We start from the raw sequence: 55,853 nt of genomic DNA, 5'->3' as shown, positions 1-55,853 counted from the left end.
GCCAGCTTCCAGCTGGCAGCCGTTGCGTCGGTCAGTGCCCTGCGTGCCAGCTGGAAGCTGGCGCTCCTACGGCCACGGCGCCCACGATGCACTCGAAGAGGGGGTACGCGCGATGGATCCGCGGGGCTGGCACTCGCGCGGCTATCTGCCACACTTGAACGGCGGCGAGATCGTGCAAATGGTCACCTTCCGCCTGTACGGGTCCCTGCCACGCGACGTGATCGAGCGGCTGCGGTGGGAGCTGCGAAAGCTCCCCCCAGCCACCGCCGAGACGGAGCTACATCGCCGCCTGGAGGAACACCTGGACGGCGCCCACGGGCCGACGAGGCTGCGTGAGCCTCGGGTAGCCGAGCTGGTGCAGGCCACACTGCTGCAGTTCGACGGGACGCGCTACAACATCGTCGCGTGGGCTATCATGTCCAACCATGTCCATGCGCTGGTGAGGCCGCTGGACCCGCACGACCTCAGCGACATCGTGTTCAGCTGGCGGTCGTACAGCGCCAACCAGGCCAACCGCTTGCTGGGGCGGCGCGGCAAGTTCTGGGATCGCGACTACTTCGACCGGTTCATCCGCGACGAGGCGCACCTGGCGCGAGCCATCGAGTACACTGAGATGAATCCCGTGAAGGCTGGCCTGTGCGTGGAGCCCGAGGCCTGGCCGTTCAGCAGCGCCGCCTGGCGTCGCGGATCGCCGTAGCCGTAGGAGCGCCAGCTTCCAGCTGGCAGCCGTTGCGTCGGTCAGTGCCCTGCGTGCCAGCTGGAAGCTGGCGCTCCTACGGCCACGGCACTGCAGCGGTGCGCCGTGCCCACAACCTCGCAAGGAGACTCTGTGCGTGTTCCGCTTCAACGCCGTCCTGGCGATGTTCCTGTTGCTTGCCGACATGGGGACCGGGCTGGCCCAGACGGCCACCTATACCTATGGCAACCGCCCGATTGATCTGCTGCCCAAGTCCGAGACCGCCCGTCCTGAGGGCTCCCGCGACTGGGACGATCCCGAGCCGGCCATGGCCTACGAGTTGGCCCTGCACGCCAAGAACCTCTTCCGCGTGGGCGAGGCCGGGTTGGAGCGCTTGTGTGTCATCGAGGCGCGGCGGCCGGAGGCGCGCCGGGCCGCGCTCACTCTCGCCCTGACCACGCCGCTGCAGACGCTGTGGCGGGAGCGCGGCGACTGGATCGGGCCGAACCAGCGGATGCGGCCGGTCTGGCTGCCGGTGCGGCGCGACCTGCGGACGGCGCTCGTGCTCAACGAGGGCGCCGAGCCCCGTGCTACGGTGAGTGTGTCGTTGGGGCGTGGGGCTCCTGCGGCGCTGGTTGGGGCAACGGCCAGCCCCCAGGTGCCGGCGGTGGACGCAGGCTTCGCGCTGCTCCCGGCTTCGGAGCTGTCGGTCACGCGCGAGGCGGCGCTCGCGTTGGAGGTTGCGGTGGCGCGGCCGAACGCCGACCCCATGTGCATCGAGCTGCGTGACGCGGGCGACGGCAGTCTGTGTGAGTCGTGGTCTCTGCCCGCGGGGCGTCTGGCCGACAGGTTCATCTTCCGCCTGAGCGATCTCCCACTCGCGGCCGCATCGCCCGGCTCCACACTACGCCTCACGTGCGAGGCGTTGTCCAATACGCGTAGCCTGGCGCGGCAGGAACTCACGCTACGCTTCGTGGACGCGCCGGCGCCGGTCCCCTTTGGCGCGCGACCGACCGACCTGCGCTACACGCTGCCCATTGCCGACGGTGACCGCGAGCGGACCTGGGACGAGCTATGGGGCCGGCGCGACCTGCGCGATGTCGTCGTCAGCTTCCCCGGTTCGCCCGCCCGCTTTGTGCTCTGGCGCGGGGCGAGCTATGTGCCCTGCTGGGCGTTGCCCGAGGCGTGGCTGACGTACGAGTGGCTCGAGGCTGAGCCGTACTTCTTCGGCGCCGATGACTGCGTCGAGCCGCTGCAGGACCGCGACTGCCGCTATTCCCGCGCCGAGATCATCTGTAGCACGCCCGCGCGCGCCGTCGTCGTCTGGCGCTACGCCCTCACGGACTTCCAGGGCCGCATCATCCGTGACGAGCACGCCGAGGAGACGTTCACGCTCTATCCCGACGGTGTCGGCACGCGCTTCCTGCGCGGCTTCTATCAGGACGGCTGGCACGAAAACCAGGAGTTCATTGTCATCAACCGGCCAGGGCGGCGCGCCTCCCAGGCGCTAGCGCCGCAGGCGCTGACGTTCTACAGCGTGCGGGGCGACTGCCAGAAGCCGATCTGGCCGAAGCCGGGCTTCTCGCTGGAGGGCTGGCCCGAGGTCATCACGCTGGTGAACGTGGGCGCCGGGCCGCGCCCGTTCATGGTCACGCCCGACGCGCCGGAGCAGATCAAGGTCTGGGGCAAGCCCTATGTGGACAAGCTCGACCTGTTCAACAGCTACCCGCACTGGCCCGTCACGCGCGGGTTGCGGACCTCATGGCTCGACGACCCGCGCCAGTTCGGGCGTCCCACGCACAGCAACCTGGCCAATCTCGTCAATCGCCCGGTGCGCGAGACCGAGACGGAGAAGGACTGGGTGTGGCTGATCGGCGTGGCCGCGCGGGATGACGACGCTCTCGCGGCGGCCGCCTCCTGGCTCCGGCCCGGCGCCATCGCGGCCGGACAGGGCGCGGTGAGCGCCGCCTACGACCCGATGCAGCGTGCGTATGTGCTGCAGGCCGCCGACAGCGCGGCGATGTGCGAGTTCACGCTCACACCGCCGCCGGGCGGGACGCTCACGAATCCGGCCTTCGTCATCAAGGGCTGGACAGGCCCGGCGCAGGTGAGCATCCCCGGCGCGCGCGAGGTCCAGACCGGTCAGGAACCGGGGCAGCTCGTCATCTGGGCACGGGGGCGGTTCGCACAGGCGGCGCAGGTCAAGATCAGTCGCGATCAGTGACCGCCCTGCCGACGCCGTCGTGGGAGCGGTCACTGACCACCCTTCCAGCGTCGTTGTGGGGGCGGTCAGTGCCCACCCTTCGGGCGCCGTTGTGGGAGCGGTCACCGACCGCGACCCGCCCTTCAGGAGCGACCCATGCGCAACGAGGACATCAGCACCACCAACGGCACCGCCGTCATCTCTCCCGCCGACGATGTCATCGCCGGCCGCCGCGGGCAGTGGACCGTGACCTACACCGCCGGCCCCGAGGGCCTCGCCGTCGGCGGCAGCGTCCGGTTCGAGATCCCGTACGGCTTCACCCCGCCACAGTGCCAGTGGCCGGGCGATGATGGCTATGTGGCCGCGACGTGCAGCCGCCGGGACGTGCGCCTGCGGCTGTCGCTGCAGCCGCCGGTCACGCGCGACCCCGAGCCGTTCTACTACGTCACCCGCTGGGGGCGGATGGTCTATGTGCAGGTGCTCGACCAGCCGCTGACCGACGGCGACCAGATCGTGTTCGTGTATGGCCGGCTGCTTCACTCGCCCTTGGCCGGCGGCGCCGTGGTCCAGCACTTTGCGCAGACGGTGGAGTTCACGGTGGCCACCGATGCCGACGGCACGCGCGCGGCGAAGTTCTCGGGCTATGCGCTCGTGGCCGACCAGCCCCGCTTGACCGTCATCGGCGGGGCGCTGCACCGGCGGCGATTCGTCAGCCCCTCCCTGGTGACAGCCCACGAGCCGTTCACGACCCGCTACCTGGGGCTGGACGAGCATGGCAACGCCTGCCCCCATCCGGCCCAGGCCATGCGGGACAGCCTCGGCGTGCCCGGCGAGTACCTGTTCAAGGACGCCGACGAGCGCCACCCGATGGTGGCGAACCCGATGATCTGCCTGTCGCACCCGCCGGAGCGGCGGCTCTTCTGGGGCGACATCCACGGGCACACGATTCTGTCAGATGGGCTGGGGGCGCCCGAGGACTACTACGCCTTCGGGCGCGAGGAAGCCCTGCTGGACTTCTGCGCCATCGCCGACCATGCCCAGTACATGTCTGACGAGGACTGGGAGCTGACCCAGCAGGTGACGCAACAGTTCAACACGCCCGGCGAGTACGTCACGCTGCTGGGCTACGAGTACTCGTGCAACGCCAACTTGCCGCGCTATGGCGACAAGTGCGTGTACTACCCGGGCGACGCGGGGCCGCTCCTGCGCGAGACGGACATCCACCGTGGGCCCTATCACGACATGGCCGACTATGCGCCCACCTGGAAGCAGCACGGGGCGATGATGGTGCTGCACCAGCACGCTCGCGGGACCTGCAGCTACTACGACCCCGACCTCGTGCGCCTGTGTGAGGTGTACTCGATCTGGGGCAACTCGGAGAGCGAGTCCGAGCACCGGCCGCTGCTGCCGGCGCAGCACCACAGTTACGCGGGCCACTACGCCGCCGACGCCCTGGCCAGGGGCTGGCTGCTGGGGCTGATCGCCTCGTCGGACGACCACGCCGGGCGACCGGGGAGCACGGACTGGCTGCGCGTCAGCCGCGCCGATCCCGGCGGTCTGGTGGCTGTCTATGCCCCGAAGCTGACGCGTGAGGCCGTCTGGGAGGCCCTGTGGAACCGGCGCTGCTACGGCACGACCGGGGCGCGGATCATCCTGCAGTTCGAGGTGGATGGCGAGCCCATGGGCAGCGTGATCCAGGGCAGTGCCTTCCGGGGCGGCCATCACCTGCAGGTGCGCGTGCTGGGCACAGCCCCGCTGCGCAGCGTGGAGATCGGGCGCGGGCGCGAGATCATCCACACGGAGCGGAGCTTCAACTGCTCGCTACACCTGGACCTGCGCGATGAGCCCCCGCCCGGGGCCGCCAACTACTACCTCGTCCGGGTCCTGCAAGAGGACGGGGAGATGGCCTGGTCCAGCCCCGTGTGGATCATGTAAGCACAGGAGCGACCCATGCCGCTGGAACTTGTCGCCACCGGCCTGCGCCAGTGCGCAGTGCGCGAGTACGAGGACCGCGAGCCCGGCCCGGGCGAGGTGCTCGTGCGCACGACACTGGCCAGCGAAAAGCACGGCACTGACCTGCAGTTCTACCGCGGGGAGACACCCTTCTCCGGCAAGCGCTTCGACGGCGAGGGTGGTCTGTTCATGCCCGTCGAGGCGCCGGCCGGCGGGGGCGGCGGGGTGCGCCCGCTGGGCAACATGGCGGTAGGAACCGTCGCGGGAGTGGGGCCCGAGGTGGACAGCCTACAGGTCGGCGACCGCGTCTTTGGCTACCTGCCCATCCGTGAGAGCCACACTGTTCCGGCGGGCCGCGTGCAGCGTGCCCCCGAGGGCCTGTCGGACGAGATGCTCGTCTGCCTCGACCCGGCCATGGTGGCCTTCACCGGCATCCGCGAGGCCAAGGTCACCTTGGGCGAAACGGTGGCCGTCTTCGGCCTGGGCGCGATCGGCCTGATGACCGTGCAACTCGCGAAGCTCTCGGGGGCCACGTTCGTCGTTGCCGTCGAGCCGCTGCCGCGCCGGGCGGCGCTTGGCCGCCAGTACGGCGCGGATGTGGTGCTCGACCTGGCCGAGGATCGCGACGCCGGGCTGCAGATCCGCCAGGCCACGGGCATGGCCGGCGTGGACATCTCGCTGGAGACCAGCGGTAACCATACGGCGCTGCACCACGCCATCCGTGGCACGCGCTACGCAGGCACGATCGTCCCGGTGGCGTGGTATCACGGCGACGCACAGGGCCTGTGCCTGGGTGAGGAGTGGCACTTCAACCGCCACACGATGGTCTCCGGGGCACGGCTGGAGAGTGTGCCGTACCGCGACTACCCGCGCTGGGACCCGGACCGCGTGCGGGACACAATCGTGGGGCTGTTCGCCCGCGGACAGCTTACCGTCGAGGGGATGCTGCAGCCCCGTGTGCCCATCGCCCAGGCGGCCGACGCCTACCGGCTCATTGACGAGCAGCCGGGCGAGACGGTGAAGCTGGCGGTCGAGTTCGCCGGGGGGGAGGCCTGACAGTGGATCACTCGTTGCTCAAGGGCCTTACCGTCCGTCTGAATGCTCTCCTCACGCCGGCTCGGCGGAACATGAACCGCTGGCCGGCGGAGAAGCTGCGCGAGCAGTTGGCGCTGGCCGCGGCCCTGCTCGACCAGGGGCGCGCAGAGATCGGCCAGGGCCTCATCGCCCGCCAGGCCGACGCAGCGGCCGAACTGCTGACCGCCCATACCGAGGTCGAGATAGACCCACTCGGCGGCTATGCGCTCTGGTCCGAGACGTACCACGACCAGGCCGACAACCCCCTGACGGCTCTGGAGTACGACGTGTTCGACCGGCTGGTGGGCGAGGTGGCGGGCCTGCGGGTGCTGGATGTGGGCTGCGGGACCGGGCGCCACGCCCTGCGGCTGGCCGCCCGGGGTGCGCACGTCACGGGCGCTGACCCCTGCCCGCAGATGCTCGCCGTGGCCCGCGACCTGTCCGCCGGGCAGGGCCTGGACGTGACGTGGCTGCCCGTGGGCGATAAGGCGCTGCCGCCCGGCGAGACGTTCGACCTGGCCATCTGCAACCTCGTGCTCTGCCACATCCCCGATCTCGAGAGCGCCCTGGCGGCGATGGCGGCGTGCCTGAAACCCGGCGGGCGGCTGGTCATCACCGACCTGCACTACTTCTGCCTGCTCATCGGCTGGCGCACGACCTTCGATCACGGCGACGTACACTACGCCATCAACAACTATCTACACCCGACAGGCGCGTACCTGGCGGCCTTGCGGCGGGCGGGGCTGGAGCTGGAGGTCATCGAGGACATCCCCATCGAGGAGCGCCTGCGGGGTACGGGCATGGACAGCCTCGTGGACAAGTGGGAGGGCTTCCCGTTCGGCATCGCCTTCGCCGCGCGCAAGCCCGAGGTGGCTGCGAGGGAGGGTTAGCGGCGAGTGGGGCTGAGCTGGAGAGGATGCAGAGGATGAAGGCAAGGATGACGAGGATGGGGTTTGGGGGTCCTCGTCACATCCTCGATATCCTTGCCGTCATCCTCTCCATCCTCTCCAACTCACCACCGTCAGCCGCCAGCCAACCGGGGAACCCGCCAGCCGAAAAGCGGTGTCAACGCAAAGTAGAAATGTCCCTTTTCCTGCCAGATAGAAATGTCCCCTGATAGGACTTACGCCAAGGGTGATCGGGAGCCGGGGTACGGGCTTTGGCCGAATGCGGTTGGTTCCGGGAAGCCACCGCCGCCTCGGGCGCGGCAGCCGCGCCGCCGGCCGGGATCGGGAGGATCTGCAGGTACTGCCCTTTGGCCCAGGCCATCACGCGTCCGTCCAAGCGTTGTTGTACGGTCACGGTGTGCTTGCGCAGGTTCGGCAGTTGGCTGTCGGGCAGGATCTGATAGCGCTGTCTCTCATAGCTGAAGGTGTAGTCGTTTTGCACCTGCCGGGGCTCTTGATGGCTCAGGATCGCCTCGACGTCAAAGCCCTGCAGGTCGCGATGGGCATCGGCGGGGCTGGCCGGCACGATGGTATGATGGGCCTGCCACCAGGGCAGGTAGTGCTCCTCGAGATAGCGATTGGCGGCGTCAATGGTGTGGATGTCGGCATAACGCAGGTCTTTGACCAACCGGTCCTGGGCGGTGCCGAAGAAGCGTTCGGCTCGTCCTTTGGCCTGGGGCGAGTGGGCCACGATCAGCTCGATCTGCAGCTCGCGCAGCGCCCGCCCGATCTGGGTTTCGGCCTCGCGCCCGTCCAACTGCTCCATGACAGTTGCCGGACGGTTGACGACGAAATGGCTGGCTTTGTCGGTGTACAGAGCCAGGGGGCGCCCATGGCGTTGCAGGTACTCGTGGATCACGCGGCGGTTCGTCTCGCTATTGTCGGCGGGCACGAAGCGCAGGTGTGCGCGGCTCGTGGCGTCATCGATCATCAGGACCAGGTCAGCTGCTTCCCCGCGGCCTTCGAACCAGTCATGCTCGGAGGTATCCATCTGCACGAGTTGACCAAAGCAGGGCTTGCGCTCGCGCCATTGGCGATGCTTGGCCTTGCGGGGCCGCGCCCGCCACAGACCGGCGGCGATCATGGCCTGGCGTAGCCGTTCGTGTGACAGGACCAGGCCGTGGTCGGCGGCGAGTCGGTCCGCCGCGTAGGTGGGACCGGCATCGTGGTAGTGAGCGGCCACCAGCGCGACCGCTTGCTCCAGCAGGCGGGGATCGCATCGCCGGTGGGACGACTGGCCGCGCAGGCCGTGCACCAAACCGGCATCGCCGTGCTCGCGATAGACGCGGCGCAGGCGGGTGACGTGGCGAGGCGTGCAGCCCATCAATGCGGCCGCCTCCGTCCGCTTGAGTTGTCCCTGCCGGAGCTGTTCGAGCACTTTGCTGTAGTTGCGTTCCTTGTCGCTCATCAGTAGCTTCATGCCCCTCTATTCGCCGAGGGACATTTCTACTTTGCACGAAAGGGACATTACTACTTAGCAGCGACACCAGCCGAAAAGCGGTTTACACCGGGTGTCCCGTTTGCTATACTTCTCTTCCTGTCGTACGCCGTGCGCGCTTAGTTCAGGGGAAGAACGCCACCTTGACACGGTGGAGGCCGGTGGTTCAAGTCCACCAGCGCGCACCATGAAGACACCTGCCAGCCGCCCCCTCACGGGGCGGCTGTTTCGCTTCCGGGGCCGCCCTCGGCGTTCACTTCCGCCACGACCTCCCGCAGCACCGGCACCGCATGGGCGAAGAACCGCCGGTAGGCCGCGCACAGGTACGTCGCGTGGGGCCGAACGTCCCGGGTTCCTGCCTCGGGGGTCGCGTGGGCGCGCGTGTCCTCACGCGCGCAACTGTGCCCCAGTCCCCGGTGCCTCTGACACCCCCCCTGGCAGAAGCTCAGCCACTCACAGGCCTGGCACTGCTCGCCGACCTGCCCCTTGGCCGCAGCGAAAGCCTCGAACTCCGCCCCGCCAGCCACCTCGGCCAGCGGCCGCTCCAGCAAGTTGCCCAGGAAGTGCTCTCGGTCCACGAAGAAGTCGCACGCGTACAGGTCCCCGTTGTGTTCCACGACCAGGTAGTCGCCGCAGCGCGGCCGGAACTCGCAGGACACCAGCTCCTCGTGCCCCATCAGCCGTGAGGCGAGGTCATCGAAGAGGCGGATCGAGACCTCCTGCCGGTGGGGCCGCCATGCCTCGAACAGGGCGCACAGGAAGTCGCCGTAGGCCTGCGGAGTGACGGCGTAGGGCATCCGCTCACCGGTGCGCGGGTGGTGGTCCAGGCACGGGATGAACTGCATGAAGCGGGCGCCGAGGTCGTACAGGCAAGCGAAGACCTCCGCCGCCCGTCCGGCGCTGTGCGCGGTGACCATGCACAGGATGTTGGCCTCGACCTGGTGCTGCTGCAGTACCCGCCACGCCCGCACGACCTGGCGCTGGGTCGGCTGGCCGCCGAGGCCCAGGCGATAGAAGTCGTGCACCTCGGGCGGGCCGTCGAGGCTCAGGCCGACCAGGAAGCGGTACCGCGCCAGGAACCGCGCCCACTCCTCGCTCAGCAGCAGCCCGTTGGTCTGCAGGCTGTTGCCGACCACCTGGCCGGGGTGTCCGAGCTGCTGCTGCAGGGCCACGACGTGACGGTAGAAGTCCAGGCCCATCAGCGTGGGTTCGCCGCCCTGCCAGCAGAAGGCGGCCTGTCCGCAGGAGTGAGCATCAGCGGTAGTGCGGGCTTCCAGCCCGCCCGCGGCGGCTTCCCCCTCGGAGGGCGGGCTGGAAGCCCGCACTACGGGGTTGCTCCACGACAGCGCCATGTACTGGGCCACCAGCTCCCGCAGCACCTCGGACGACATGCGCGGTCGGTCGGTGCCGGGGTAGAGCCCGGCGGCGGGGCGGTAGAAGCAGTAGCTGCACGCCATGTTGCAGTCGGCGCCGGCGGGCTTGATGAGCAGGGAGGAGATCATCGGCGTGGGGTGTTTCCTTGGCAGCAGGTCTTGTCCGGCTGGTTGCTGAATCTGTCACTGGCGCACCGGCCGGCCGCCCAGCTCGCGGAACAGCTGCAGATACGCCGCGGCGGCCCTGGCCCAGGTGAACTGCGCGGCCCGCGCCGGCCCGGCCTCCGACAGCCGAGTCGCCAGGGCGGCGTCATCCAGTACCGCGGCTAACGCCTCCGCCAGGGCCGCGACATCGAGCGGGTCACACAGCAGCCCGGCCTCGCCCACGACTTCCGGGATGGCGGTCGTGTTGGAGGCGACGACCGGCGTGCCGCAGGCCATGGCCTCCAGCGGCGGCAGGCCGAAGCCCTCGTACAGCGAGGGGTAGGCCAGCAGCGCCGCCGCGCGGTAGAGCAGCCACAGATCGGCGTCGGGCACGCGGCCGCAGAGCACCACCCGGTCGCCGAGGGCCAGCTCCTGCAGCCGGGCGTGGAAGGGCTCGTTGCCCCACCCGGTGGCGCCCACGACGGCCAGTTGCACGCCCGGGTGGGCCGGGGCGAGGCAGGCGAAGGCCTCCAGCAGCCGGAGCAGGTTCTTGCGGGGCTGCAGCAGCCCGACCGCGAGTACGTAGCGTTCCTTGAGGCCGTACCGAGCCGCCACCTGCGCCCGGGCTTCGTCGCGATCCACTGACGCGGCGGCAGGTCTCAGCCCGTAGGGAATCACGGCGATCTTCTCGCGCGGCACATGCAAGTGGCGCGCGATCTCCTCGGCGGCGTGGGCTGAGCCGGTGACGAGGCGCGTGGCCCGGCGGGCCGACAGCGGGATGAGACGGCGCATCAGCCGCAGCTCCCGGCGTGGGAACCACTCCGGGTGGGCCATGAAGCTCACATCGTGGATGGTGACCACCGTGGGGCAGGGGGCCAGCGGCGGCACGAGATAGACACCGTGAGCCACGTCCACATGCTCGCGGCGCAGCATCCGCGGCCAGGCGACGGGCGTCCACAGCCAGCCTGGCCGGCAGGGCACGACCCGTAGGTGCAGGTTCGGCGCCGCCGGCAGCTCCGCGGGCTCGTACAGCGGCTGCTGGTTCAGACACAGCAGGAAGTCATCTTCGGGCGCCAGGGACGGGAACTCGCGCAGCAGGCCGAGCAGATGCGTACGGTCGCCCGAAGGCCCCCCGCAGAGCTGGCGGATGTCGAGCGCGAACCGTTGGGGCGAGTGGGTGGGCATGGGCCGAAGCATTATCCCACAGGCCGGACACGAGGGCAACATGAGGACTGCGAGCAGATGAGCGCCACCGGCCCTGTCGTGGCCGTGGACTGTCGGGCGCTGGTCGCCGGCGGCGGCGGGCTGCGCCGCTACACCGGCGAGCTGATGCGGGGCCTGGCGGCTCTGGGTGTGAACCTGCTGGCCTGGCTCGCCGGCTGGCACATTGAGCCCATGCGCGCACAACTGGCCGACATGCTGACGGCCCTGGGCCTCGACGTGCCCGTTGATGCGGTGCGCGTGCCCGGCAAGCTGCTGTATGAGGAGCCCGGGCTGTCGCTCTGGCGCTGCTGGCCGCGCTGGCTGCCGCCGCCCCAGTGGCTGCCGCGCGAGGCGGACATCTATCACGCCATTAGCTGGCCGGTGCCGCTGGACCGCCGCGTGCCGACGGTGCTGACGATCCATGACCTGTTCGCCCTGCGGCAGCCGACGTGGGTGCCGCCGAACGTGCTCTCGGTCCACCGGGCCATCGCGGCCCTGGCTCCCCGGGCCGCGCAGATCATCGTCGACTCCGACGCCACCGGTGCGGAGGTGCTCGCCCTGACCCGGGTGCCGCCCGAGCGCATCACGACCGTCCCTCTGGCCGTGGATCACGAACGCTTCGGCCGCGAGGTCTCGCCGGAGCAGGTGGCGGCGGCGCAGGAGCGCCACGGCCTGGACCGGCCGTACTTCATGACCATCGGCACCATCGAGCCGCGCCGCAATACGGCCCGCCTGGTGGAGGCCTACGACCTGTGGTGCGAGCGCAACGGCCCCGAGCTGGACCTGCTGGTGGTGGGGCGCCGCATTGGCAGCTACCCCGAGGCCGATGAGGCCCTGGCGCGGCCACGGCGCGGCACGGTGCATGTGCGTACCGACCTGCCCGACGAGGACCTCGTGGCGCTCATGCGCGGCGCGCTGGGCTTTGTGTTCGTCTCGCTGGTCGAGGGCTTTGGCTTGCCGGTGCTCGAGGCCTTCGTGGCCGGGGCGCCGGTCATCACCGCCGCGACGACGTCCCTGCCGGAAGTGGCCGGCGACGCGGCGCTGCTGGTGGACCCGGCGGATGTCGGGGCCATCGCCGAGGCCATGGGGCGGCTGGCAGAAGACCCGGCCCTGGCCGATGATCTGCGCCGCCGCGGCCGCGAGCGGGCCCGCCAGTTCACCTGGGAGCGAACCGCTCGCTTGACGCTGGATGTCTACCACCGGGCGATGGTGTGACGGCTCATGCGCATCCTGATCTCCTCCCTCACCTCGGCGGCATGGCTCTGTGATGCTCTGGCCCGACAGCCGGGGCTGGAGGTGTCTGCCCTGCACGCGCGCCGGGTGGACCTGGGGGACTTCGGCCGCTCCGCGCCCGGCCCCCGGACCGACGCCCCCTGGACGCTGCACACACTGCCCGTCTTCCCGCAGCGGCCCTACCCCTACAGCCGCTACACCGGCGGGCTGGGGCACCTGCTGCGCAGCGTTGCCCCAGACCTGATCTACCATATTGGCGAACCCTCAGAGCTGAACACCGCGCAGCTCGTGCACGCGGCGCGCCGAGTCTGCCCGCGGGCGAAGATCGCGCTTTTCTCCTATGAGAACGTGACGCGCCGGTGGCACGGCTTCCCGCGGTCACTGCGTGGGCGCGCCGAACGCTACGTGCTCCCGCAGGTGGACCTGTTCGCCGCGTGCACCCACACCGCCGAGGACGCCCTGCTCCGGGCCGGGGTAGAGCCCGCCCGGGTCCGGGTGGTGTACCTGGGCAGTGACCCCGAGGTCTTCCAGCCCCGCAGCGCGCCCGAGCTACGCGCCGAACTGTGCCCGCCGGGTGGCTTCCTGGTGGGCTATGTCGGCCGACTGGTGGAGGAGAAGGGGGTAGATGTGCTGCTGCGAGCCCTGGCGCAACTCCCCTCGGACTGCAAGCTGTGCCTGATCGGCAGTGGGCGCTGCGAGGCAGACTTGCGGGCCTTGGCCGATGGGTTGGGGCTGCAGGACCGCGTGCGCTGGATCGGCCGGGTTCCCCACGACGCCATGCCCCGCTACCTGTCCACGTGCGACGCCCTGGTGCTGCCCTCGCGCAGCATCCCCACCTGGCAGGAGCAGTACGGCGCGGTGCTCGTGGAAGGGATGCTGTGTGGCACGCCCCTGGTCGGCTCGACCTGCGGGGCGATCCCGGAGGTCATCGGCGAGGCGGGGCTCACCTTCCCCGAAAGCGACGCGGCGGCGCTGGCCGAGCGGCTCACGCGCCTCCGCGACGACGCGGCACTGCGGCAGGCGCTGGGAAAGAGGGGACGCGAGCGCGGGCTCCGCGAGTTCACCGTCAGCGTGCATGTCAGCAGGCTGATGGCGCTGTTTGAGCAGGCGAGGCGTTAGGGACCTCCCGGAAAGGACGTCGCCCATGCCCGACGAGCACGATCTGAGCATCCTGCGGGAGCTGGCCGCACAGGTGGCGGAGATCGCCGCCCTGCCGGTCCAGGAAGAGAAGCGGGCGCTGTGGCGCAAGCTCAACGCCCTGAAGCCTGACCGGCCCATGGTCATGATTGACCAGGTGTGCTGGAACGAGATGAACGTGGACGAGGCGCTGACGCTGCAGTGCGAGGACGCCGAGTGCCGAGGCTACGAGGTCTTCCTGCGGCGCACATTGCTGCAGTGGCGGTTGTTCCCGGTGGACATGGTCGTGGAGCCGTTCGTGCGCGTGCCGAGGGCGGTATCCAACACCGGGTTCGGCGTGGACCGGGAGGAGGACGTGGCCGTGACCGACCCCACCAGCTCGGTCGTCGGGCACCGCTTCATCAATCAGCTCGAGACGGAGGATGATCTGGAGAAGATCCAGACGCCGCAGATCAGCCATGACCCGGTTGAGACCGAGCGCCGTCTGGCGGTCGCCCACGAGATCTTCGACGGCCTGCTGGAGGTACGCGCCCATGGCGTGGACCCATACGTGTCGCTGTGGGACCCCATCAGCACCTGGATGAGCGTCGAGGGCGCGCTGTGGGGTCTGGCCGACCGGCCGGAGTTCATGCACCGGCTGGTCGGGCGCCTGACCGAGGGCTACCTGACCATGCTCGACCAACTTGAGGAGCAGGGGCTGCTGTGCGGGCCGCAAAGCCTGATCCACTGCACCGGCGGGTGGGTGGACGAACTGCCCGCCCCGGGCTACGACCCGGAGAAGCCCCGCACGAAGGACCTGTGGACGTTTGGCCTGGCGCAGATGTTCTCCACCGTCTCCCCGCGCATGTTCCGCGAGTTCGAGGTGGACTACGCCGCCCGCATCTGCGAGCGCTTCGGCCTGGTCTACTACGGCTGCTGCGACCCGCTGGACCGCAAGATGGCGGAAGTGCGCCTGATCCCCCACGTCCGCAAGGTCTCCATGAGCGCCTGGGTGGACGAGGAGTTGGGCGCCGCGGAGATCGGCGGCGACTACGTCTACTCCCGCAAGCCCAGCCCGGCAGTGCTCGCCACCGACACCTTCGACGCCGCTCACGCCCGCGAGAACCTGCTGGCCACCCGCCGCGTCTGCGAGCGGCACGGCTGTCCGTTGGAGATCATCCTCAAGGACATCAGCACCGTCCGCCACGACCCGCAGCGGCTCAGCGACTGGGCCACCATCGCGATGCAGGTCGTCGGGGCCTAGCCAGACACAGGAGAGACTGTCACCGTGGCCGACTACATCATGGCCCTCGACCAGGGCACGACCAGCTCGCGGGCCCTCATCTTCGACCGCGAGGGCCGGACGGTCGGCGTCGCCCGCCGTCCCCTGACCTGTCACTACCCGGCCTCCGGCTGGGTGGAGCAGGACCCGCAGGAGATTGCGACCGGGCAGGTCGAGGCGGCGCGCGAGGCGCTGCAGGCCGCCGGTCTGGCTGCGGGCGATCTGGCCGCAGTCGGCATCGCCAACCAGCGCGAGACGACCCTCGTGTGGGAGCGCGCGACCGGGCGGCCAGTGGCTCCGGCTATCGTCTGGCAGTGCCGCCGCACCGCCGGGCTGTGCGAGCAGTTGCGCGCGCAACTGGGCGACGACTTCATCCGCGAGCACACCGGCCTGGTGATTGATCCGTACTTCTCGGCCACGAAGCTCCAGTGGATTCTGAACGAGGTGGAGGGGGCGCGGGCGCGGGCCGAGCGGGGCGAGCTGCTGTTCGGCACGGTGGACACCTGGCTCCTGTGGAACCTAACCGACGGCCGCCGCCACGTGACCGATGTCTCCAATGCCTCGCGGACGATGCTGCTGAACCTGCATACGCGGCAGTGGGATGAGGAGATACTGGCGGCGCTGGACATTCCGCCGACGATGCTGCCGCAGGTATGCCCCTCCAGCGGGGAGCTGGGGGAGCTGCAGCCGGACGTGCTGGGGGCCGCCGTTCCGCTCACGGCGGCCATCGGCGACCAGCAGGCGGCGCTCTTCGGCCAGGCCTGCTTCGCGCCCGGCATGGCCAAGAGCACCTACGGGACCGGCTGCTTCCTGTTGATGAACACCGGGGCGCGGCCCGTGCCGTCACACCATGGCCTGCTCTCGACCGTGGGCTGGTCGGTCGGCGGCACGGTGGAGTATGCGCTGGAGGGGAGCGTCTTCGTGGCCGGGGCCGCCGTGCAGTGGTTGCGCGACCAGCTTGGCCTGATCCAGACGGCGCCGGAGAGCGAGGCCGTGGCGCAGAGCGTGCCCGACACCGGCGGCGTCTACTTCGTCCCGGCGTTCGTGGGGCTGGGGGCGCCGCACTGGGATGACCGGGCGCGCGGGACGCTGGTGGGACTGACGCGGGGGACGGAGCGGGCGCACATCGTGCGCGCCGCCCTGGAGGCTGTGGCCTACCAGACGGCGGATGTGCTGCAGGCCATGGCGGCAGACCGGGGGGCGCCGCTCACGGAGCTGCGGGTAGACGGCGGGGCGGCAGCCAATGACTTCCTGCTGCAGTTCCAGGCCGACGTGCTGGGCGTACCGGTCGTGCGGCCCCGGGTGCTGGAGACGACGGCGCTGGGCGCGGCCTATCTGGCGGGGCTGGCGGTGGGGTGCTGGCCCGACCAGGACACGCTGGCCGGCCAGTGGGCGCTGGATCGGCGTTTCGAGCCGGCCATGGCCGACGAGCGGCGCCAGGAGCTGCTGGCCGGCTGGCGCCGCGCCGTAGTGCGGGCCCGCGACTGGATCAGCGGCTGAGCCGCTCGAGGGCCAGGCCCAACTGCTCGTGCAGGGCCAACACGCGGGCGGGGTCGCGCTCGAAATGCGCCCGCGACTGGCACAGCGCCCGGGCCGTGTCGGTTATCAGCTTCTCGGTCGCCAGGCGCTGCTTGCTGCCCGCCGGCAGCTTCCGGGCTCGATCTCGCAGCAGCCACAGCAGGTCGTAGTCCTCGATCCCGTCGCGCATGTTCTCCAGGCGCACCGAGGGTAGCGGCGTGGCGTTCGGGCCGGGGTAGATGCGCCCCACCTCGCCATTGCGCACGCCGCCGCGCGCGGGGTTCCACGGCACCTCGGGCCAGCGCTTGTCCCCGCCCATGTTGCCGCTCCACACGTTCAGCTCCCAGTGCAGCCAGCCGGTGTACTGGTACCGCCAGATCACCCAGAAAAACGCCCGTGCCTCCACCGCCGGCACGTCCAGCAGTTCGTGCGTGGGGTACGGGTCGTACGGGCAGCCGCCCTCGTACGTCCAGACCTCCTGCCCGCGCTCCCGGGCCTGCTTGTACTCGGGGAACTCGTAGCACAGGGCCGGGCACCAGGCATCAATGGTGCGATCAATGGGCGGCACGGGGTGGACGACTGTGCTGGAGGCCTTGATGCCCGGAGCGACGGCCTTCAACTCCTCGTAGGTCTGCTTGATGTCCCCGTAGCGCGCCACGTCGCTCCACTCGTCGAAGCCGTAGACATAGGCGCGATCGCCCATCCCGTGGGCCCTGGCGACCTCGTAGAAGCGTTTGACGCGCTCCCGGGTGGCGGCATAGGCCCCGCGCAGCACGAGCTTCGTGGCATGGCGCGGCTGGCCCAGGTCCACGCCGAGGCTGCTGCGCTTGTAGTCCAGGGCCGCGCCCCACTTGGCGTCGAAGGCCAGGAGTGGCTTGGTGCCATCCTCGGTGCCCACGTAGGCCGCCGGGCCGGTGGCAGGCTGGTCGCCGCCGTAGACCACGATGCGGTCGCGCTCGAGGGTCTTGAGCGAGAACTCGTAGGCCTCGTCGGCCAGCGTGCTGTGCAGCTTCACATAGCGGGCCGTCACATCCAGGCCGCCCACGACGAGGCTGCCCTCGTCATCGTGGGTGACGGTGTAGCCGGCCGGGACCTGGCGGAAGGTCTGGTTGTCGTCGCTCACCCACACCTGCAGGTTGTCGGCGTTGTTGCGGGTGGTGCGGCGCAGCGGCGGGGTCGTGATGACCATGGCGTTGAAGCCCCGCGCCAGGCAGAAGTCCAGGTCCTCCTCCTCGGGGATGGCCTCGGGGCGGTAGATGTCGTTGGGGTTCATCCGGTACTGCAGGCAGAAGTCGTACCAGCGGCGCTTGATCTCCTGTGAGACGGTGTCCAGCTGGTAGAACTGCTGGATGGAGGCGAGCCGCAGAGATAGCAGGCTGGGCAAGTGAGTGAAGCCGAGGTTGAAGTCCAGCACGCGGGCGGTGAACTTGAGCTTCAGGGGCGGTTGGCCGTCGGCCTGGACGGTGACGGTGGCCGTGTGCTCGCCCGCCGGCGTCTGCTTCGTGGCGTGGACAGTGCCCCAGACAGGTTGCGTCTGTCCGGCCGCCACGTCCACCGGCCCCGGAGGCAGGAGCGGATCGGGCCACCAGCCGATGTACTCGGCCAGATTGTCCGGGTCGGGCTTCGTCTCCACATAGCCGACCGGCCGCAGGACCACCTCGGGGTGCGGCCCGGGGCCTTCCCAGGTGACGCTCACGTTGACGTTCTGCAGGGGCTGCCCCAGCGCCGCCACGGCGACCTGGAAGGACTCGTGCTCCTCGCGGCCGAGGGTCATCCGATAGCCGGTGCGCAGCGGTTCGGGGAAGGGACGGTCACGGCGGAACTTGGCCAGCCCATGCGTGAGGGAGGCCCCGAAGGTCGCCTGCGAGCCGAAGACCCGCCCCACCTCGGCCGCCAGAGTGGCGGGCCGCTGCGCCCACAGCGCCTCCTGGGCCGCCCGCCGCGCTTCGACGCAGGGCGCGAACTCCGGCCGGCCGTAGAACACCCGCGTCCACAGCTCCGGGTCGCCGATCTTCTCGAAGCCTTTGCTGCGCTGGTACAGGCGGCTGAAGAACGCCAGGTTCTCCAGCGCGTAGCGCGGCTCGGGCAGGGCCTGGTAGGTGTCCAGGAGGCCTTGCGTCTCCTGCCGCAACCGGGCGCGGGTGGCGTCTATGCGGGCCTGGCAGTCGGCCACGCGCCGGACCACACCGTCCGCCGGCGGCTTCATCCAGCCGAGGCAGTCGCGGGCCTGGCGCAACTCCCGCTCGCCCCGCTCCAGGGTCATCAGCGTACACCCGGCCTCGAACAGCGGCACGCGGGTGATCTGCAGGGCCGCCGGACCACCCGCACCCACGGCGATGATCTGCGCCGGGCCGGTCCATTTCACCGGCTGGCCGGAGGCGTCGTGGCCGAAGTAGGCCAGTCGCGGCTCCTTGGGGGCCGTCTCCCCCGCCGGGGTCAGCAGCCGCCAGCGCGCGCCCTGGCGCACCAGGAGCATGTACGCGCGCGCGTTGTGCCAGAAGCCGAAGGCGCTCAGCCCCCCGGTGCCCGGACGGGGCTGCAGCAGGATCGCCTCCCCCGGCGCCCACGGCACCTCGTAGAGCTTCTCGCAGATCGTCTGCAGCAGCGGGTTGCCCACCGTGACCGGCTGGCTCGCCACCACCGAGCCGACCGGCTTGCCGGGCAGCGACTGGCGCAGCGGCGTCCACTGCCACTCGTCAGCTTGCACGGGGGCCAGACACAGCACGAGGCCGGCCAGCAGGGATGCGTACAGCTTCATGGATGTAATCCCCTGGAGTTGGATGTAGCCCGCGAAGCCCGACAGGAGTGTCGGGCGTACCCCACCCCATGGCCACAGGCTGTGCCGTTAGTCGTCGGTCTTGCGGAAGGCCATCTGGCTGGCGGTGATGCCGCCGTCCACGACCAGGACCGCGCCCGTCACGAACGAAGCCTCATCCGAGGCGAGGAAGAGCGCGGCGTTGGCGACCTCCGCCGGCTGAGCGATGCGCCCCAGGGGGTACAGCTTCGACACGGTCGCCACCACCCCCGGATTGGCCTGCTTGATCGGCTCCCAGTGCTCGGTGTCGGTGCTGCCCGGGCACAGGGCGTTCACGCGGAGGCCGCGTGGGCCATACACCGCCGCGAGCGAACGCGTGAGGCTGACGAGGGCGCCCTTGGCAGCGGTGTAGAGATGCTCGGGCCCGAAGCCCATGAGCGCATTGACCGAGGAGACGTTGATGATGCTGCCCGAGCCCTGCTGGAGCATCGTCGGCAGCACCGCCTGCGTGCAGTGCCATGCCCCGCCCAGGGCGACCTCAACGACCCGCCAGGAGTTGCCGTGCACCAGCTCCACGCCACAGATGGCGTTGTTGACCAGGATGTCAATGCGCCCCAACTCGCGGGTCGCGAACTCGGCGACCGCCTGCACCTGCTCCTCGGAGGTGACATCGCACACGCACAGGTGGGCCCGCTGCCCGCGCGAGCGGATCAGCTCCACGGTCTCCCCGCCCGTGTCCGCGGCGATGTCGGCCACGATGACCTGCGCCCCCTCGGCGGCGAAGCGTTCGGCGATGGCCCGGCCGATGCCCTGACCGGCCCCGGTGATGATGGCGGTCCTGTCCTGCAGGCGCATGACGGTCCCTCCTGCCCGACACGAAGGGTTGGGCAGCCCGAGTGTAGAACACCGCGTCGCCGGTGACAAGCGCAGGATTGTCCGGCGCGGGGAGGAAGCTGTAGGCCGCCGGACAAGGTCTGCGGGCGGCGCATCCCGAACCGGAGGGGTGTGCGTACCGAGACCGGACCATCCGGGGGCAGGCGGGGGTGCCCGCCCACCTGAATCACGCGGCGACATGGTCGCAAAGGAGTTGGCGATGAGCAGCAAGTTGGCAATCAACGGCGGTCCCAAAACGGTCACTCTGGAATGCCCGGACCTGAGCACCTGGCCGATCGTGACCGCGGAAGACGAGCGGGCGATCCTGGAGGTCCTGCACGCCCGGAGCATGTCGGGCACGGATGTCACGCTCGAACTGGAGAAGGAGTACGCGGCCTGGGAGGGCAGCCAGTATGCCCTGGCCTGCAACAACGGCACCTCGGCCATTCACTGCGCCATGTACGGCCTCGGCATCGGCCGGGGCGATGAGGTCATCACCCCAACGTGGACCTTCTGGGCGACGCACACCCAACTGCTGAACCTGGGCGCCACGCCGGTCTTCTGCGACCTCGACCCCCACAGCCTCTGCCCCGATCCGGCCGATGCCGAGCGGCGCATCACCGACCGCACCAAGGCCATCATCGTCGTGCAGATGGGCGGCTATGCCGCCAACATGGATGCCTTCATGGACATCGCCGCCCGCCGGGGCGTGAAGATCCTCGAGGACTACTCGCACTCGCACGCGAGCACCTGGAAGGGCCGCAAGGTCGGCTCCATCGGCCATGTCGGCGCGGCCTCGATCATGTCCGGCAAGCCCCTGGCCACCGGCGAGGGCGGCATGATGAACACCAACGACCAGGACATCTACGAGCGGGCTGTCATGTTTGGCCATGGCGACCACCACTCGTTCGTGCAGAACCCCGAGTACAAGCGCTTCGCGCCGCTGCCGTGGGGCGGCTACAAGTACCGGATGCACCAGATGACCTCGGCCATGGCGCGGGTGCAGTTGCGCCACTACGACGAGTACCGCGCCCCCGGCGTCAAGGCTATGGAGCGGTTCTTTTCGCAGGTGTGCGCCGTGCCCGGCGTGGACTGCAACTACCCGCTGCACGACCCGAACGTGACGGTCGGCGCCTCGTACTGGCAGATGCTGATCCTGGGGGATGAGATCATCAGCCAGGCGCCGGTGGCGGTCATCGCCGAGGCCATCCGGGCCGAAGGCGCGTCCGCCAGCCCCGGCGGCTACTTCTGCCACCACCTGCATCCCTTCTGGAACGAGTGCGACGTCTACGGCGACGGCAAGCCCACGCGCATTGCCTTCTCGCGCGACGTGCGACAGGGCCCCGGCGACTGTCCCGTGGCCGAGCAGATCGTCACGCGCCTGATCCACGTGCCGCGGATGATCCGCTATGACGAGGCGTACCTGGACCAGCTCGCCGCGGCGTACGTCAAGGTGCTGACGAACCTTGACCAGCTCCAAGGCATGACGAGCGACCAGAAGCTCGAGCGGGCCACGACGTTGGGCCGGTAGGCGAAGGAGCACACGGTGAGCGCGGCGCGACTGTTCGTCACGTGGACGATGGACTGCGAGACGATCCAGGAGGAGTCGCCGGTCACCGGCGGCCCGGCGACCTGGGAGCTGGCGGAGCGGGCCATGCGCGGCTACGTGGAGAGCCTGGTTGCGCGCGGGCACCGGACCACGCTGTTCCTCATTCCGCGGCTGGCCGAGGGCCTGCCGGGAGTCGTCTGCGAACTGGGCGCAGCCGGGGCCGACCTGGGGCTGCACATGCACCCCCAGACCACCGACCTCGGCTGCGACCGCCACCTGGGGCACCTGCCGCCCCAGAGGCAGCGGGAACTGCTGCAACAGGGCCGCGACCGCGTGGCGGCGGTCACCGGGCAGGCCCCGACCAGCTACCGCTCCGGCTGCTTCTCGGCCACCTGGGAGACCTTCCCGCTCCTGACCGACCTCGGCTTCACGCAGGGCAGTGTCACGTTGCCGGGACGCAACAGCCCGGCCGTCGGCGCGGTGTGGGTCAACGACGTGCCCTTCGCCCACTGGCGACCGGGGGGCGCCGGGCGGCGCTTCCTGGAACTGCCCACCGCCGCAGCGCCCGACGACATCGGCCCGCATCGCGAGGCCCCCTGCGACCCGCGCCATCTGCGCCTGGAGCGCGACGGCCTCGCCGACTGGGGGCCCGGGCTCATCCGCGAGGTCGTGCGCCGGCAGGTGGAGCACGACTGGTGGCTCAAGTCCGTAGTCGTGATGACCCACAATACGCGCTGCTACGATGATCCCACTGACCCGTACCGCCGCAACCTCGAGCTGATCGCCGAGGCCATCACGGCGACGGCGGAGGAGTGCGGCCTGGAGCTGACGCCGGCGACGCTGGCGGAGGTCCGCGCCGCCGCGAGCTGTGAGGTGTAGCCATGAGTGCTCTGGCTCTGCTCGGTGGCCCGAAGGCCGTCACCACCCCACCGCGCGAGCAGTGGGTGCAGGTCAACGACGAGGTCAAGGCCGCGGTCAACGCCCTGATGGACCAGGGCGTCATCTCCATCGGCGGCCCTCGGGGCGTGATCGGCGAGTTCGAGGCAGACTTCGCCGCGATGACCGGCAGTCGCTACGCCCTGGCGATGAACAGCGGCACGGCAACACTGCACAGCGCGTACTTCGCGGTCGGCGTGAGGCCGGGGGACGAGGTGCTTGTCCCCGCCTACACCTGGCACGCCAGCGCGACACCGATCATCCATTGCGCCGCCACGCCGGTTTTCTGCGACATCCGCCCCGAGTCGCTGACGATTGACCCCGACGACGTCGAGCGCCGCGTCACGGAGCGCACGAAGGCCCTGTGCGTCGTGCATGTGTTCGGCAATGTCTGCGACATGGACCGCCTGTGCGACATCGCCCGGCGGCACCATCTGGCCCTGATCGAGGACGCCAGCCACGCCCATGGGGCGCTGTGGCGAGGCCAGCCCGTGGGCAGCTTCGGGCAGATCGGTTGCTTCTCCATGCAGGGCTCCAAGGCGGTCAGCGGCGGCGAGTCGGGAGTCGCCGTGACCGACGATCCGGCGCTCCTGGACCGCATGGTGTTGCTGGGCCACTTCGGGCGTCCGCGGCAGGGCGCGGTGGAGGTCGTCAACGCCATCGGCGACATGAGCCTGGGGGCGAAGTACCGGCCCCATCCATGGGCCATCGCCATGGCGCGGGTGGGCCTGCAGCGCCTGCCGGAACTGAACGAGAGGCGCACGGCGAACGTGGAATACCTGAATGACCAGCTGCGTGACTGCCCGGGGCTGGAGGTCATTGAGGCGCTGCCCGGGGCCACGCGCGGGGGCTACCTGGAGTACAAGTTCAAGCTGACCCCCGGGGCCGTGCAGAGGGTCGAACGCGAGCGCATCGTCGGCGCCATGCAGGCCGAGGGCGCACCCGTCACCGCCGACCGCTACTCCGACCTGAACTTCACGTACGGGCTGCTGCACGCCGCGCCGCTGTTTACGACTGTGGACCGGCGGGAGCTGGGCGGTTGCTTCTACGACCCGACGCGCCCGGAACCGCCGGCCCGGCCCACGCTGCCCGTGGCCGAGAGTCTTAACCGGCGCCTGATCTCGCTGCCGGGCTTCATTGATGTGACGCGCGAGTCCCTGACCGAGGTCGCCGCCGCCATGCGCAAGGTGATGGAACGGCTCGACGACCTCGCGGACAAGCCGTAGCCGGATGGAAGGGCTGTGACGATGGGGCGCGCCGAGCCGCTGCCTGAGGGCGTGTGTGAGCTACCCGAGGACGTGCAGCTCAGGGGTCTTCCCTGGCTGGTGACGCAGAACGCGCTGAATGCGGTCTTCGCGTACCTGACCGTGTTCGGCCCGGTCTTCCTGCTGTTCCTCGACGAGTTGGGGCTGCCCAAGGCGCAGATCGGCCTGCTGCTCTCGCTGTTGCCCTTTGCGGGCGTGCTGGCCCTGTGGGCCGCCCCCATCGCCACGCGCCTGGGGCGGCGGCGGGTGTTCCTGGCGTGCTGGACGGCACGCAAGCTCGCCGTCGCCGGGCTGCTGCTGCTGCCCTGGGTGATGCACCGCTTTGGCCATGCCGGGGGCCTGGTGCACCTCATCGTGGTCGTAGCCCTGTTCGCCGCCCTGCGCTCGCTGGCGGAGTCGGCCTGGTACCCATGGATGCAGGAGGTGGTCCCCGATCGTGTCCGGGGCCGCTTCGGCGCGATGTCCACGCTGATGATCACGCTGGCCACGTGCCTCACGCTGGCGGCGGCCGGGCAAGTCATCAAGGGGGGCGAGGGGCTGGACCGTTTCCTGCTCCTGATCGCTGTCGGCGTCGTGTTCGGCCTGGTGGGCGTGGCCGCCGTGATCCCGGTGCAGGGCGGGCAGCCACAGTCGCAGGAGGCGCCCGGCGCGGGACACCTGGCGAACATGCGCCAGGCGCTGCGGGATCGCAACTTCGTGGTCTATCTGGCGGGGATCGGTTGCATCACGGTCGGGACACTTCTGTACCTGTCGTTCCTGCCCCTGTTCGTCAAGCAGGCGCTGGGGCTGGCCCCGGGGGTCGTGGTGACGCTAGAGTCGCTGGTCATGGTCGGCGGGGCGCTCGCGGCGCTGCTGTGGGGCTACGCGGCCGACCGCGTGGGCAGCCGTCCGGTGCTGATGACCGGGGCCGCGCTGACCCTCCTCATCCCCGTGGGCTGGCTGCTGATGCCGCGCCAGGCGCCGCACCTGGTGATGTGGTGCGGCCTGCTGTATCTGGCGCATGGCATGGCCTTCAACGGGGCTGCGCTGGGAGCGGGCCGCCTGCTGTACAATGACGTCGTCCCGCCCCACAAGAACACCGCCTACACGGCACTCTACTACGCCTGGATCGGGCTGGTGGGCGGGATGGCGCCGCTGCTGGCCGGGGCGCTGCTACAGGCGTGGGGCGACTGGCGCGTGTCGTTGGGCTGGGTGACGGTGGACACCCATGCGGTCCTGTTCGCGCTGGCGGCGGGGTTGGTGGCGCTGGGCTGGGCTTGCTACGGACACGTCCGGCCCGACGACCGCTACCGCACGCGCGATGTGCTGCATGCCGTCTCGAGCCGCATCTTGCGCCGCCTGTCGTGGCGCTGGCCGCTGTAGCCGTAGGAGCGCCGGCATCCTGCCGGCCTGCACGAGGAGGCGAGCCATGAAGCCCCAGCTGACCGAGAAGAACCGCTCGCAGCTCTTCTTCATCTACTTCATGGACTGCCAGACGCCCCAGAAGCCCGGCGGAGGGCGGGACCAGACGTGGGAGGTCGCCGAGCTGGCCGTGCGGGGGCTCCATGAGCTGTTCGCCGAGCGTGGTCTGCAGCGCTGCCTGGGCTTTTGCTCGGAGCCGGAGGTGGCCCGGCGGCAGCCGGACCTGTTCCGCGAAATGGCCGCGCATGGCTGTTGGCAGGCCCTGCACTTCCAGGTGCGCGGCTATCGCCCGCCGGGCGCGACGGAGGACTACGACTGGCAGCGGCCGCTGACCTGGTACGACTACGACGAGCAGCGGGAGGTCCTCACCATCGCCAGGGACGACTGGGAGCAAGCCTTGGGCCTGGCCGCCGACAGCTTCGGGGCGTGCTGCGCCCAGGCCAATGACTACACCTTCCCGATCCTGGCCGAGCTGGGCTTCCGGCAGAGCTACTGCTCGGCGCCGGGGCGCTGGAACCCCCACCCGGAAGTGGGCCACCTGTGGCACGGCGCCTTCCCCCATCCCCACCACGCCAGCAGCAAGTCGCGCCTGGTCCCCGGCGACCTGGACCTGTACGAGTTCACCCTGACGCGGGGTCTGGAGCCCCTCCCCGCCTCGCAGCCGGACACCTGGACCGTACGGGACTGCCGGGCCGAGAACGAGCTGAGCTTCGCTGACACCATGGCGATCTGCGAAGCCAGCGTGCGGGACCAGATCCGGCGCGATCACCCGGTGCTGCTCCTGCACCACCCGACCCACAACACCTGGGACGTGGGTGACCGCGCCAGCGGCCGCCGCCGGGCCGTCGAGACGACCATCGAGGTCGCGTATGCCCTGGCGGAGAAGCTGGGGCTGGCGTTGACCCCCTGCAGCATGGCGGAGTTGCACGCCGAGGCCGACCGGCTGAACGCGTACTGAGGCCCGACGCCCCCGGAAGGAGCGACCGATGAGCGAAGACAGGCACGGCATCCCCGGCGACTTCGAGATCATCCGCTGCGACCTGCCGGCCTTCGTCGGCGACTTCACGCAGATGGACTACGGCGACCCGCTGGCCCCGCGCACGATGCAGGTGCGCGAGGAGTACGGCCTCGACGACGTCGTGGCCGGCTACGCGACTGAGTTTGAGGCCCAGCGCACGCTACAGCGGTGGGTGCGGTCGCGCTGGGATCATGGCTGGTCGCTATGCTTCAACACCGTCCGGGATGCCCTGGACATCCTGCATGAGGCCGACCGCGGGGAGCACTTCAACTGCGGCTTCTATAGCCGGGTCTTCGTGGAAGGCGCCCGGGCGCTGGGTTGGGTGGCGCGGCCGCTGAGCATCGGTGTGCGGGACAGCGCCTTCCCGCGCGGGCACAATGTCGGCAACGTCGGCCACAGCGTGCCGGAGATCTGGTCCAACCAGTACCGCAAGTGGGTCCTCCTCGACCCGGACCTCAACCTGCACTACGAGCGCGACGGCGTGCCCCTGTCGGCGCTGGAGATACACGAGGCGTGGCTGGCCCACGAGGCCGAGGCGGTGACGGTAGTGCAGGAGGAGCCCCCGTTCACGCTCCCGGTGGGCGAGCACGTCGGGCTGGTCAGCAAGCTCATGCCGAACATGGACCACTTCAGCGAGCAGGAGGCGGCACACCTGTGCCGGCGCTTCGTCCGCCACCGCGCGCTCGACTACTACGCGCGCCTGACCGTAGGGCGCTGGACGTGGCTCGACCGGCGCTGCCTGCCCGGCTTCGTCAGCCACTTCGCCCCTGGCGGCACGGGCGTGCTGACCGACAACCCCGATGACCTGTACTGGACGGTGAACATGGTGCGCCTGTCCGCGCAGGCTGCCTGGGCCGACGGGCCGAACCTGACCGTGTCACTGGAGCACTGCATGCCGTGGTTCGACCACTTCGAGACGCGCGTGGATGGCGGCGTGTGGCAGACGCGCCCCGCCACGCTCGACTGGCCGCTGCGCGAAGGGGAAAACGTGCTGGAGGTCCGGCCCGTGAATGTCTGCGGGCGCCCCGGCCTCACGAGCCGCCTCGAAGTCGCCTACGCGCCCGCGAAGTGGTAGCCCCGGGACCGCTGGCAGCCGCGCTCCCATCCCTGTGGAGGCCCCGCCCCATGGAACGCCTCTTCCCCACCGATGTCATGTCCAAGCGTGAGCGGGTCGAGGCCGCCCTGAACCTGCAGCCGGTGGACCGCGTGCCGATCCTGGAGCAGCTCAGCTACAACCCGCGGGTCATCGCCGACTGGACCGGCAGAACGATCGAGGGCTTCGACTACACCGTGCAGGACATCTGCGCGGTGATCCGCCAGACCACCGACCTCATCATGCCGCCGGTGGCGCCCCGCGGCACGGGGCGCGTCACGACGGAAGACGGCTTCGTGTACCAGAACGACAACTGGACGGCGTGGCGCGTAAGCCGTCCCTTCGACACGACCGAGGGGGCGCGGGATTGGCTGGTGCGACGGACCGAGGCGCTCGAGGCCCAGGTGATCGAGCCGGCCCCGGCCCGCGCGGAGTGGCGCCGCTACATGACCGGCCTGCAAGCGCAGATCGGTGAGACCGTGATCCTCAAGTACCACGACGTGGGCTTCTGTTCCGCCTATGATGCGATGGGCCTGGAGCTGTTCTCGTACTTCACCTACGACTACCCCGAGGTCTTCGCGCGGTACATGGCGGCCAGCGGAGCGCGGCGCCTGGAGTGGGTGCGAGCGGTCGCGGACGGCGAGCTGTCGCCGGTCATCCTCCTCGCCGAGGACTTCGCCACCAAGCAGGGCCCCATCTTCCCGCCGGACTTCCTGGCCCGCTTCCACTACCCGTACGTGGAGCAGGTGACCGCCGCCTGGCACGCGGCCGGGGTGAAGGTGCTGTACCACAGCGACGGCAACTACCGGAAGGCCCTGCCGGACCTGATGGCCTGCGGCGTGGACGGCTTCTACTGCCTGGAGCCGGGGGTGGGCATGGAGATCGTGGGGCTCAAGCAGGCGTGGCCGCAGATGGTGTGGGCCGGCGGTGTGGACGGGGTGGACCTGATGGAGCGCGGCACGCCCGAGCAGGTCCGGGCCGAGGTGCTGCGGCATATCCGCGAGACCGACGCCCTGCGCACCGGCGGCATGTTCGTCGCCACCTCCAGCGAGATCAACCCGCCTATCCCGCCCGAGAACTTCCGGGCGATGGTCGCGGCCGTCGGCGAGATGTGCAACCCGCAGATGACGCGATGATGTGACATACTGCCAACCCGAGGCGAAAGGGAGTGCCGCAGATGGCCAAGCGCAACTTCTCGATGATCGCATACTTCAACAAGATGGCGGAGAACTGGACGCCGCTGCTCACCTTCCGGGGCTCGAGCCTGGCTGAGTTCGAGGACTGGCAGGCCAAGGCCAGTGAGAAGTTCTTCGAGCTGCTCGGGGATTTCCCCGAGCCGGTGGACCCTGAGCCCGAGGTCATCTTCAGCGTCGAGGAGCCCAGCGGACTGGTCCGCGAGCGGGTCATCTTCGACTCCGAAGAGCACATGTCCGTGCCCTGCATCGTCCTGCGCCACAAGGACATGCCGACCGATGGGAGCAACCCCGCGATCCTGTGCAGCCACGGGCACGGCCTGTACGGCAAGGAGCCCGTCGCGGGCAACCGCACCACGCCCGACATGGCCGCCAGCATCACCCAGCACAACTACAACTACGGCGAGATCATGGCCCTGGATGGCTACCTGACGATCAGCCCGGACCTGCGGGTCTTCGGCGAGCGGGCCGACGGCAACAACCCGTACCCCGGCCGCGACAAGTGCAATGTCCACTTCCTGCGCGGCGCGATGTTCGGCGTCTACACGCTGATGCTCAACATCTGGGACATGAAGTGCTGCGTGGACTACCTGCAGACGCGGGCAGAGGTGGACCCAGACCGCATCGGGATGATGGGCCTGAGCCAGGGCGGGACGATGACGACCTTCGCCACGGCCGCCGAGCCGCGGATCAAGTGCGCCGACATCATCGGCTACCTGAACCCGTGGCAGGGGTTCGCGATCAACCGAGCCAACTGGTGCGGCAGCCAGATGGTGCCGCAGATCTACAAGTACTTCGATGTGCACGACATCGCCGGTCTCATCGCCCCGCGGCCCCTGCTGATCGAGATGGGCGTATACGACACGTGCTTCTTCATTGAGGACCAGCTTGCGGGCTGGGAGGCGCTGAAGAAGATCTACGCGGCGGCGGGGGCCGAGGAGGACTTGTGGGCGGACATCCACCCCGGTGAGCACATGTTCGCCAACAACAAGGCGCATGAGTTCTTTGGGAAGTATCTGTAGGTGAGGCGGCTATGGCCTGCGGGAATGGCCTTTGGCGACAACGGATTGGGAGACCATTCTCACGGTAGAATTCGCCTCCGCCCCGCCCCAACTTGCCGGAGCCCGATGGGTCGGCTTCTGTTTGTTGGCAGGTTGGGCTTCCCTGCCACGGAAGTGCGGCTGGCCCATACCACAGGAGGCGAACCATGCGCACGACATTGCTCGGGCTCTCCTTGCTGGCGATGGCCGGGGGATGTCTGGCAGCCGAAGTCAGCACCATTGATGACTTCAACTACCCGGATGTCGCGGCCTTGCGGGCCGCCTGGGTGGACGCGAATGGCTCGCGCCCGGCCGAGATCATGCCCCATGACGACGGTATGGCCTTGAAGCTGCCCTGCCCCTTCACCGACCCAGGATTGGAGCGCGGGTCGTTTGACAAGCAGGTCAAGCTCGACCTGTCGCGCGCCCGCACCATCACCTTCGACCTCTACTGCGACGACCCGACGGTCGTAAAGAGCGGCACTCTGTATTTCCGCAGCGGACAGGCTTGGTACCACGGCTGGTTCATCCCGACCAAGGGCTGGAAGCATGTGGTGCTGGACAAGAGCATGTTCTTCCCCCAGGGGAATGTCGGCGGATGGGACACGGTGGATGCCATCCGTATCAGCATCTGGCCCCTCGATACCCATGCTGCGGATACCTTCTGCGCGCTGGATAACCTGCAGGCACGTTGGGATGACGTCGTCGTGATCTCCGGCTCGATGAAGGGCGTCAGAGGCACTGGCGGGGCCAAGTGGGCCGAGACGATGCTTCGCGGGCTCCTCACCAAGGTCGGCGTGGCGCATGATGTGATCGGGGAGACCGACCTCGAGAGCGGCACACTTCACGGCCAGAAGCTGGCAATCTTCCCCTTCAGCCCTGAACTCAGCGACAAGGCAGTTGAGCAGATCAGGGGCTTCGTGGCGGGCGGCGGGAAGGTGATGTTCGCCTTCGCAGCGCCGGATGCTGTGGCGGACTTGCTTGGTCTCGCCAACCGCTCGTTTGCGCAGCGGATGAAGCGTGACGACTTCGCAGAGATAGCCTTCACGCCCGATGCCCTCCCCGGCCTGCCTAGCAGCATGGTTCAGAACTCGATGTGCAAGATGAGTTTCGCGGCGGGGCCGACACACAACGCCCGCGTGATCGGCATCTGGCGCGACAAGAAAGGGCAGGACCAAGGCCCCGCAGTCCTCGTGAGCGACAATGGGGCCTTCATGGGCCAGATACTGGCTGACGCGGAGCCAATGGCATCCAAACTGGCCTTCGTAAGGGCGCTGGTCGGCCATTTTGTACCCGAGGCATGGGAGGCCGTCGTGAGTGGCGACCTGGCCAAGGCGCGGAACATACGCCCCTTCAAGACCCCGGCCGAGTTCGACGCCTTTGTCGCTACAGCGCAGAAAGACCCTGCGTTTGCCGCGAAAGTGAAGGCGGCATTGGCGCAGGCCACTGTGGCCGAGGCGACGGCCCGGCGACTGCTCGCGGACAAGCGCTATCCAGAGGCGCAAGCGGCGGCAGAGAAGTTCCATGACGCGCTTGCCGAGGCGTACTTCGTGGCCCACAAGTCGCGCACGGTGGAATTCCGCGCCGTCTGGAACGCTTCCGGCACCGGAGACTGTGGCGCCTGGGACACGGCGATGCGGCGACTGAAGGCGGCGGGCTTCAACACAGTAGTGCCCAACATGCTGGGTGGCGGCTTCGCGCACTACGACAGCAAGCTCCTGCCACACTCGGATGACTTCAAGGAGAAGGGGGACCAGATCGCCCAGTGTGTGGCGGCAGGCAAGAAGTACGGCCTGGAGGTGCATGTGTGGAAGGTATGTTGGAGTGTGATGTACTTGCCGGACGGGCCTGAGAGCTTCGTGGGCCGCATGCGCGCTGAGCACCGCCTGCAGGCCAATGCCAAGGGCGAGGAGATTCTCTGGCTATGCCCTTCGCACCCCAAGAACTTCGAACTCGAGCGGGACGCGTTGCTCGAGGTGCTGCGCAACTATGACATGGACGGCCTCCAGTTCGACTACATCCGCTATCCCGACGAGGAAAGCTGCTACTGCGACGGCTGCCGTGAACGCTTCGAGGCAGTGCATGGCGCCAAGATCGCCAAGTGGCCGGAGGACTGCTACAGCGGACCGCTGAAGGCCGAGTATCGCCAGTTCCGTTGCGACCAGATTACCCGGCTGGTGAAAGCAGTCTCGGAGGCTGCTCACCGGCTCAAGCCGTGGATCAAGTTGTCGGCCGCAGCCATCGGTGACTACCCCGCCTGCAGAGACAGATTGGGGCAGGACTGGGTGCTGTGGTGCAAGCAGGGGTACCTGGATTTCGTCTGCCCGATGGACTACGAAGTGAACGACGAGACCTTCCAGACAGTGGTGCGCGGGCAACTGAGCCTGCTTGGCGCGACGGTGCCGCTGTATCCTGGAATCGGCTCGTTCATCAATCCCGATGAGGCGGTTGTGGGCCAGATGGAGATGGGGCGGAACCTCGGCGCTGACGGTTTCGCTCTCTTCAACATGGGCAACGACCTCGCGATGCAGGGCCTGCCTAAGTTCGCGGAAGGGATCACCTCAAAACCCGCGAGCATCCCGCAAAACGGGCCCCATTTGCGTTTCGAGGACGTGGCGGGTGGGGGGGTGAGGGTCACGGTCGTCGGGCCGGGCCAGCACCGCCAGGCAGTCAAGAGCTTCAGTGGGCGGCTGCAGTTGCAGGACATGGGGGGCAGGAAGCTGGCCGATCTGGGCGAACTGCCGGCTCCGGGCAAGAGCGCGACGGTGCGGTTGACGGCAACTGCAGATGGAGGCGGCCAGCGCGTGGCTGCGGCGGGGGCGATGGTCTTTGTGGATGGCACGAGCCAGGCGTTCATGGTCCGCAGCAGGGAGTATCTGTCTGCTGGTCGGGGCCAGCAGTAGCGCCATAGTCCATAGCCTTCTTGGCGGAGGGGTAACGCCTGCAGAGCACGACATGCACCCGGTCCGCGGAAGACGAGGCGCATAGGTTCGTGGGAGAGTACCCGCAGCCGACGTGCTGCTAGTGGCGGTTACTGTGTCCGCTGCAGGATCTCGCCGGTAGGTGCAGTCGCACCGGGGTGATCTCAACTATTGTCGTCACATCGCCCGACAGTCCCCCAGATCTACAAGTACTTCGATGTGCACGACATCGCCGGGCTGATCGCCCCGCGGCCCCTGCTGATCGAGATGGGCGTGTACGACACCTGCTTCTTCATTGAGGACCAGCTCGCGGGGTTTGAGGCGCTCCAGAGGATCTACGCGGCGGCGGGGGTAGAGGAGGACCTGTGGGTGGACATCCATCCCGGAGAGCACATGTTCGCGAACAACAAGGCGCATGAGTTTGTTGGGAAGTACCTGTGATGGCAGCGGCTTGTGACCTGAGCTCAGACGAGACAGGGCGCACGGCCACCAAGGTGGGGCGCAGTCACAACACGTCGGGTGTGCGACGACGAGCCCTCGCCCGCTGCCTCTATGCGATGCTGCTGTGTGGAGGTGTCGGCACGATGGTCGCCTACCCTCAGTCCACGCCCCTGGGCGAGATCAGCTCCTCCCTCTACGGGCCTCCGCTGCGCGAGGTGGGGACTGTCGGGATCGGGCCCTGCATGGACGCAGCCCTCGCGGGCGACAAGCTCTACGTGATCGGGCCGCAGCGCCTGTGGGTCTGCAGCGTGTCTGACCCCCAACACCCCAGGGTGCTGGGCAGTCTCGACAATCTCGGCAACAACCGGCAGATCGTGGTTCGCGGCGACCGTGTGTTCGTCACTGCCCGCGAGGATGGTCTGTTCATCATCGACGCGTCGGACGCGGCGGCGCCGCGGCTGATCAGCCACTACAACACGATTGAACTCGCCACCGGGCTGGAGGTCAGCGGGTCGATCGTGTACGTCGCCTGCCGGCACTACGGCGTCGAGTTGGTGGACGTGCGCGATCCTGCGCAGCCCCGCCACTTGAGCACGGTCAGGACCGGCGAGGCGCAGTCATGCGTCGTGCGCGGCTGCATGCTGTACGTGGGGGTATGGGGCACACGGGAGGTCGTGATCTGCGACGTCGGCAACCCCCGGCTGCCCACCGTCGTGTCCCATGCGCCGCTTGGCGGTTACGGCGACGGGCTGGATGTGCGCGGCGGCCATTGCTTCGCCGCGACCGGCCATCACCACGGCACGGGGAGGCCCAGCAGCAACGACGATCCGCGCTACGGCGCGGGCCACGGTCTGGAAGTGCTCGATGTCAGCGATGCGCGCCAGCCCAAGACGGTCGCGCGGGTGCCGTTTCCGCCTTTCTACCGCCTGCGCGTGGACATGTGGGATGCGCAGCTTTCCGGTGAGTTCGTCTATGTGGGAGATAACCACGGCGGCCTGTTCGTCATTGAGGTGAAGGACCCGGCCCATCCGCGAGTGGTGGCCCACCATCGTCTGCCCTACATCGAGCAACGGCAAGACACCGCCCCCATCGGTGGGTTCGCCATCGGCCAGGGCGTCGTCTATGCGGCCGGGCTGTGGACCGATCTGCACGTGCTCGAGGCCCCGATGGCGCGGCCGGTCGCCCCGCAGCCTGGTCTCGCCGTTCAGATTCCCCCGGCCACGCCACCGCAGCGCGATGGCTGGAGCATTTACCAACCGGAGGGTCAGGTCTTCGCCGTGACGGCTCGGGATGACTACGCCTTCGTCGCGTGCGGCGTTGCCGGACTGCACCGGGTCAGCCTGTGGCCCGAGCTCAAGCGACTAGCGGTCTACCCGACGGAGGGGTTCGCGGTAGACGCCAAACAGCGCGGCGGTCTGCTCTATGTGGCCGAGGGGCGCGGTGGGTTGTCAATCTGGCGCATCGGGGCCGGCGGGGAGTTGGCGTTGCAGGGGCGCTTCACTGTGCCGGGCAGGTCCGTCAAACAGGTGGTCGTCCCGCCGGGCCTTGCCCTCGCGCTGATTGACGTGGGCGCGAACACCTTGGTCATCCTTGATGTCAGCGATCCCGCTCACCCGCGCGAGGTGTTCCACGACCAGCGCCTTGGCCTGCTCTACGGCTATAACATCACCGACGGCCTGTTCGAGGGGCGCTACGCGGCCTGCACCTGGCATGTGAGCGGAACGCACTGGTTTGACCTGACCGGCGGCCCCCAGCCGGTCTTCTCGGGCGACGTCCTGCCCGGTCCCATGCATCCCACCAACGGCCTGGCCGTGATGCCCGATGGTGTCCACGGGCTGCTCACCGAACCTCACGGTCAGTACACGATCATCACGCGGGGTGACCGTCGTCCCCTGGGACAGCTGCCGCACCATGGCCTCGCGGGCCACCGGCTGACCGGCAAGCCGGTCGTGGTCGGAAACACCCTGTACCTGACTGACCGCGCTGAAGGCCACGTGACCATCGTGGATCTTGGCGAGCCGAAGCAGCCGCGGCTCCTGGATGAGTTCACTATCGCCGGCAACCCCTGCCTGATGGCTGAGCACCGAGGCCATGCGCTATTGCCCGCCGGTTACGACGGGCTCTGGGTTAGCCGTGAGCCTGTGCGGTGACGGCGCCGGCAAGAACCTCTGGCACGATGTCCACCCCGGCGAGCACGCCTTCGCCGACAGCAAGGCGCATGCGTTCTTCCGGGAGTACCTGTAGCTCAATGGAGCCTCTCATCATGTCCGACGCTCCGCCCAGTCCGGACTCCCTGGTCGAGGCCCTCCAGCCTCACTACCCGCTCGCCAGGAACGCGAGCTGTCAACTGATCCAGGACGGCCTGAACACGCACTACCTCATCGAGTCGCTGCAGGGCCGGTACGTGCTGCGGCTGTACCGTCGCGGCTGGCGCACGCCGGCCGACATCGCCTACGAACTGGCGGTGCTCAGCCACCTGGCGACGGGCGGGCTCGCGGTCTGTGGCCCGATCGCCCGGCGCGATGGCGCGGCTCAGACTGTTGTTGAGGCCGATGACGGGCCGCGCGCAGCAGTGCTGTTCCCGTACGCTCCTGGCGAGCCGCCCGACCTGACCAACCCCGAAGCCCTGCGTGCCTGTGGCCGCACCATGGCGCTGATCCACCGCCACACCGACGGCTTCACTTGCCCTCACGAGCGCTTCCGCCTCGATCTGGGGCACCTGCTCGACCAGCCACTCGCGGTGGTGCTGCGCCTCCTGGCACACCGCCCGACGGACGCGGCTTTCGTGGCGGAAGCCGTGGCGGCATTGCGCACGGGCCTGGCGTCGCAAGCCCCGACACTGGAGTGGGGGTTCTGCCACGCCGACTTCCACGGCGGCAACCTCCGCCGGGATACAGACGGCACGCTGTGGGTGTTCGACTTCGACTGCGGTGGGCCAGGCTGGCGGGCCTACGACCTGGCGGTCTGCCGCCTGTTCTGCCAGACCGAGAGCCTGTGGGCCGGCTTCTGCCAGGCTTACCGGGAGATCCGACCGTTGCCCGAGGCCACGCTCGCGGCTCTCCCCTGGTTCATCGTGGCCCGCCAGGTGTGGCGCATGGCCGTCTTTGCGACACACTGGCCACGCTTCACCGGACGCCCAACGGATGACGAGTTCATCAACCAGCAGCTCGGCGTCCTGCGCGAGCGCCTCCATGCCTACCTGCCGGAAGCGGCGGGGCCGGGTTAGTCACCGCGCAGCCGCCGATGCTTGCCGACAACCGGGCGCATGAGTTCTTCCGGAAGCACCTGTAGGAGGCACCCTCCACATGCAACGCAAACGCTTCGCCGTCATTGGCGCCGGGGACTTCGGGGCCCGGCATCTGGACGTCCTGTCCGGGCTCGACGGCGCTGAGGTCGTGGCGCTCGTGTCGCGCACCGAGGCCCGCGCCCGCGAGCTGGCCGACCGCTACGGCGTGCCGCACGTCTTCCCCGACGTGGACGCGATGTTGGCCGCCGTGGAGCTGGACGCGGTCCATGTCGTCACCGATGACAACCGGCACTTCGCGCCCGTGATGGCCGCGCTGGAGGCCGGATGCGATGTCTTCGTCGAAAAGCCCCTCAGCCACGACATGGACGAGGCGCGGCGGATGGTGGCCCGCGCGCGGGAGCTGGGGCGGCGGATGATGGTCGGCCACCTCCTGCGCTTCGACACCCGTTGCGCCGCCATCAAGGGGAGCATTGACCGGGGCGAGCTGGGGAAGGTCGTCAGCGTCTACGGCCGTCGCAACCAGAGCCTCGCGATGCGCGCGAAGTTCACCAAGTCCAATCTCCTCTACACCACCGGCATCCACGACATTGACCTGATCCTGTGGTACTTCGGCGACCGCCGGCCGGTGGAGGTCTACATGCGCACCGCCGATGTCGGCGGGCTCGGCGATGACCTGTTCTGGGGGATCATCACGATGGACGACGGCTCGGTGGGCGTGGTGGAGACGGCCTGGCTGCTGCCCGACTCGACCCCGTGGCGGGGCCACATCCTCGGCGAGGTGATCGGGACCAAGGGGACGGCATTACTGGAAGTCCCGGGGAACGGGCTGGGGTTCTGGCTGGAGGACCGGGTGACGACGCCGGACACGTCGTACTGGCCGGAGATCTACGGCGCGACCGTCGGCGCTCTGCGCGACGAGATCGGCTACTTCGTGCGCTGCGTGACGCATGGCCTGCCGGTCGAGGTGCCGACGCACGAGGAAGTGCTCGCCTCGCTGGAAGTGGCGCACGCGCTCATCCGCTCGGCGGCAGAGGGGCGACCGGTGCGGCTGAGGTAGGGCGGGATGGCGGGATGAGGGGATGAGGAGGGTGTGGGAGCGGTCACCGACCGCGACCGGGTGACCGCTCCCACAGCCGTTCGTCCCGAAGGGGCCGGCGCACGTGAGGCGGGCCTCCCGGCTCTGCCCTCTCCTGCAGGACGGCAACGACAACGGCTCGCGGGCTGGAAAGCCCGCGCTCCAACGGCAGGCGAAGGGACGGTGCGATGATGACATGGCGAGGGCTGGCGCTGATCGGCTTTCTCCTGTGGGGTGCGGGGGCGGAGGCCGTGCGGGCGGCCGAGCCGATCATCGTCGTGGGCACGAGCACGCCTGCCGATGCCGCCGCCATTAACGCGGCCATCGCCGCCAGCCCGGAGGGCAGCGAAGTCGTGCTCCGCGGGGCGTTCCTCGTCAACCAGACCATCCGCCTGCTCGGGCAGCGGTCGCTGCGCGGTGAGAGCCGTACGGGCACGGTCCTCAAGCAGGCGGACGGGGCGAACCTTGGCGCGCTCGTCGCCTCCGCGGGGTACCTGGATGACGCGCCGTGGACCGGCACACCCGTGGCCGTGCGGCACCTGACGCTGAACGGCAACCGCAAGGGCAACCCGGGGGCTCAGACCGCCGGCCTGGTCCTGCGCTCGTGGCTGAGCGTGGTTGAGGACGTCTGCATCACGAGCATGGGCGGGGACGGCTTGCGGCTTACCAGCCGCAGCGCCAAGGGCGTCGGGCTCAAGAACTCGCAGGTGAACGGGCGCATCTCCGGCAACTTCATCGAGAACTCGGGGCGGCACGGTATCTTCATCGAGGACCCGGGGAACTCCGTGACCGACTGGATCCTGAGCGACAACTGGATCGCCAGCTCGGGCGCCGACGGCATCCACATGGACAACGCCGCCGGCTGGGTGGTCGAGCGCAACCACATCTACGGGGTGCCGCACACGGCCATCTATGCCCACCGGCTCTTCGGCACCTCGATCTGTGACAACTACATCGAGGGGTTCGGCGAGACGGACGAGGCGGGGGCGTGGTGCGGCATCGAGGCCATCGTGCAGGGCGGCGCAGCTTCCACCATCGCCCACAACCGCATCCTCAACTTCGGCGGCGAGAAGCAGCCAGCCTCGACCTATCGCTACCTCGCGGTGTCGGTGACGCATGGCACGGGCATGGTGGTCGTGACCGGCAATGCCCTGCGCGGCGCGGGAACGCCGCGTGGCACGGGGCTGTACTACACGGCGCCGGAGAAAACAGTCCTGGTGGTGGGGTCGAGTGGCAATGTGGTGGTAGAGGTGAACACGCCACGCTTCGTGGGGGCGGGTGTGAGGCTGGAGGCGGGGTTGTAGCGTCAACCACCCGCATGTTGCGTCTGGCCCCTGGAGGCTCCGCATGACTGTCCCAGCCTGTGGCCTGCTGTCGCTGGCACTCCTCGCGGTCGTCGCGCTGTCGTCCCTGCCGGCCTCGGGGCAAGTCAGCGCCCCGGCGCGCGACTGGGGCGCGATGGCCGATGCCGTCCGGCAGCGGCCGGAACTGGCGGCGCCGCTGCAGACCATCGTCGAGCGGGCGCGCAAGATCGCTGCCACGCCCATCGTCAAGCGCGTGTACCGGTATGCCGACATCGGCCAGAACCGCACGTGGCTGGATGGGCGGGCGAAGTTCATGGACCGCCAGCCCCGGCAGGGAGTGTTCGGGCTGGCGATGTCGGACTTCGCGGCTGCCGGCACGGTTCTCAATGAGTTGCCCCTGCTCGCCCTGGCGTACCGCTGCACCGGCGAGGAGGTCTTCCGCGCGCGGATCATCAGCCAACTGGCGGAGACGGCGACATGGTCGCCGCTGCAACGGCCTGGCTGGCAGCTCTGCACACCCGCGCCCGATCCCGTGCCGGCCGGCTACTGGGACGGCAGTTGGCTGGCCACGGGCCAGGGCATCCGGGGGATTGCGGACACGCTGGAGCTGATGCCGGCTGGAAGCCTGCCGCCGGAGCTGGTCGCGCAGGTGCACGGCCTGCTGCGCGGGGAGATCAAGACGATCGGCGACGACTGGCGCTTGCGCCGCGGGTGGTTCCGGTCGGGCAATGGCCACCCACAGACCAACCAGTGGGTGCTGCCGACCGAAGGCCTCATCCGCGCCTGTCTCCTGCTGGGCAAGGACCAGTTCGCGGCTGAGTACGAACTGGGCGTGACGAACCTGCTGCGGGCGATGGACGTGCAGGGGCAGCAGGGGGAGTTCAACGAGGGGATCGGCTACGCGATGTTCACGGTTGGGTCGATGCTGGCGGCGGCGCATGCCATGGCGGCCCACGGCGACACGCGGGCGCTCGATCACCCCTTCCTGCGCGGCTTCCCGACGTGGGCGGTCCACCACCTGCAGCCGGGGCGGCTGCGGGTCAACTGCTTCGACGCCGGTGGCGCCAAGACCGGGCGCAACGACGGCGGCGCCCGGGGGCTGCTGGGGACGCTGACGGTGTTCGCGGGCAGCTCGGCTGCGCGCTGGGCGCTGGACACGCTCTACGACGGCCCGACCGATGACCTGATCGGCCTGCTGGCCCGCACCGCGACGGTCCCGCCGCAGGCCCCGCCGCTGTTCGCGTTCTACAACGGGCCGGCGCGGCGCGTCAACTGGCGCGATAGCTGGGCTGACGACGCAACCGGGCTGTGGGTGCGGGGCGGGCATCCGCTCGACGGCCACGACCACTACGACCGGGGACACGTGAACTTCATCGCCCGCGGCAAGCCCCTGCTCATCGAGGCGGGGACGCCCGGCTACGACAACCCAACCATCCACACGCTCTACTCAACGGTCGTGGGGCACAATGTACTCGACGTGGCGGACGCAAAGCCCAGGAAGGCCGTGGCGCCGATGGCGGTCAGCCGCCTGACGGCCGAGGGCGGGGACCTCATCGTGGAGCCTACGGCCTGCTACCCCGGCCTGCAGCGCTGGCAGCGGCACGTGACGTGGGACGCCGCCGCTCTGCGCGTCGCCGACACCGTGCAGGGCCCGGCACAGCCCGCGGTCACGTGCTTCCGCTGGCACCTGGGCACTGCCGAGGTGGCTGCCATCACCGGAGACGGCACGACCTGGGAGGTTGCGTGGCCGGAGGGGAAGCTGAGCCTGAGCAGCTCCGTGCCGCTGCAGGTCACACAGGAGAAGCTGCCCGACAACACGGTGTGCCTGGGGAAGAAGGACAACGGTTGGGACTTCATGCATACCTGTGTGGTCGCGCGGACCGCCGCCCCCGCGGCGGCCTGGGAGTTGACCACGACCGTGACCCCGGCGCCGTAGTCGCTCCCCGGCGTAGGCGCCGAACCTTTTGCTCCCCGCCTTCTCCACTCTCTCATCAACAGCCCGAGAGCGTGCCCATGCAGCCGGATGATGCCGAACTGGTGAGCCGTAGTGCGCGGGGCGAGGGCGCTGCCTTCGCGGAGTTGATGCAGCGGCACGGGCGGCCCGTCGTCGCCCTGCTGCGGCGGCTGCTCGAACGGCCCGAGGACGTGGAGGATCTCCTGCAAGAGACGCTGCTGCACGCCTGGCGGGATATCGGCAAGCTGCAGGAGGCCGGGCGCGTACGAGCCTGGCTGCTGCAGATCGCGCGCAACCGCTGCCGCGACTGCTGGAAGGCGCAGGGACGGGCCACCGTACCACTGGCCGCGGAGCACCTGGAGGTTGCCGCCAATCGCTACGGGCGCGCGGCGGGCCGCGCCGACGAGCAGGTCGAGGCGGCGCAGGAGGCGCTGCGGCAGGTGCGCCCGCCGCTGCGCGAGGCCGCGGAGCTGTTCTACGCCGAGGGCTGGTCCATCGCCGAGATCGCGCGGCAACTGCAGTGTCCTGCCGGCACCGTCAAGCGGCGACTGCACGAGGCGCGACGACACATGCGGCGGACGCTCGGGCTGGACGAGGAGGCATGAGACATGAGTCTGTTCACGATTGGCGGGAAGCCGCAGCCGTTCCCCGAGCTGCGGCCGGACCTTCGGGTCGAGCCGCTCGACCGGCCGGCGCCGGAGCTGCACTGGCGGGAAGTGCGCAACGGGTTCAGCCGGCTGCAGATCGGTGACCACACGATGTGGACGATGTACGACCCGCCGGACTGGCGGCTGACCTACCTGATGGACGTGCACATGATCGGCAAGGTCGAGCTGCACGGCGTCGAGGGCCTGGAGCTGCAGGACGATGAGTACGACCACGAACGCGACTGGCAAGTCAGCCGGTCGTGGACCTTCATCGCCGCAACGGCCGAGCAGGGCCGCTGGCTGGGGACCGACCGCCGGCGACGGGGCGTGCGTGTGCTGCGCACCTTCCTGGATGAGGGCTTCGATGACGACTGGGGCAGCTTCGCCCTCGTACTACGCGACACGGGACGCTTCGCCCGGCAGGCGGACGGCGCGCTGGCCCAACGTCACACGCCGGACGACCCCGATGACAGGGCAGGCGTGCTGGGCATGGCGAAGCTGACCGTGGGTGAGCGGAAGTTCGAGTGCGTGCATGTCATTGACGTGCCGGCGCAGCCGACCGAGCGGGACGCGCTGATGGAGTGCTTCGTGCGCCCGGACGACGGGCGGCTCATCATCTGCCGGCGTTACAACGGCCGCCTCTGGGGGCATGGTAACAAGGTCTACGCCGATCGCGGGCCGTGGGATGAGCACCTGCCCGACGCGCAACGGCTCGTCGTGGATGGCGTCCCCTTCATCCACTGGTACGACTGCCTGGGGCATATCGCCGTCGGCGTGGACCCCGACGACTACGCGATCTCCAGCTCGTAGACGGCGATCCCCGCGCGCACCGCCGTAATCGTCACGGCCGCCGGTGCCTCTGGCCCGGCGGCCGTGATCTGCTCGTGGCCGTCGAGGCTCATCGTCCAGCCGCCAGCGCCGCGGCGGAGGGTCAGCTCGTGCTCGTTGCCGTCGTCGAACCAATCGCCGACCGCCTCGTGCTCCTCGCCGTTGGCCGTCAGGCCGCTGGCCTGGACGTAGTTGATCGCGCCCTTGCGGTCGGGCGTGGCGCCCATCTGGTAGGCGAAAGTGAGGTCGTCGAGGCTCACCTCCAGCCGGTTCGGGGCGTCGCCGAAGCGGCCGGTGAAGCGGTAGCGGAAGCGGATCTCCTGTGCGGCTGGTGGGAGGGCGACAGTGACGGCGGGCCGGCTGATAGCCGGCCCCTCCATCGGCGCGTAGAGCGCCGTCACCGGCGCGCGGTCAAACTCGCTGAGCTTGCTGGTCACGAAGTAGATCGCCCCGCCCGCGGGATGGGCCTGCGTCTCATACAGCACCGTGCCGATCGTGTCCGCGTCAATCTGTACCGACGCGGGATACGAGCGGTCGCCGCCCACGGCCATGGTGCCGTCGAAGACATCAATCGAGTTCTCGACCTCCCATGTCTCCCCGTGGTCCTTGGACAGCACCAGCCGCTCATTGCGCCGTTCGCGGAACGAGAAGCTGCATAGCAGCCAACCGTTGTCCAGGGCGATGACATCGCCCGGCGTGTACTGCGAGGGGATGGACGACAGCCACGGCGTCTCCCACGTGCGTCCCTCGTCGCGCGAGCGCGTCTGCCACAGGTACCGGTCGCGCACCGCACGGCCCAGCGCCACCAGCGAGCCGTCCGCCGCGCGGGCGACGCAGACCTCGTCGGCGAGGTTCTGATCGCCCACCGGTGTGATGGGGATCATCTCGGACTGCCCCGTGCGCGGGTCCAGGATCGTGGCATATGCCGCCTGCCCGTCGCCCTCACCCTCGGCCAGCGGGATGAGCCAGTGGCCGTCGCTGAGCATGAGCGACGCTGACCGCGTGTGCACATCCTCGACGGGCTGCAGGCGGATCGGGGCGCTCCACGTGTGCCCCTCGTCGTCGCTGAGCATGGCGTAGGCCCCGCGGTGTTTGCTCGGCTTCCACTTGTCCCAGCACACGAGCAACTGCGCCGTAGGAGCGCCAGCATCCTGCTGGCACGCGGGGAGCGCGCAGGCGATGGCGGCGTTGCGGTCGTCATAGTCGTCGCCGTCCATGATGATGACGCGCTCGCCCCACGTACGTCCGCCATCGGTCGAGCGGATGAGGGCGACTTTGCCGTCGTGCGGGTCCTCACTCACCGCGTGCGTGAAGCCCTCGCGGTACACGACCAGCAGGTCGCCGCTCTGCGCCTTGCAGATGCTGGGGAAGGCGACATGGTAGTCGGGGGAGTCCACGGCCTTGATGGCGGTCGTGTTGCGCGGGTGGCGCGCGACGGACGCCAGTTGCCAGCCCTCCCCGCTGAAGCCTGCGGGCAGGGCGCCGGGGCGCATGGTGGTGAAGTCGTAGCGCATGGGGGTCTGTCTCCTTCGTCGAGGTCGCGTGGGTGGGTTCGTCCTCGAACCCACACGGTCGCGGGTGCGGGGACGCACCCGCCCACGTGGCAGTTGCGGGCAGTCGCTTCGCACCTTGGCTCGTCCAGACCTCCCTGCCAGGAGGAACGAACACCCCCCGGTCGAATGTTCTACGGTGTGAGGTGAAGGCACATGGGCAAGCGTTTCTCGGCCGCCGCGGCGCCGTCGCCGGGCAAGAAGCCGCGCGCGGGTCTGCCGCTGTATGCATGGATCGCCCTCATCGTGATCGGCCTGCTCATCGTCGCCATCGCGGTGCTCGTGTACTTCAACTACGTCCGGCCCCAGCCGGAGTTGCCGGCGGCGCCGCAGGTGCAACTGCCGGACCTCCCCAAGGGCCCGGCGCTGCCGGAGAAGAAGGTTGAGGACGCCCCGAGCGCGGCCCTGCCGCAGACGCAAGTGACGCCCCAGCCGCAGGCGCCCCTGGCCCAGGCTCCGCCCCAGCCCCAGAAGCCGCAACCCTCCGGCACCGTCACCTGGGCCTGGCAGCTCTATCCCGTCACGCCCTCCATTCTCGGGGTGCAGATACAGAACCAGATGCCTGGCTACCAGTTCGTGGCGATGGGCATCCAGATCTGGAACGACTGCACTGAGAACGTGCCGGTGGACAACAACGCCTTCACGCTGAACGTGGACAACCGCATCTACCGCTCCGACCAGTTCTCGACGGCCGATGCGGTCATCAACGGCCTGCCCTTCCTGACGGCCACGACGCTGGCCCCCGGCGGGCGCGTGCAGGGCCAGACGGCGTACATGATCCCGCGCGTATACAGCCGCATCAGCGCCGACTGGCAACTCCAGATGCCGGCGACAGTGAAGGTGCGGCGGGTGGATCCGAAGTCGGCGGTGGTGCCGGCGGGGCAGTACACGCCGCCGACGCCGCAGCCCAAAGGCGAGGCGCCGTGGGATGATGAGAAGTAGGCTACCTCCCCCGGCGCTGAAGCGCCGGGCTGAGGGGCGGTGCTCGGCACCGCCAAGCGTCCTGCGGACGCAACGGCCCTTGCGCTCGGCGCATGACCTGTGTATACTACTGATACGGGTGTCGCATTCGCGGCCCCGTAGGCATTTGTTGAGTATGGACGTGTTGTTGGATTTGGCAATGGATTGGGTATCTCCCCCCGCACTACCCCCTGTGCGCCCCCTCTACAAGCCGCTACTCGATGAATGCACGCCGCCGCAGGCAGGTCGCCGTGCGACCTTCGGCATGCGCTGAGCGCACCCACTAGCGTGGGTGCAGGATTTGGCGTATCGGGACCAGCATCGCCGAACCCTGCGGTCTACAGATCATCGTGTGCTGGCGATAAGAAAGAGACCCTATGAGTTTCAGTAGTTTCACACTGGACGAGCGCCTGTTGCGCGCCGTCGAGGCGGCCGGCTATGCCGAGCCGACTCCCATTCAGACTGCCGCCATCCCGCCGTGCCTGGAGGGCCATGACATCATCGGCACCGCCCAGACCGGCACCGGCAAGACCGCAGCCTTCGTGCTGCCCATTCTGCAGTCGCTGCTCACGACCCCTGCCCCGCGCGGACGGACGCGAGCCCTGATCGTCACCCCCACCCGCGAGCTGGCCGAGCAGATTCATGCCGCCATCAAGCAGCTCGCCAAGTTCACCAAGATCAAGTCCGCCACCGTGTACGGCGGCGTGGGCTTCCCGGCCCAGGAGAAGGCGCTGCGCCAGGGCACCGAGATCATCGTGGCCTGCCCGGGCCGCCTGCTGGACCACGTCCAGCGGGGCAACGCCAAGCTGGAGCACGTGGAGGTCCTCGTGCTCGACGAGGCCGACCGGATGCTCGACATGGGCTTCCTGCCGCCCGTGCGCCGCATCTGCCAGGCGACGGAGCGCCGCCGCCAGACGATGCTGTTCTCGGCGACCTTCGCCCCCGAGCTGAACCGGCTGGCAAGCGAGATCATGCACCGGCCTGAGCGCATCGGCGTGGCGATCGCGGCCCCGGCACAGACGGTCGAGCATACGCTGTGCCCGGTGCCTCAGGAGCGCAAGACCGAGCTGTTGTTGCATCTGCTGGAGCGGACCGAGGCGCGCTCGGTGCTGATCTTCACCCGCACCAAGCACCGCGCCGACCGTGTGGCCGCGCAGATCGAGCGCAACGGCCATCAGGCCGCGGTGCTGCACTCGAACAAGTCGCAGGGCCAGCGGCAGCGGGCACTCGACGGCTTCCGCGAGGGCAAGTTCAAGACGCTCGTAGCCACCGATATCGCCGCCCGCGGCATTGACGTGGCGGGCATCTCGCATGTCATCAACTACGACATGCCCGATTGCGCGGATGCCTACATCCACCGCATCGGCCGCACCGGCCGCGCCGAGCACACCGGCGACGCGCTGACGCTCGTCACGGCTGACGACCGCGAGGCCGTGCGCGACATCGAGAAGGCGCTCGGCAAGCCGATCACCGTGCGCGAGATCGAGGGCTTCGACTACGGGCGGCCGACCTTCCAGGCTCCCGCGGTGGGCCGGAACGGCCGCCCCGCGTCCACACCGAGTTCGTGGTCCGGCGGCGCGCGCACCGGCGGGCGCCTGACGCCGCGCCGGGCGAGTCGGCGACGCTAGCCGGCCGACGCCATGGTTGACCCACAGAGCCACCCTCCCCCGAGGGTGGCTCTGATGTTTGGGGAGGGCAAGTGACTGGGCGGGAGGTCCCTGCGGGGGATGGCGGGAAGATGCCGGCCTTCGCGGGCGACACGGCCAGACGGACGAGGTCAACATGAACGAACTACGTTTCGGCATCATCGGCACAGGCTACATGGGCAAGCTGGAGGCGCGGCTGGCGCAGCGTGTGCCGGGCTGCTCGCTGGTGGGCGTGTGGAACCGCACCGCCGATACGGCGGCGGCGCTGGCGCAGCAGTTGGGCTGCCGGCACTTCGCCTCGGTCGAGGCGCTGCTGGCCGATGGCGAGGTCAATGCTGTCGTCGTCGCGACCGCCAACCATGCGCACCTGGAGCCGGTGCTGCAGGCCGCGCGGGCGGGCAAGCACATCTTCCTGGAAAAGCCGATGGCACTGAACGTGGCCGACTGCCGCGCAATGATGGCTGCCGCGCGCGCCGCCGGGGTCATGCTCTTCCTCGGCCACCCGCAGCGCTTCATGGACGGCGTGCGGGCCGCGCGCGAGGCCATCGTGGCCGGGGAGATCGGCACGCCCGTGGCCATGCGCTGCGAACGCATCTTCTGGGTGGACCTGCGCGGGCCGTCGCCGAGCTGGAAGATGAAGCGCGAGCTATCCGGCGGCCACCTGTTCCACCACATGCACGAGTTGTGTACCGCACGCTGGCTGCTGGGCGACTACGACACCGTCGTCGCGCAGATGGCGAACCTGGCCCACCAGGCCGACGGGCCCGAGGCGGAGGATGATGTCGTGCAGCTCGCCGTGCGCTTCCGGTCCGGTGCGCTGGGGACGTTCGAGCTGGGCTCGGCCTATCGCCGCCGGGAGCACTGCATGACGATCCACGGCTCGGAGGGCACGATCATCATCCACTGGCAGGCCGGGAAGCTGACCATCGCCGGCAAGTCGGGTGAGGAGGTGCGGGCGATGTACGACGACCCGGAGGAGCAGCAGTCGTCCGATGAGGCCTATGGTCTGATGACCAAGGGCCGCGTGCATGGCCGGCCCGATGAGGACGTGCCGCTCTTCCTGCGCGAGCTGGTGGCCGACGAGTTCCGGGCCATGGTGGCGCAGGCCAACGGGACGTTCACCGACACGGCTAACGCCGACCTGTTCGACGATGCCGGCCTGCGGGCAGTGGAGTTGGCCCAGGCGGCCGTCCTGTCTAGCGCGCGCCGCGAGGTCATCGCACTGCCGCTGCCCTAAGGCGTCCGGCCCGGGGCAGGTGCGGCCGGGGCGCGCTGCGAACTTCTCCCCCATGCCCCTCACGCCGCTGGCGCTGGCGCTGCTGCTCGTGCCGGCCCTGATCTCGCTGGTCAGGGAGCTGGTGCCGTGGGCGGGGACGCTGGGCCCCCTGGCGTTGGTGGCCATCGTACTGCTCATCGCCCTGGACCATCTGGCCAGCCGCCGCCTCGCCGTGCTGGAGCTGGAGCGCATCACCGAAGACAAGCTCAGCCTCGGCGCCGAGAACCGCGTCGAGATCCGCGTCCGCAACCGTTGCCCCCTGAAACTGTTGCTGCTCATCAAGGACGATCCCCCCGCCGGCTTCGCCGTGGACCGCCGCACCTTCAACCTGACGCTCGCGCCGTATGACCAGGGCACCGTCGCGTACCATGTCCGCCCCCTGGCGCGCGGGCGCTATGCCTTCGGCGATCTGCACGTGCGGGGGCGCTCGCGCCTGGGCCTGAGCGCCTGGCAGCGCCGCTTCCCGGCCGCGGCCGAGGTGGCGGTCTACCCGAACTTGCTCGAGGTGCGGCGCTACCAACTGCTGGCCCGGTCGGACCGGCTGCGCCAGGCCGGCTTCCGGCTGACGCGGCGGCTGGGGCAGGGCACGGAGTTCGAGAGCCTGCGCGAGTACAGCCCCGATGATGAGTTCCGCAGCATTGACTGGAAGGCCACGGCGCGCCGCCACCGCCCCGTCAGTCGTCAGTATGAGACCGAGCGCAGCCAGACGGTCGTCATCATGGTGGACGCCGGGCGCATGATGAGCACGCTCGTGGGCGACCTGTCGCGCCTGGACTATGCGCTCAATGCCGCGCTCATGTTCGCCTACGTCGCCGTGGAGCGCGATGACGCCGTGGGCCTGATCGCCTTCGCTGACGACGTGAAGGCCTTCGTGCCGCCACGCAAGGGCCATCGCCAGGTGGGCCTCATCACCGAGGCGCTGTACGACCTGCAGCCGGCCCTCGTGGAGCCGGACTATGCCGAGGCGTTCTCGGTGCTCTCCTCCCGCGCGCGCAAACGGGCGCTGGTGGCGTGCTTCACCGACCTGGTGGATGTGGAGGCCTCCAGCCGCCTGCTGGGGCACCTCACCGCCCTGGCCCCGCACCATCTGCCGCTGCTGATCACGCTGCGCGACCGCGACTTGCAGTACGTCGCCGAGCGCCAGCCCGGCGATGTGGCCGAGACTTACGAGCGGGCCCTGGCGGCGCAGGTGCTGCACGACCGTGAGGCGGCGTTGGCGGTGCTGCGGCAACGCGGGGTGATGGTGCTGGATGCGCTGCCGGAGAAGCTGACGGTGGCGGCGGTCAACGAGTACCTGGGGTTGAAGGCCCGGGGCCGCCTGTAGGGGTGCGATTCATCGCACCCTCCGTGCGGCATGAGGACGGCGCGATGAATCGCGCCGCTACGTGGCCTCGCTGGCGTCCCCGCTGTGGCGGCGCACCAGCGTCTCCACGTGGCCTGTCTCGATGTACGTGACGCGCTCGGCGACGTTGACGGCATGATCAGCGATGCGCTCGAGGTAGCGCGTCACGAGGATCAGCGCCACGGCCTGCGGCACGACCTCGGGGTGTTGCTGCATGATCCCCTCCAACTCGGCGCGCAGGCTCTTCCACATGGCGTCCACGGCGTTGTCCATCTCCCCACACTCCCGCGCCAGGTCCAAGTCGCGCTTCACGAGCGCCTCCAGCGCGCAGCGGAGCAGGCCGCGCACCAGCTCGCTCATCCTCGGCAGGTCCACCAGCGGCTTGAAGTACGCCGTGTCGGCCAGGCTCAGCGCGGCCTTGGCGATGTCCACCGAGTAGTCGCCGATGCGTTCGACATCCACGATGATCTTCATCACGGTGCCGATCATGCGCAGGTCACGCGCCATCGGCTGCTGCAGGGCCAGCAGGCGCATGCAGGTGTGCTCGATCTCCAGATCCATCTCGTCGGCCCGGTCGTCCGCGGCGACGACCTGGCGGGCGAGGTTCAGGTCCTGTCCCACGAGGGCGCGTGTGGCCTGCTCGAGCATGCCCTCCACGTACGAGCCGAACTGCAGCAGGCGCTGCTCGAGCTGGTGCAGTTCTTCGTCGAAAGACTGGCGGGTGCGCATGGTGCCGTTATCCATGGGGGCCTACCCAAAGCGGCCGCGCACGTAGTCATCAGTGCGCCGGTCCACGGGATTCTCGAAGATGCGCTCGGTCGGGCCGTACTCCACCAGCTCGCCCAGCAGAAAGAAGCCGGTGTACGTCGAGACACGCGAGGCCTGGTACATGTTGTGGGTCACGATGACGATCGTGTACTGGTCCTTGAGGCGCAGCATCAGCTCCTCAATGTGGAAAGTGGCGGTCGGGTCGAGGGCGCTGGCGGGCTCGTCCATCAGCAGCACCTCGGGTCGCACAGCCAGCACGCGGGCGATGCACAGCCGCTGCTGCTGCCCGCCCGACAGTCCCAGCGCCGACTGCCGCAGCTTGTCCTTCACTTCGTCCCACAGCGCCGCGCCCCGCAGGCTCTCCTCGACCAGTTGGTCCAGCTCCTCGCGACCCGGGCTGCCGTGCAGGCGCGGGCCGTAGGCGATGTTGTCGTAGATGCTCATCGGGAAGGGGTTCGGCGCCTGGAAGACCATCCCCACACGCTTGCGCAGCTCGGCTACGTCGAGCCCCGGCCGGTTGATGTCCTCCCCGTCGAGCAGTACGTCACCCTCGATGCGCACGCCGTCAATCACGTCGTTCATGCGGTTGAAGCAGCGCAGGAACGACGACTTGCCGCATCCCGACGGCCCGATCAGGGCCGTGATCTGCCGCGCGGGCACCGCCATGCTGATGCCCTTGAGGGCATGGAACGACCCGTAGCGCATGTGCAGGTCGTGGGTCGCCAGCCGGATCTCTCCGGGCGGCCGGACAATGACCTCCGGCGGGCGGATGGCCTCCGCCCCCGCCTGAATGGTCGCAGGTTCTACCACCGTTGCTTCCTCCGCAGCCGGGCCCGGTACACGATGGCCCCGGCGTTAATCCCCAAGACGAGAACGACCAGTACGAGGGCCGCGGCCCATTTGCTCGTGGTCGTGACCTCCGGCATCTCCGTGGACATGACGAAGAGCTGGTACGGCAGGGCCAGGACCGGGTAGAAGACGGACTTGGGATACGGGTGGGTCAGGGAGAAGAAGGCGGCCGTGAACAGGATCGGAGCCGTCTCTCCCGCGGCGCGGCTGATGGCCAGGATCAGGCCGGTGATGATCCCCGGCAAGGCGTTGGGCAGCACCACGCGCCGCACCGTCTGCCACTTGGTGGCCCCCAGGGCCAGCGAGCCATCCCGCAGCCGCCGCGGCACCTGCCGCAGCGCCTCTTCCGAGGCGCTGATGATCAGCGGCAGCACGAGCAGCGCCAGTGTCGCGCTGCCCGACAGCAGGCACCGGCCGAACTTCAGCATCATCACGAACAGCGCCAGCCCGAACAGACCGTACACGACCGAGGGCACGCCCGCCAGGTTCACGATCGCCAGCCGGATGGCCCGCACCAGCGGGCCCTGCCGGGCGTATTCGCTCAGGTAGACCGCCGCCAGGATCCCCACCGGCGCGGCGATGGCGGCCGTCAGTAGCACCAGATACACCGTGCCGACGATGGCCGGCAACAGGGCCTGGGAGCCCTGGAAGAACAGCTTGGCCGTCAGCCCCGGCGCGCCCTTGACGATCATCATGGTGACGATGCCGACGACCGGTAGCGCAACCACGATCATCGCCCCGGTGAGGGCGGCGAAGGCCAGCCTCTGCACGAGGCCGGGGGGCAGCCTCATAGCTTCACCCCTCCGGCCCGGTGCACGATGACATCCGCGATCATGTTCGTCACCAGCGTGATGCCAAACAGCAACAGCCCGACCATGAACAGGGCGTAGTAGTGCGGCGTGTGGTACGCCGTCTCCCCCATCTCGGCGGCGATCGTGGCGGTCATGGTCCGCACCGGCTGCATGAAGCCCGCCAGGCCGTGGGGGATGACGGCCGCGTTGCCCGTGACCATCAGCACGGTCATCGTCTCCCCGATGGCCCGGCCCAGGCCCAGCAGGCAGGCGGCGATGATGCCCGAGCGCGCCGCCGGCACGGTGATGCGCGAGATTGTCTGCCACTCGGTCGCGCCCATCGCCAGCGAGTTGTCGCGCAGCGCCCGTGGCACGGCGGTCAGGGCGTCCTCGGCCACCGACACGATGGTCGGGATCGCCATGAAGGCCAGCAGCAGCGACCCCAGGGCGGCGAACTGCCCGATGGGCAGTTGGAGCCTCTCTGCCAGCCACGGCCCCACCATGAGCATCCCGACGAACCCGAAAACCACCGAGGGGACAGCGGCGAGCAGCTCCACGGCGGGCTTCAGCCATTCGCGCCAGCGTGGCGGGGCCACTTCGGCGATGAACACGGCGCACCCCAGCCCCAGCGGCACCGCCAGCACCAGCGCCCCGAAGGTCACGTACAGCGACCCGAGCAGCAGCGGCAGCAACCCAAAGCGGGGGGGCTCGGAGGTCGGCAGCCAGCGCGTGTCGGTCAGCAGCGCCGCGGGTGACGCCGTGTGCAGCAGGGGCAGCGAGTCGCGCAGCAGGAAGCCGAAGATCAGCAGCACGAACACGATCGCCGCGATCCCGGCGAGGGTGATCGTGCGCTCCATGACCCATTCCTGTATCCGCTGCGTGGTCTTCCTCATGCCCCGACCTTCGGTCTGCGCTCGTGCGACAAGAGCGGCTCGTGGATGGTGCCCACGCCGAGCCGCTCCTGCCGCCGGGAGGGTACGGCTGTGCTAGTGTTGTGTCCCGCGATTGGCTATATGGTCCCAGTAGCGCGGGCGGCCCGCCCGCGCGGGCAGGCGAGCCGCCCGCCCTACTGGACAGCCTCCAGCCATCACCGGGACAGCTTGCGGATGGGTACGAACCCGAGCTGCACGACGATGGCCTGGCCGGCGTCGCTCTTCACGTAGTCCAGGTAGTCCTTGATGGCGCCACTCGGCTCGCCATCGGTGTACATGTACAGGGCACGGGAGATCGGATAGGACTTGTTCATGACCGTGTCCACGCTCGGCGCCACTGCCGCGCCGCCCTTGAGCCCGATGACCTTCAGCGTCTTGATCGTGTCGTCCACATAGCCCAGGCCGACGTAGCCGATGGCGCCCCTGCCCTGGGCCACGGTCGTCTTGACGGCCTCGTTCGAGGTCTGGTTCATCGTGCCGGCGGCGTAATCGCGCTGCTTGTCCTTGCCGCCGAGCTGCACGACCATCTCCTTGAAGGCGTCATAGGTGCCCGAGGCGGAGTCGCGGTTCACGAGCTGGATGGCCCCGAGGCCCTTCGCGCCCACCTCGTCCCACTTCGTGATCTTCCCGGTGTAGATGTCCGAGAGCTTCTGCACGGAGATCTCCGTGAGCGGGTTATCCCTGGAGACGATGACCGCTATGCCGTCGTAGGCGACCAGGTGCTCGACCGGGTTGACGCCCTTGGCGGCGGCGCTCTCCTTCTCCCTGGCCTTGATCTCGCGGGAGGCGTTGGCGATCTGGGCCGACTTGTTGCTGAGCGCCTCGATCCCCGCGCCCGAGCCGCCACCCGAGACGGCCAGGTTCACTTCCGGGCGCTGCTGGTTGAACGCGTCGCGCCACTTCTCGGCCAGCGGCAGCACGGTGGTGGAGCCGACCTGGCTGACGGTGGCGCCGGCGGCCTGTGGGCCCGGCTGGGCCTCGGTTCCCGGCATGGGCGGCGCCACGGCGGACTGGTCCGGCGGGCGGCTGCACCCGGTGCAGCACAGCCACGCTGCCAACACCGCACCCAATACTGCCACGGCAGTTACCGTTTTCATTGTCTGATTGCCCTCTCTTGTGCTCAGGGATACTTGACCTGGTATTGCAGGGCGAAGTTCGTGATCTTGTCGCCGGCGTAGTCCTCCAGCGCCTCGCCCTGCAGCGTCAGGCGCTCGTTGCTGCTCACGTCCCACGCCACGCCGGCGGTGTGGCGGGTGTAGTCGTTCGTCGCCCCTCGGTCGAACTCGTCATAGCGATAGAAGACCGTGGCCGTCGTCTCGGGAATCGCGTACTCCAGCGTCCCATACCAGCCGTCGGCGTCGGTGTTGTTGTAGTCTCCCGTGTAGTACTCGCCCTGGAGGGTAAGTCGACGGGCCAGCGGCACACGGGCATGCAGGCCCAAGACGTTCTCGCTTCCCCAGTCGGTGGACACGCCGGCGAGGTCCCGCTTTCGTGTGGCGCCCATGTAGCTTACCCCGGCCACGCCGGTATTGAGGACGGACCACTGCGCGCGCCCGAGGAAGGCGAAGCTGTCGCTGTCGGCGTTGCCGCTGCTGTCCTCGTCATACCACTTGGACATGCCGTTGGTCAGGCCCAGGTCCACTTGCGGCTGGCTCGGCTTGCCCTCGGGTGGCCGGACCATGAACCACACGCCGGTGGCGCGCTCGCCAGGGAAGAGCCGCCGCGCCGCCTCGCTGCGCTCCAGCGCCAAGCGCTTGGAGCTGGAGACCGGTACTTCGTACCCGAAGGGGACGGAGGTGAAGCCCACGGCCGCCTTGCACGTCCCATTCAGCGGGCGAGTGATCAGCGCGTCCTTCAGCTCGATCTCGCCATTGTCATCGTCCAGCCCCGCCAGGTCCACCTGCAGCTTGATTTCGCCCACCTCGCCGACCGGCCCCTCCAGCTTGACCCGTACCCGCCGCAGATCGAACGCGTCATCGTCCACGGCGTCGTCCCAGACATTGTAGCGTGCCTGGGTGTACCCACTGATCTTCCATTCTGCATGAGCCCCCGACACGCACGCCACCAGACATGCCGCCAGCCCCACGAAGCCGGCGAGTTGCTTGTTCCTCAAGGCAACCACCTATGGATCGTTGGATTCCCCCGTAGGAGTCTCACGACCGTCGGTACCAGACGCTGTGGTTACCTTATCCCGGGGCGGTTAAGTGGGGGTTAGGCGCGTGTTAAGGTGAGGTTATGGTCACAGGGGGTGGGAGACGGCCGTGGTCCGTGAGGAGGGCTCGTGTCTCAGGCCGCCTCGGCCTGGGAGCCCGGGGCCATGGCCAGGCGTCCGGCATGGATGAGCGCCTGGTATGCCCCGGCGCCCGCCAGGCCGCCCACCAGCGGGGCGAGGATGTAGACCCAGACGTCCACGCGGCGCGGGCCGGGGATGGCGATGGTCCCCCACCCGGCGAAGTACGCCACGATGCGCGGGGCGAAGTCGCGCATGGGGTTCAGTCCTGCCTGGGTCAGGGGGGCCACGATGCTGATGATGATGGCCACCGCAAAGCCGATGAGGAGGGGATGCAGGTTCGCCCTGCCGGCGGACGCGTCGTTGCGGGGGTCCGTCAGCGCCATGATGAAGAACAGCAGGAACGCCGTGCCCACGGCCTCGGCCAGGAAGGCGGTCTTCACGCCGACTTGCACGAAGGCCTCGGCGTCGGTGCCGTAGACCGCGGGGTTGGGGAAGTACTCGCCGAACCACATGGCCGAGAGCTGGCTGCCGGGCATCCCGCGCACGATGTGATGCGTGGCCTCGAAGTGCAGGCACGTACCGTTGAAGAGCACCAGCAGCGTGGCCGCCGCCAAAACGCCGCCGGCCATCTGCGCCAGCACGTACGGCAGCACCTTGCCGGCCGGGAACTTGCGGTACACGGCCATCGCCAGCGTCACCGCCGGGTTCAGGTGCGCCCCGGAGACCGAGCCCACGGCGTAGATCGCCAGCGCGATGGCAAAGCCCCAGACGGAGGCCACCTGCCAGAGGCCCGTGTGCCCGCCCATCAGGACCGAGACGGCCACCGCGCCAGGCCCGAAGAAGCACAGGACGTACGAGCCCGCGGCTTCGGCGAACATCTCGGCGCAGAGCCGGCTCCTCACGCCATCCCCTCCAGTAGCTGCCGCGCCACGCGCACGATCTCCGCGCACACGGCGACCACGGCCGGATGATCCAGCGGGATGGTCTCCGCCGGCAGGACCGCGCTGTCAATGCCCGCACCGCTGAGGACCTCATCCACGCGCACGGTCGCGTGCACGGGATAGCCCTTCTGCGCGACGAGGTGATTGGCACAGAGCCTGTCGCATGACTCGATGGCGATGACATAGTCCTGCTGGACGAAGATGACGTCCTCGGGGACTTCGGCGAACAGCGCCGGGGCGCAGCCGAGGTCGGCGGCCCGCCCCAACTCGGCCAGGGCGGCGTAGGTAGCCTGTCGGCCTACCGTCGCGGCGGCGCTGGTGCTGCCCAGGCAGGGCTGCAGGCAGACCCGATCGGGCATCATGCCACCTCCTCGGCGGTTAGATCGTCCTGCAGCCGGCGCACCTCGGCGCTGATCCCGGCGGCCACGTCGGCGACCGCCGCCAGCCCGATCTCGCCCAGGTTCGCGCGGTCCTCACCCGCCAGCCGCATATGGTCCCTCTGGACCAGTGTGAGCGCAAACAGCTTCGAGACGACGTTGAGGCCCTTGGCTTCGCACAGGATCGTGCCGCAGTGCTCGCGGCAGCCGTCCACGAGGATGACAGGCAATGCCCGGCCTTGCTGCAGCACCTCCGGCACGTCGCCGGTCAGCGCGCCGACCGACAGCAGCACGACCTCGGGGTGTTGCTCCGCCACGCGGAGGCAGGCACGGCGCACGACAGTGGACATGAGCTGCCCGATGCCACTACAGCCCAGCAGGGCAACCGACGGACGGGCCTGCGATGTGCAGCGATTGCTCACTTCGTGCCTCCGGAGTGCCTATTGAAGCGCCTTGGCCAACAGCCGCTGCACCTCATCGGCCAGCAG

General features: G+C 69.1%; 46 protein-coding genes and 1 tRNA gene (1 of these 47 only partly in view). 31 read left to right on the top strand and 16 right to left on the bottom strand.

Translation table 11 applies throughout. The features are described from left to right. From LLH23_05845 to LLH23_05825, 5 genes are all read left to right on the top strand, one after another. Window positions 1-697, top strand: a 697-nt coding sequence (locus tag LLH23_05845; GenBank protein MCE5237996.1) for a transposase, incomplete at its 5' end; no start/stop codon positions are given. Window positions 698-833: 136 nt separating this feature from the next. After that, window positions 834-2,900, top strand: a complete 2,067-nt coding sequence (locus LLH23_05840; protein MCE5237995.1) for a hypothetical protein — start codon at window positions 834-836, stop codon at window positions 2,898-2,900. A gap of 135 nt (window positions 2,901-3,035) precedes the next feature. After that, complete coding sequence (locus tag LLH23_05835) at window positions 3,036-4,814, top strand: DUF3604 domain-containing protein (GenBank protein MCE5237994.1); 1,779 nt, start codon at window positions 3,036-3,038, stop codon at window positions 4,812-4,814. Window positions 4,815-4,829: 15 nt separating this feature from the next. Beyond that, window positions 4,830-5,888 (top strand): zinc-binding dehydrogenase, encoded by a 1,059-nt coding sequence (locus LLH23_05830; GenBank protein ID MCE5237993.1) that lies wholly within the window; start codon window positions 4,830-4,832, stop codon window positions 5,886-5,888. A gap of 2 nt (window positions 5,889-5,890) precedes the next feature. Further along, window positions 5,891-6,796 carry a class I SAM-dependent methyltransferase gene (locus tag LLH23_05825; protein ID MCE5237992.1) on the top strand — a complete coding sequence of 302 codons (906 nt, stop codon included), beginning with the start codon at window positions 5,891-5,893 and terminating at the stop codon, window positions 6,794-6,796. A gap of 175 nt (window positions 6,797-6,971) precedes the next feature. Here LLH23_05825 and LLH23_05820 read toward each other — a convergent pair whose 3' ends face one another. Next, complete coding sequence (locus tag LLH23_05820; GenBank protein ID MCE5237991.1) at window positions 6,972-8,273, bottom strand: ISNCY family transposase; 1,302 nt, start codon at window positions 8,271-8,273, stop codon at window positions 6,972-6,974. Between the two features lie 131 nt (window positions 8,274-8,404). Between LLH23_05820 and LLH23_05815 the strand changes: the two genes are divergently transcribed. After that, a tRNA-Val gene (locus tag LLH23_05815) sits at window positions 8,405-8,479 on the top strand. Window positions 8,480-8,503: 24 nt separating this feature from the next. On the opposite strand, the gene LLH23_05810 is transcribed toward LLH23_05815, so the two are convergent. Beyond that, on the bottom strand, window positions 8,504-9,793 hold the full coding sequence (locus tag LLH23_05810; GenBank protein MCE5237990.1) for an SPASM domain-containing protein: 1,290 nt from the start codon (window positions 9,791-9,793) through the stop codon (window positions 8,504-8,506). Between the two features lie 54 nt (window positions 9,794-9,847). After that, a complete protein-coding gene (locus tag LLH23_05805; GenBank protein MCE5237989.1) occupies window positions 9,848-10,993 on the bottom strand; it encodes a glycosyltransferase family 4 protein in 1,146 nt (381 codons plus the stop codon). Between the two features lie 57 nt (window positions 10,994-11,050). Between LLH23_05805 and LLH23_05800 the strand changes: the two genes are divergently transcribed. Genes LLH23_05800 through glpK form a run of 4 tightly spaced genes read left to right on the top strand, consistent with a single transcriptional unit; the run spans window position 11,051 to window position 16,142 of the window. Then, window positions 11,051-12,226, top strand: a complete 1,176-nt coding sequence (locus tag LLH23_05800; protein ID MCE5237988.1) for a glycosyltransferase family 4 protein — start codon at window positions 11,051-11,053, stop codon at window positions 12,224-12,226. A 6-nt stretch (window positions 12,227-12,232) separates the two neighbouring features. After that, window positions 12,233-13,363, top strand: a complete 1,131-nt coding sequence (locus LLH23_05795) for a glycosyltransferase family 4 protein (protein ID MCE5237987.1) — start codon at window positions 12,233-12,235, stop codon at window positions 13,361-13,363. A gap of 25 nt (window positions 13,364-13,388) precedes the next feature. Further along, window positions 13,389-14,624 carry a hypothetical protein gene (locus LLH23_05790; protein MCE5237986.1) on the top strand — a complete coding sequence of 412 codons (1,236 nt, stop codon included), beginning with the start codon at window positions 13,389-13,391 and terminating at the stop codon, window positions 14,622-14,624. A gap of 24 nt (window positions 14,625-14,648) precedes the next feature. Continuing rightward, window positions 14,649-16,142, top strand: coding sequence for a glycerol kinase GlpK (glpK, locus tag LLH23_05785; protein ID MCE5237985.1), 1,494 nt, complete (start codon window positions 14,649-14,651; stop codon window positions 16,140-16,142). Here glpK and LLH23_05780 read toward each other — a convergent pair. Beyond that, window positions 16,132-18,918 (bottom strand): DUF4091 domain-containing protein, encoded by a 2,787-nt coding sequence (locus tag LLH23_05780; protein MCE5237984.1) that lies wholly within the window; start codon window positions 18,916-18,918, stop codon window positions 16,132-16,134. The two genes, glpK and LLH23_05780, sit on opposite strands and share 11 nt — an antisense overlap. Window positions 18,919-19,005: 87 nt before the next feature. Next, window positions 19,006-19,770, bottom strand: coding sequence for a glucose 1-dehydrogenase (locus LLH23_05775; protein MCE5237983.1), 765 nt, complete (start codon window positions 19,768-19,770; stop codon window positions 19,006-19,008). 238 nt (window positions 19,771-20,008) lie between these two features. On the opposite strand from LLH23_05775, the gene LLH23_05770 reads away from it, so the two are divergent. From LLH23_05770 to LLH23_05690, 17 genes are all read left to right on the top strand, one after another. Beyond that, window positions 20,009-21,319 (top strand): DegT/DnrJ/EryC1/StrS family aminotransferase, encoded by a 1,311-nt coding sequence (locus tag LLH23_05770; protein ID MCE5237982.1) that lies wholly within the window; start codon window positions 20,009-20,011, stop codon window positions 21,317-21,319. Between the two features lie 15 nt (window positions 21,320-21,334). Further along, window positions 21,335-22,216: a hypothetical protein gene (locus LLH23_05765; GenBank protein ID MCE5237981.1), complete on the top strand. Its 882-nt coding sequence runs from the start codon at window positions 21,335-21,337 to the stop codon at window positions 22,214-22,216. Window positions 22,217-22,218: 2 nt separating this feature from the next. After that, entirely contained in the window at window positions 22,219-23,499 is a 1,281-nt protein-coding gene (locus tag LLH23_05760) for a DegT/DnrJ/EryC1/StrS family aminotransferase (protein MCE5237980.1), read from the top strand. A gap of 21 nt (window positions 23,500-23,520) precedes the next feature. Continuing rightward, window positions 23,521-24,900: an MFS transporter gene (locus tag LLH23_05755; GenBank protein MCE5237979.1), complete on the top strand. Its 1,380-nt coding sequence runs from the start codon at window positions 23,521-23,523 to the stop codon at window positions 24,898-24,900. Window positions 24,901-24,946: 46 nt separating this feature from the next. Beyond that, window positions 24,947-25,897: a hypothetical protein gene (locus LLH23_05750; protein MCE5237978.1), complete on the top strand. Its 951-nt coding sequence runs from the start codon at window positions 24,947-24,949 to the stop codon at window positions 25,895-25,897. Window positions 25,898-25,925: 28 nt separating this feature from the next. After that, the gene (locus LLH23_05745; GenBank protein MCE5237977.1) at window positions 25,926-27,032 is read left to right on the top strand and encodes a transglutaminase-like domain-containing protein; all 1,107 of its coding nucleotides are present in this window, start codon (window positions 25,926-25,928) and stop codon (window positions 27,030-27,032) included. Window positions 27,033-27,082: 50 nt separating this feature from the next. Next, window positions 27,083-28,186 carry a hypothetical protein gene (locus LLH23_05740; protein MCE5237976.1) on the top strand — a complete coding sequence of 368 codons (1,104 nt, stop codon included), beginning with the start codon at window positions 27,083-27,085 and terminating at the stop codon, window positions 28,184-28,186. Between the two features lie 41 nt (window positions 28,187-28,227). Next, window positions 28,228-29,265, top strand: a complete 1,038-nt coding sequence (locus LLH23_05735; GenBank protein MCE5237975.1) for a prolyl oligopeptidase family serine peptidase — start codon at window positions 28,228-28,230, stop codon at window positions 29,263-29,265. Window positions 29,266-29,450: 185 nt separating this feature from the next. Further along, window positions 29,451-32,186, top strand: a complete 2,736-nt coding sequence (locus tag LLH23_05730) for a family 10 glycosylhydrolase (protein ID MCE5237974.1) — start codon at window positions 29,451-29,453, stop codon at window positions 32,184-32,186. A gap of 189 nt (window positions 32,187-32,375) precedes the next feature. Next, the gene (locus LLH23_05725; protein ID MCE5237973.1) at window positions 32,376-32,645 is read left to right on the top strand and encodes an alpha/beta hydrolase family protein; all 270 of its coding nucleotides are present in this window, start codon (window positions 32,376-32,378) and stop codon (window positions 32,643-32,645) included. 242 nt (window positions 32,646-32,887) lie between these two features. Beyond that, on the top strand, window positions 32,888-34,795 hold the full coding sequence (locus LLH23_05720) for a hypothetical protein (GenBank protein ID MCE5237972.1): 1,908 nt from the start codon (window positions 32,888-32,890) through the stop codon (window positions 34,793-34,795). Window positions 34,796-34,908: 113 nt separating this feature from the next. Continuing rightward, window positions 34,909-35,871 carry a phosphotransferase gene (locus tag LLH23_05715; protein ID MCE5237971.1) on the top strand — a complete coding sequence of 321 codons (963 nt, stop codon included), beginning with the start codon at window positions 34,909-34,911 and terminating at the stop codon, window positions 35,869-35,871. Window positions 35,872-35,950: 79 nt separating this feature from the next. Beyond that, window positions 35,951-36,949 (top strand): Gfo/Idh/MocA family oxidoreductase, encoded by a 999-nt coding sequence (locus tag LLH23_05710; protein MCE5237970.1) that lies wholly within the window; start codon window positions 35,951-35,953, stop codon window positions 36,947-36,949. A gap of 206 nt (window positions 36,950-37,155) precedes the next feature. Next, on the top strand, window positions 37,156-38,271 hold the full coding sequence (locus LLH23_05705; GenBank protein MCE5237969.1) for a right-handed parallel beta-helix repeat-containing protein: 1,116 nt from the start codon (window positions 37,156-37,158) through the stop codon (window positions 38,269-38,271). A 43-nt stretch (window positions 38,272-38,314) separates the two neighbouring features. After that, entirely contained in the window at window positions 38,315-40,207 is a 1,893-nt protein-coding gene (locus LLH23_05700; protein MCE5237968.1) for a heparinase II/III-family protein, read from the top strand. Window positions 40,208-40,284: 77 nt separating this feature from the next. Then, the gene (locus tag LLH23_05695; protein MCE5237967.1) at window positions 40,285-40,830 is read left to right on the top strand and encodes an RNA polymerase sigma factor; all 546 of its coding nucleotides are present in this window, start codon (window positions 40,285-40,287) and stop codon (window positions 40,828-40,830) included. A gap of 3 nt (window positions 40,831-40,833) precedes the next feature. Continuing rightward, complete coding sequence (locus LLH23_05690; GenBank protein ID MCE5237966.1) at window positions 40,834-41,682, top strand: hypothetical protein; 849 nt, start codon at window positions 40,834-40,836, stop codon at window positions 41,680-41,682. Here the strand turns inward: LLH23_05690 and LLH23_05685 are convergent. Next, a complete protein-coding gene (locus LLH23_05685; GenBank protein MCE5237965.1) occupies window positions 41,661-43,214 on the bottom strand; it encodes a glycoside hydrolase in 1,554 nt (517 codons plus the stop codon). The two genes, LLH23_05690 and LLH23_05685, sit on opposite strands and share 22 nt — an antisense overlap. Before the next feature lie 192 nt (window positions 43,215-43,406). On the opposite strand from LLH23_05685, the gene LLH23_05680 reads away from it, so the two are divergent. From LLH23_05680 to LLH23_05665, 4 genes are all read left to right on the top strand, one after another. Beyond that, the gene (locus LLH23_05680; protein MCE5237964.1) at window positions 43,407-44,192 is read left to right on the top strand and encodes a hypothetical protein; all 786 of its coding nucleotides are present in this window, start codon (window positions 43,407-43,409) and stop codon (window positions 44,190-44,192) included. Window positions 44,193-44,587: 395 nt separating this feature from the next. After that, entirely contained in the window at window positions 44,588-45,838 is a 1,251-nt protein-coding gene (locus LLH23_05675) for a DEAD/DEAH box helicase (protein ID MCE5237963.1), read from the top strand. A 154-nt stretch (window positions 45,839-45,992) separates the two neighbouring features. Further along, complete coding sequence (locus LLH23_05670) at window positions 45,993-47,093, top strand: Gfo/Idh/MocA family oxidoreductase (GenBank protein ID MCE5237962.1); 1,101 nt, start codon at window positions 45,993-45,995, stop codon at window positions 47,091-47,093. A gap of 52 nt (window positions 47,094-47,145) precedes the next feature. Next, complete coding sequence (locus LLH23_05665) at window positions 47,146-48,456, top strand: DUF58 domain-containing protein (protein MCE5237961.1); 1,311 nt, start codon at window positions 47,146-47,148, stop codon at window positions 48,454-48,456. 57 nt (window positions 48,457-48,513) lie between these two features. Here LLH23_05665 and phoU read toward each other — a convergent pair whose 3' ends face one another. The 10 genes from phoU to LLH23_05615 form a co-directional block, all read right to left on the bottom strand. Further along, the gene (gene phoU, locus LLH23_05660; GenBank protein MCE5237960.1) at window positions 48,514-49,218 is read right to left on the bottom strand and encodes a phosphate signaling complex protein PhoU; all 705 of its coding nucleotides are present in this window, start codon (window positions 49,216-49,218) and stop codon (window positions 48,514-48,516) included. 6 nt (window positions 49,219-49,224) lie between these two features. Next, on the bottom strand, window positions 49,225-50,052 hold the full coding sequence (gene pstB / locus LLH23_05655; protein ID MCE5237959.1) for a phosphate ABC transporter ATP-binding protein PstB: 828 nt from the start codon (window positions 50,050-50,052) through the stop codon (window positions 49,225-49,227). Beyond that, window positions 50,046-50,882, bottom strand: coding sequence for a phosphate ABC transporter permease PstA (gene pstA, locus LLH23_05650; GenBank protein MCE5237958.1), 837 nt, complete (start codon window positions 50,880-50,882; stop codon window positions 50,046-50,048). Before pstA ends, pstB begins: the two co-directional genes overlap by 7 nt. Beyond that, on the bottom strand, window positions 50,879-51,775 hold the full coding sequence (pstC, locus tag LLH23_05645; protein ID MCE5237957.1) for a phosphate ABC transporter permease subunit PstC: 897 nt from the start codon (window positions 51,773-51,775) through the stop codon (window positions 50,879-50,881). Before pstC ends, pstA begins: the two co-directional genes overlap by 4 nt. 194 nt (window positions 51,776-51,969) lie before the next feature. Continuing rightward, the gene (locus LLH23_05640) at window positions 51,970-52,911 is read right to left on the bottom strand and encodes a PstS family phosphate ABC transporter substrate-binding protein (protein MCE5237956.1); all 942 of its coding nucleotides are present in this window, start codon (window positions 52,909-52,911) and stop codon (window positions 51,970-51,972) included. A gap of 23 nt (window positions 52,912-52,934) precedes the next feature. Beyond that, complete coding sequence (locus LLH23_05635) at window positions 52,935-53,927, bottom strand: OprO/OprP family phosphate-selective porin (GenBank protein MCE5237955.1); 993 nt, start codon at window positions 53,925-53,927, stop codon at window positions 52,935-52,937. Window positions 53,928-54,100: 173 nt separating this feature from the next. After that, window positions 54,101-54,949, bottom strand: coding sequence for an aquaporin (locus LLH23_05630; GenBank protein ID MCE5237954.1), 849 nt, complete (start codon window positions 54,947-54,949; stop codon window positions 54,101-54,103). Continuing rightward, window positions 54,946-55,350, bottom strand: coding sequence for a hypothetical protein (locus LLH23_05625; protein ID MCE5237953.1), 405 nt, complete (start codon window positions 55,348-55,350; stop codon window positions 54,946-54,948). Before LLH23_05625 ends, LLH23_05630 begins: the two co-directional genes overlap by 4 nt. Further along, window positions 55,347-55,787 (bottom strand): hypothetical protein, encoded by a 441-nt coding sequence (locus LLH23_05620; GenBank protein MCE5237952.1) that lies wholly within the window; start codon window positions 55,785-55,787, stop codon window positions 55,347-55,349. Before LLH23_05620 ends, LLH23_05625 begins: the two co-directional genes overlap by 4 nt. Before the next feature lie 18 nt (window positions 55,788-55,805). Continuing rightward, on the bottom strand, window positions 55,806-55,853 hold the 3' portion of the coding sequence (locus LLH23_05615; GenBank protein MCE5237951.1) for an MTH895/ArsE family thioredoxin-like protein. It continues 525 nt past the right edge of the window; only the last 48 of its 573 coding nucleotides appear in the window; the start codon falls outside the window, past its right edge; it ends in the stop codon at window positions 55,806-55,808.

The sequence above is a fragment of the bacterium genome, from assembly GCA_021372615.1.
Taxonomy (GTDB): Bacteria; Armatimonadota; Zipacnadia; order Zipacnadales; family UBA11051; genus JAJFUB01.
Note: the sequence above shows the minus strand (reverse complement) of the source record. Positions and strands in the feature narration are given on the sequence as shown.

Excerpts from the sequence above, each read along its gene's own strand:
- LLH23_05835 (MCE5237994.1), top strand. The coding sequence starts at position 3,036 with ATGCGCAACGAGGACATCAGCACCACCAACGGCACCGCCGTCATCTCT.
- LLH23_05830 (MCE5237993.1), top strand. The coding sequence starts at position 4,830 with ATGCCGCTGGAACTTGTCGCCACCGGCCTGCGCCAGTGCGCAGTGCGC.
- LLH23_05820 (MCE5237991.1), bottom strand. The coding sequence starts at position 8,273 with ATGAAGCTACTGATGAGCGACAAGGAACGCAACTACAGCAAAGTGCTC.
- LLH23_05810 (MCE5237990.1), bottom strand. The coding sequence starts at position 9,793 with ATGATCTCCTCCCTGCTCATCAAGCCCGCCGGCGCCGACTGCAACATG.
- LLH23_05805 (MCE5237989.1), bottom strand. The coding sequence starts at position 10,993 with ATGCCCACCCACTCGCCCCAACGGTTCGCGCTCGACATCCGCCAGCTC.
- LLH23_05800 (MCE5237988.1), top strand. The coding sequence starts at position 11,051 with ATGAGCGCCACCGGCCCTGTCGTGGCCGTGGACTGTCGGGCGCTGGTC.
- LLH23_05795 (MCE5237987.1), top strand. The coding sequence starts at position 12,233 with ATGCGCATCCTGATCTCCTCCCTCACCTCGGCGGCATGGCTCTGTGAT.
- LLH23_05790 (MCE5237986.1), top strand. The coding sequence starts at position 13,389 with ATGCCCGACGAGCACGATCTGAGCATCCTGCGGGAGCTGGCCGCACAG.
- LLH23_05780 (MCE5237984.1), bottom strand. The coding sequence starts at position 18,918 with ATGAAGCTGTACGCATCCCTGCTGGCCGGCCTCGTGCTGTGTCTGGCC.
- LLH23_05775 (MCE5237983.1), bottom strand. The coding sequence starts at position 19,770 with ATGCGCCTGCAGGACAGGACCGCCATCATCACCGGGGCCGGTCAGGGC.
- LLH23_05770 (MCE5237982.1), top strand. The coding sequence starts at position 20,009 with ATGAGCAGCAAGTTGGCAATCAACGGCGGTCCCAAAACGGTCACTCTG.
- LLH23_05760 (MCE5237980.1), top strand. The coding sequence starts at position 22,219 with ATGAGTGCTCTGGCTCTGCTCGGTGGCCCGAAGGCCGTCACCACCCCA.
- LLH23_05755 (MCE5237979.1), top strand. The coding sequence starts at position 23,521 with ATGGGGCGCGCCGAGCCGCTGCCTGAGGGCGTGTGTGAGCTACCCGAG.
- LLH23_05750 (MCE5237978.1), top strand. The coding sequence starts at position 24,947 with ATGAAGCCCCAGCTGACCGAGAAGAACCGCTCGCAGCTCTTCTTCATC.
- LLH23_05745 (MCE5237977.1), top strand. The coding sequence starts at position 25,926 with ATGAGCGAAGACAGGCACGGCATCCCCGGCGACTTCGAGATCATCCGC.
- LLH23_05740 (MCE5237976.1), top strand. The coding sequence starts at position 27,083 with ATGGAACGCCTCTTCCCCACCGATGTCATGTCCAAGCGTGAGCGGGTC.
- LLH23_05735 (MCE5237975.1), top strand. The coding sequence starts at position 28,228 with ATGGCCAAGCGCAACTTCTCGATGATCGCATACTTCAACAAGATGGCG.
- LLH23_05730 (MCE5237974.1), top strand. The coding sequence starts at position 29,451 with ATGCGCACGACATTGCTCGGGCTCTCCTTGCTGGCGATGGCCGGGGGA.
- LLH23_05720 (MCE5237972.1), top strand. The coding sequence starts at position 32,888 with ATGGACGCAGCCCTCGCGGGCGACAAGCTCTACGTGATCGGGCCGCAG.
- LLH23_05715 (MCE5237971.1), top strand. The coding sequence starts at position 34,909 with ATGTCCGACGCTCCGCCCAGTCCGGACTCCCTGGTCGAGGCCCTCCAG.
- LLH23_05710 (MCE5237970.1), top strand. The coding sequence starts at position 35,951 with ATGCAACGCAAACGCTTCGCCGTCATTGGCGCCGGGGACTTCGGGGCC.
- LLH23_05705 (MCE5237969.1), top strand. The coding sequence starts at position 37,156 with ATGATGACATGGCGAGGGCTGGCGCTGATCGGCTTTCTCCTGTGGGGT.
- LLH23_05700 (MCE5237968.1), top strand. The coding sequence starts at position 38,315 with ATGACTGTCCCAGCCTGTGGCCTGCTGTCGCTGGCACTCCTCGCGGTC.
- LLH23_05695 (MCE5237967.1), top strand. The coding sequence starts at position 40,285 with ATGCAGCCGGATGATGCCGAACTGGTGAGCCGTAGTGCGCGGGGCGAG.
- LLH23_05690 (MCE5237966.1), top strand. The coding sequence starts at position 40,834 with ATGAGTCTGTTCACGATTGGCGGGAAGCCGCAGCCGTTCCCCGAGCTG.
- LLH23_05685 (MCE5237965.1), bottom strand. The coding sequence starts at position 43,214 with ATGCGCTACGACTTCACCACCATGCGCCCCGGCGCCCTGCCCGCAGGC.
- LLH23_05680 (MCE5237964.1), top strand. The coding sequence starts at position 43,407 with ATGGGCAAGCGTTTCTCGGCCGCCGCGGCGCCGTCGCCGGGCAAGAAG.
- LLH23_05675 (MCE5237963.1), top strand. The coding sequence starts at position 44,588 with ATGAGTTTCAGTAGTTTCACACTGGACGAGCGCCTGTTGCGCGCCGTC.
- LLH23_05670 (MCE5237962.1), top strand. The coding sequence starts at position 45,993 with ATGAACGAACTACGTTTCGGCATCATCGGCACAGGCTACATGGGCAAG.
- LLH23_05665 (MCE5237961.1), top strand. The coding sequence starts at position 47,146 with ATGCCCCTCACGCCGCTGGCGCTGGCGCTGCTGCTCGTGCCGGCCCTG.
- phoU (MCE5237960.1), bottom strand. The coding sequence starts at position 49,218 with ATGGATAACGGCACCATGCGCACCCGCCAGTCTTTCGACGAAGAACTG.
- pstA (MCE5237958.1), bottom strand. The coding sequence starts at position 50,882 with ATGAGGCTGCCCCCCGGCCTCGTGCAGAGGCTGGCCTTCGCCGCCCTC.
- pstC (MCE5237957.1), bottom strand. The coding sequence starts at position 51,775 with ATGAGGAAGACCACGCAGCGGATACAGGAATGGGTCATGGAGCGCACG.
- LLH23_05640 (MCE5237956.1), bottom strand. The coding sequence starts at position 52,911 with ATGAAAACGGTAACTGCCGTGGCAGTATTGGGTGCGGTGTTGGCAGCG.
- LLH23_05625 (MCE5237953.1), bottom strand. The coding sequence starts at position 55,350 with ATGATGCCCGATCGGGTCTGCCTGCAGCCCTGCCTGGGCAGCACCAGC.